Annotated in this window: 55 protein-coding genes, 1 tRNA gene and 1 pseudogene; 30 read left to right on the forward strand and 27 right to left on the reverse strand. The window is 69.6% G+C overall.

Annotated features, from left to right (window positions below; translation table 11 throughout):
- The coding region (locus tag Q0W60_RS06205; RefSeq protein ID WP_297693671.1) for a sigma-70 family RNA polymerase sigma factor at positions 1–481 on the forward strand (481 nt) is incomplete at its 5' end.
- A 61-nt stretch (positions 482–542) separates the two neighbouring features.
- A complete protein-coding gene (locus Q0W60_RS06210) occupies positions 543–1,613 on the forward strand; it encodes a 2OG-Fe(II) oxygenase (RefSeq protein ID WP_297693673.1) in 1,071 nt (356 codons plus the stop codon).
- Between the two features lie 45 nt (positions 1,614–1,658).
- On the opposite strand, the gene Q0W60_RS06215 is transcribed toward Q0W60_RS06210, so the two are convergent.
- Positions 1,659–2,279, reverse strand: a complete 621-nt coding sequence (locus Q0W60_RS06215; RefSeq protein WP_297693675.1) for a TIGR02466 family protein — start codon at positions 2,277–2,279, stop codon at positions 1,659–1,661.
- A 134-nt stretch (positions 2,280–2,413) separates the two neighbouring features.
- Here Q0W60_RS06215 and Q0W60_RS06220 point away from each other — a divergent pair, with 134 nt between their 5' ends.
- Both Q0W60_RS06220 and Q0W60_RS06225 read left to right on the forward strand, forming a co-directional pair.
- The gene (locus tag Q0W60_RS06220) at positions 2,414–3,298 is read left to right on the forward strand and encodes a hypothetical protein (protein ID WP_297693677.1); all 885 of its coding nucleotides are present in this window, start codon (positions 2,414–2,416) and stop codon (positions 3,296–3,298) included.
- Positions 3,299–3,425: 127 nt separating this feature from the next.
- Positions 3,426–3,881 (forward strand): DUF6152 family protein, encoded by a 456-nt coding sequence (locus Q0W60_RS06225; RefSeq protein ID WP_297693679.1) that lies wholly within the window; start codon positions 3,426–3,428, stop codon positions 3,879–3,881.
- A gap of 34 nt (positions 3,882–3,915) precedes the next feature.
- Here the strand turns inward: Q0W60_RS06225 and Q0W60_RS06230 are convergent, their stop codons facing one another.
- Entirely contained in the window at positions 3,916–5,124 is a 1,209-nt protein-coding gene (locus tag Q0W60_RS06230) for an MFS transporter (RefSeq protein WP_297693681.1), read from the reverse strand.
- A 74-nt stretch (positions 5,125–5,198) separates the two neighbouring features.
- Here Q0W60_RS06230 and crcB point away from each other — a divergent pair, with 74 nt between their 5' ends.
- The 4 genes from crcB (at position 5,199) to Q0W60_RS06250 (ending at position 7,524) form a co-directional block, all read left to right on the forward strand.
- Positions 5,199–5,594 carry a fluoride efflux transporter CrcB gene (crcB, locus tag Q0W60_RS06235; RefSeq protein WP_297693683.1) on the forward strand — a complete coding sequence of 132 codons (396 nt, stop codon included), beginning with the start codon at positions 5,199–5,201 and terminating at the stop codon, positions 5,592–5,594.
- A 4-nt stretch (positions 5,595–5,598) separates the two neighbouring features.
- Positions 5,599–5,940 carry a DUF190 domain-containing protein gene (locus Q0W60_RS06240; RefSeq protein ID WP_297693685.1) on the forward strand — a complete coding sequence of 114 codons (342 nt, stop codon included), beginning with the start codon at positions 5,599–5,601 and terminating at the stop codon, positions 5,938–5,940.
- Positions 5,941–6,058: 118 nt separating this feature from the next.
- Positions 6,059–6,691: a DUF6644 family protein gene (locus tag Q0W60_RS06245; RefSeq protein WP_297693687.1), complete on the forward strand. Its 633-nt coding sequence runs from the start codon at positions 6,059–6,061 to the stop codon at positions 6,689–6,691.
- Positions 6,688–7,524, forward strand: coding sequence for a DUF6644 family protein (locus tag Q0W60_RS06250; protein WP_297693689.1), 837 nt, complete (start codon positions 6,688–6,690; stop codon positions 7,522–7,524). Before Q0W60_RS06245 ends, Q0W60_RS06250 begins: the two co-directional genes overlap by 4 nt.
- Here the strand turns inward: Q0W60_RS06250 and Q0W60_RS06255 are convergent, their stop codons facing one another.
- Complete coding sequence (locus tag Q0W60_RS06255) at positions 7,525–7,749, reverse strand: flagellar basal body rod C-terminal domain-containing protein (protein WP_297693691.1); 225 nt, start codon at positions 7,747–7,749, stop codon at positions 7,525–7,527. It abuts the gene before it with no gap.
- A 153-nt stretch (positions 7,750–7,902) separates the two neighbouring features.
- Between Q0W60_RS06255 and Q0W60_RS06260 the strand changes: the two genes are divergently transcribed.
- Positions 7,903–8,271, forward strand: coding sequence for a hypothetical protein (locus Q0W60_RS06260; protein ID WP_297693693.1), 369 nt, complete (start codon positions 7,903–7,905; stop codon positions 8,269–8,271).
- Positions 8,272–8,298: 27 nt separating this feature from the next.
- Here the strand turns inward: Q0W60_RS06260 and Q0W60_RS06265 are convergent, their stop codons facing one another.
- A complete protein-coding gene (locus tag Q0W60_RS06265; protein ID WP_297693696.1) occupies positions 8,299–9,621 on the reverse strand; it encodes a serine hydrolase domain-containing protein in 1,323 nt (440 codons plus the stop codon).
- A gap of 7 nt (positions 9,622–9,628) precedes the next feature.
- Entirely contained in the window at positions 9,629–10,168 is a 540-nt protein-coding gene (locus Q0W60_RS06270) for a YbhB/YbcL family Raf kinase inhibitor-like protein (protein WP_297693697.1), read from the reverse strand.
- Positions 10,169–10,310: 142 nt separating this feature from the next.
- Between Q0W60_RS06270 and panD the strand changes: the two are divergent.
- Positions 10,311–10,666 (forward strand): annotated as a pseudogene (gene panD, locus Q0W60_RS06275) (aspartate 1-decarboxylase).
- The gene (locus Q0W60_RS06280) at positions 10,666–11,118 is read left to right on the forward strand and encodes a hypothetical protein (protein ID WP_297693699.1); all 453 of its coding nucleotides are present in this window, start codon (positions 10,666–10,668) and stop codon (positions 11,116–11,118) included. The pseudogene panD and the gene Q0W60_RS06280 overlap by 1 nt, the downstream one beginning before the upstream one ends.
- 7 nt (positions 11,119–11,125) lie before the next feature.
- On the opposite strand, the gene Q0W60_RS06285 is transcribed toward Q0W60_RS06280, so the two are convergent.
- On the reverse strand, positions 11,126–11,857 hold the full coding sequence (locus Q0W60_RS06285) for an SIMPL domain-containing protein (RefSeq protein WP_297693701.1): 732 nt from the start codon (positions 11,855–11,857) through the stop codon (positions 11,126–11,128).
- A 106-nt stretch (positions 11,858–11,963) separates the two neighbouring features.
- Between Q0W60_RS06285 and Q0W60_RS06290 the strand changes: the two genes are divergently transcribed.
- The 8 genes from Q0W60_RS06290 (at position 11,964) to Q0W60_RS06325 (ending at position 18,811) form a co-directional block, all read left to right on the forward strand.
- Positions 11,964–12,039 (forward strand) — tRNA-Ile (locus tag Q0W60_RS06290).
- Positions 12,040–12,205: 166 nt separating this feature from the next.
- Complete coding sequence (locus Q0W60_RS06295) at positions 12,206–12,643, forward strand: hypothetical protein (protein WP_297693703.1); 438 nt, start codon at positions 12,206–12,208, stop codon at positions 12,641–12,643.
- 60 nt (positions 12,644–12,703) lie between these two features.
- Positions 12,704–12,895 (forward strand): hypothetical protein, encoded by a 192-nt coding sequence (locus Q0W60_RS06300; RefSeq protein ID WP_297693705.1) that lies wholly within the window; start codon positions 12,704–12,706, stop codon positions 12,893–12,895.
- Positions 12,896–13,044: 149 nt separating this feature from the next.
- Complete coding sequence (locus Q0W60_RS06305) at positions 13,045–14,490, forward strand: MFS transporter (protein WP_297693707.1); 1,446 nt, start codon at positions 13,045–13,047, stop codon at positions 14,488–14,490.
- Complete coding sequence (locus Q0W60_RS06310; RefSeq protein ID WP_297693710.1) at positions 14,487–15,725, forward strand: Gfo/Idh/MocA family oxidoreductase; 1,239 nt, start codon at positions 14,487–14,489, stop codon at positions 15,723–15,725. Before Q0W60_RS06305 ends, Q0W60_RS06310 begins: the two co-directional genes overlap by 4 nt.
- Positions 15,726–15,728: 3 nt before the next feature.
- Complete coding sequence (locus Q0W60_RS06315) at positions 15,729–17,429, forward strand: GMC family oxidoreductase (RefSeq protein WP_297693712.1); 1,701 nt, start codon at positions 15,729–15,731, stop codon at positions 17,427–17,429.
- On the forward strand, positions 17,426–18,118 hold the full coding sequence (locus Q0W60_RS06320) for a gluconate 2-dehydrogenase subunit 3 family protein (RefSeq protein WP_297693714.1): 693 nt from the start codon (positions 17,426–17,428) through the stop codon (positions 18,116–18,118). Before Q0W60_RS06315 ends, Q0W60_RS06320 begins: the two co-directional genes overlap by 4 nt.
- Positions 18,119–18,127: 9 nt before the next feature.
- On the forward strand, positions 18,128–18,811 hold the full coding sequence (locus Q0W60_RS06325) for a DUF1080 domain-containing protein (RefSeq protein ID WP_297693716.1): 684 nt from the start codon (positions 18,128–18,130) through the stop codon (positions 18,809–18,811).
- A 24-nt stretch (positions 18,812–18,835) separates the two neighbouring features.
- Here the strand turns inward: Q0W60_RS06325 and Q0W60_RS06330 are convergent, their stop codons facing one another.
- The 4 genes from Q0W60_RS06330 to Q0W60_RS06345 all read right to left on the reverse strand — a co-directional run bounded on the left by Q0W60_RS06330 (position 18,836) and on the right by Q0W60_RS06345 (position 22,566).
- Positions 18,836–19,873, reverse strand: a complete 1,038-nt coding sequence (locus Q0W60_RS06330) for an NADP-dependent oxidoreductase (protein ID WP_297693718.1) — start codon at positions 19,871–19,873, stop codon at positions 18,836–18,838.
- A 10-nt stretch (positions 19,874–19,883) separates the two neighbouring features.
- The gene (locus tag Q0W60_RS06335; RefSeq protein WP_297693720.1) at positions 19,884–20,960 is read right to left on the reverse strand and encodes an acyl-CoA dehydrogenase family protein; all 1,077 of its coding nucleotides are present in this window, start codon (positions 20,958–20,960) and stop codon (positions 19,884–19,886) included.
- A 3-nt stretch (positions 20,961–20,963) separates the two neighbouring features.
- Complete coding sequence (locus tag Q0W60_RS06340) at positions 20,964–22,142, reverse strand: acyl-CoA dehydrogenase family protein (RefSeq protein WP_297693721.1); 1,179 nt, start codon at positions 22,140–22,142, stop codon at positions 20,964–20,966.
- Positions 22,143–22,215: 73 nt separating this feature from the next.
- Positions 22,216–22,566 (reverse strand): hypothetical protein, encoded by a 351-nt coding sequence (locus Q0W60_RS06345; RefSeq protein ID WP_297693723.1) that lies wholly within the window; start codon positions 22,564–22,566, stop codon positions 22,216–22,218.
- A 142-nt stretch (positions 22,567–22,708) separates the two neighbouring features.
- On the opposite strand from Q0W60_RS06345, the gene Q0W60_RS06350 reads away from it, so the two are divergent.
- The gene (locus Q0W60_RS06350) at positions 22,709–24,028 is read left to right on the forward strand and encodes a sorbosone dehydrogenase family protein (RefSeq protein WP_297693725.1); all 1,320 of its coding nucleotides are present in this window, start codon (positions 22,709–22,711) and stop codon (positions 24,026–24,028) included.
- Positions 24,029–24,035: 7 nt separating this feature from the next.
- Here Q0W60_RS06350 and Q0W60_RS06355 read toward each other — a convergent pair whose 3' ends face one another.
- On the reverse strand, positions 24,036–25,331 hold the full coding sequence (locus Q0W60_RS06355; RefSeq protein WP_297693728.1) for a cytochrome P450: 1,296 nt from the start codon (positions 25,329–25,331) through the stop codon (positions 24,036–24,038).
- 161 nt (positions 25,332–25,492) lie between these two features.
- Between Q0W60_RS06355 and Q0W60_RS06360 the strand changes: the two genes are divergently transcribed.
- Entirely contained in the window at positions 25,493–26,545 is a 1,053-nt protein-coding gene (locus tag Q0W60_RS06360) for a hypothetical protein (protein WP_297693730.1), read from the forward strand.
- A gap of 24 nt (positions 26,546–26,569) precedes the next feature.
- On the opposite strand, the gene Q0W60_RS06365 is transcribed toward Q0W60_RS06360, so the two are convergent.
- The 3 genes from Q0W60_RS06365 to Q0W60_RS06375 all read right to left on the reverse strand — a co-directional run bounded on the left by Q0W60_RS06365 (position 26,570) and on the right by Q0W60_RS06375 (position 29,106).
- Positions 26,570–27,526 (reverse strand): MBL fold metallo-hydrolase, encoded by a 957-nt coding sequence (locus tag Q0W60_RS06365; protein WP_297693732.1) that lies wholly within the window; start codon positions 27,524–27,526, stop codon positions 26,570–26,572.
- A gap of 94 nt (positions 27,527–27,620) precedes the next feature.
- The gene (locus Q0W60_RS06370) at positions 27,621–28,517 is read right to left on the reverse strand and encodes a 2OG-Fe(II) oxygenase (protein ID WP_297693734.1); all 897 of its coding nucleotides are present in this window, start codon (positions 28,515–28,517) and stop codon (positions 27,621–27,623) included.
- Between the two features lie 193 nt (positions 28,518–28,710).
- The gene (locus Q0W60_RS06375) at positions 28,711–29,106 is read right to left on the reverse strand and encodes a DUF559 domain-containing protein (protein ID WP_297693736.1); all 396 of its coding nucleotides are present in this window, start codon (positions 29,104–29,106) and stop codon (positions 28,711–28,713) included.
- Between the two features lie 193 nt (positions 29,107–29,299).
- Here Q0W60_RS06375 and Q0W60_RS06380 point away from each other — a divergent pair, with 193 nt between their 5' ends.
- Positions 29,300–31,702: a penicillin acylase family protein gene (locus Q0W60_RS06380; RefSeq protein ID WP_297693768.1), complete on the forward strand. Its 2,403-nt coding sequence runs from the start codon at positions 29,300–29,302 to the stop codon at positions 31,700–31,702.
- Positions 31,703–31,891: 189 nt separating this feature from the next.
- Here Q0W60_RS06380 and Q0W60_RS06385 read toward each other — a convergent pair whose 3' ends face one another.
- The 9 genes from Q0W60_RS06385 to Q0W60_RS06425 all read right to left on the reverse strand — a co-directional run bounded on the left by Q0W60_RS06385 (position 31,892) and on the right by Q0W60_RS06425 (position 40,429).
- Positions 31,892–32,578, reverse strand: coding sequence for an SDR family NAD(P)-dependent oxidoreductase (locus tag Q0W60_RS06385; protein ID WP_297693738.1), 687 nt, complete (start codon positions 32,576–32,578; stop codon positions 31,892–31,894).
- A 12-nt stretch (positions 32,579–32,590) separates the two neighbouring features.
- Positions 32,591–33,763, reverse strand: a complete 1,173-nt coding sequence (locus tag Q0W60_RS06390) for an acetyl-CoA C-acetyltransferase (RefSeq protein ID WP_297693740.1) — start codon at positions 33,761–33,763, stop codon at positions 32,591–32,593.
- 82 nt (positions 33,764–33,845) lie between these two features.
- A complete protein-coding gene (locus tag Q0W60_RS06395) occupies positions 33,846–34,340 on the reverse strand; it encodes a GAF domain-containing protein (protein ID WP_297693742.1) in 495 nt (164 codons plus the stop codon).
- A gap of 57 nt (positions 34,341–34,397) precedes the next feature.
- Positions 34,398–34,727 carry a hypothetical protein gene (locus tag Q0W60_RS06400; RefSeq protein WP_297693745.1) on the reverse strand — a complete coding sequence of 110 codons (330 nt, stop codon included), beginning with the start codon at positions 34,725–34,727 and terminating at the stop codon, positions 34,398–34,400.
- 80 nt (positions 34,728–34,807) lie between these two features.
- On the reverse strand, positions 34,808–35,341 hold the full coding sequence (locus Q0W60_RS06405; protein ID WP_297693747.1) for a DUF6886 family protein: 534 nt from the start codon (positions 35,339–35,341) through the stop codon (positions 34,808–34,810).
- A gap of 177 nt (positions 35,342–35,518) precedes the next feature.
- On the reverse strand, positions 35,519–37,309 hold the full coding sequence (locus tag Q0W60_RS06410) for an ATP-binding protein (protein WP_297693749.1): 1,791 nt from the start codon (positions 37,307–37,309) through the stop codon (positions 35,519–35,521).
- Positions 37,310–37,396: 87 nt separating this feature from the next.
- A complete protein-coding gene (locus Q0W60_RS06415) occupies positions 37,397–38,560 on the reverse strand; it encodes an acyl-CoA dehydrogenase family protein (protein WP_297693751.1) in 1,164 nt (387 codons plus the stop codon).
- 45 nt (positions 38,561–38,605) lie between these two features.
- Positions 38,606–40,129, reverse strand: a complete 1,524-nt coding sequence (locus Q0W60_RS06420) for an amidase (protein ID WP_297693754.1) — start codon at positions 40,127–40,129, stop codon at positions 38,606–38,608.
- 111 nt (positions 40,130–40,240) lie between these two features.
- Complete coding sequence (locus tag Q0W60_RS06425) at positions 40,241–40,429, reverse strand: DUF3008 family protein (protein WP_297693756.1); 189 nt, start codon at positions 40,427–40,429, stop codon at positions 40,241–40,243.
- 245 nt (positions 40,430–40,674) lie between these two features.
- On the opposite strand from Q0W60_RS06425, the gene putA reads away from it, so the two are divergent.
- The 5 genes from putA to Q0W60_RS06450 all read left to right on the forward strand — a co-directional run bounded on the left by putA (position 40,675) and on the right by Q0W60_RS06450 (position 47,747).
- On the forward strand, positions 40,675–43,770 hold the full coding sequence (putA, locus tag Q0W60_RS06430; protein ID WP_297693757.1) for a bifunctional proline dehydrogenase/L-glutamate gamma-semialdehyde dehydrogenase PutA: 3,096 nt from the start codon (positions 40,675–40,677) through the stop codon (positions 43,768–43,770).
- Between the two features lie 33 nt (positions 43,771–43,803).
- Entirely contained in the window at positions 43,804–45,222 is a 1,419-nt protein-coding gene (locus Q0W60_RS06435) for an AMP-binding protein (protein ID WP_297693758.1), read from the forward strand.
- A gap of 58 nt (positions 45,223–45,280) precedes the next feature.
- Positions 45,281–45,805 (forward strand): MaoC family dehydratase N-terminal domain-containing protein, encoded by a 525-nt coding sequence (locus tag Q0W60_RS06440; RefSeq protein WP_297693759.1) that lies wholly within the window; start codon positions 45,281–45,283, stop codon positions 45,803–45,805.
- A 1-nt stretch (position 45,806) separates the two neighbouring features.
- A complete protein-coding gene (locus tag Q0W60_RS06445) occupies positions 45,807–46,217 on the forward strand; it encodes a MaoC/PaaZ C-terminal domain-containing protein (protein ID WP_297693760.1) in 411 nt (136 codons plus the stop codon).
- 324 nt (positions 46,218–46,541) lie between these two features.
- Positions 46,542–47,747, forward strand: coding sequence for an FAD-binding domain (locus Q0W60_RS06450; protein ID WP_297693769.1), 1,206 nt, complete (start codon positions 46,542–46,544; stop codon positions 47,745–47,747).
- 361 nt (positions 47,748–48,108) lie between these two features.
- Here the strand turns inward: Q0W60_RS06450 and Q0W60_RS06455 are convergent, their stop codons facing one another.
- A complete protein-coding gene (locus Q0W60_RS06455) occupies positions 48,109–48,573 on the reverse strand; it encodes a hypothetical protein (RefSeq protein ID WP_297693761.1) in 465 nt (154 codons plus the stop codon).
- A gap of 1,524 nt (positions 48,574–50,097) precedes the next feature.
- Between Q0W60_RS06455 and dusA the strand changes: the two genes are divergently transcribed.
- Positions 50,098–51,096: a tRNA dihydrouridine(20/20a) synthase DusA gene (dusA, locus tag Q0W60_RS06460; protein ID WP_297693762.1), complete on the forward strand. Its 999-nt coding sequence runs from the start codon at positions 50,098–50,100 to the stop codon at positions 51,094–51,096.
- Here dusA and Q0W60_RS06465 read toward each other — a convergent pair.
- Both Q0W60_RS06465 and Q0W60_RS06470 read right to left on the reverse strand, forming a co-directional pair.
- Positions 51,040–51,570 (reverse strand): TIGR02281 family clan AA aspartic protease, encoded by a 531-nt coding sequence (locus tag Q0W60_RS06465; protein ID WP_297693763.1) that lies wholly within the window; start codon positions 51,568–51,570, stop codon positions 51,040–51,042. The two genes, dusA and Q0W60_RS06465, sit on opposite strands and share 57 nt — an antisense overlap.
- 90 nt (positions 51,571–51,660) lie before the next feature.
- Positions 51,661–51,879, reverse strand: coding sequence for a DUF1289 domain-containing protein (locus Q0W60_RS06470; RefSeq protein WP_297693764.1), 219 nt, complete (start codon positions 51,877–51,879; stop codon positions 51,661–51,663).
- Between the two features lie 229 nt (positions 51,880–52,108).
- Here Q0W60_RS06470 and Q0W60_RS06475 point away from each other — a divergent pair, with 229 nt between their 5' ends.
- Both Q0W60_RS06475 and Q0W60_RS06480 read left to right on the forward strand, forming a co-directional pair.
- A complete protein-coding gene (locus tag Q0W60_RS06475) occupies positions 52,109–52,447 on the forward strand; it encodes a hypothetical protein (protein WP_297693765.1) in 339 nt (112 codons plus the stop codon).
- 139 nt (positions 52,448–52,586) lie between these two features.
- Positions 52,587–54,104 (forward strand): phospholipase D-like domain-containing protein, encoded by a 1,518-nt coding sequence (locus Q0W60_RS06480; protein WP_297693766.1) that lies wholly within the window; start codon positions 52,587–52,589, stop codon positions 54,102–54,104.
- On the opposite strand, the gene Q0W60_RS06485 is transcribed toward Q0W60_RS06480, so the two are convergent.
- On the reverse strand, positions 54,068–54,592 hold a 525-nt coding region (locus tag Q0W60_RS06485), incomplete at its 5' end, for an endonuclease/exonuclease/phosphatase family protein (protein WP_297693767.1). The two genes, Q0W60_RS06480 and Q0W60_RS06485, sit on opposite strands and share 37 nt — an antisense overlap.

The raw sequence follows: 54,592 nt of genomic DNA on the forward strand, positions 1-54,592 counted from the left end.
GCACATGATCGAGACGATCAACAAGATCGTCCGCACCTCGCGCCAGATGCTGCACGAGATCGGCCGCGAGCCGACGCCCGAAGAGCTGGCCGAGAAGCTCGCCATGCCGCTCGAGAAGGTCCGCAAGGTCCTGAAGATCGCCAAGGAGCCGATCTCCCTCGAGACGCCGATAGGCGACGAGGAGGACAGCCACCTCGGCGACTTCATCGAGGACAAGAACGCCATCCTGCCGATCGACGCCGCCATCCAGTCGAACCTGCGCGAGACCACCACTCGGGTGCTGGCCTCGCTCACCCCGCGCGAGGAGCGGGTGCTGCGCATGCGCTTCGGCATCGGCATGAACACCGACCACACCCTGGAGGAGGTCGGCCAGCAGTTCTCGGTGACCCGCGAACGGATCCGCCAGATCGAGGCCAAGGCGCTGCGCAAGCTCAAGCACCCCAGCCGCAGCCGCAAGCTCCGCAGCTTCCTCGACAGCTAGGCCGGCGCCTGCGTCACCTGACGGCGTGTCCATCGGCGGCGATTTTCGCTAGAGCACGGCGATGGGCCTGCCCGCCGCCACGCCAGCGCCGCTGTTCTCGGCGCCATCGCCGGTCAACCCGAAGTTCGCCTTCGGCATCGTCGGCGGTCGCTACGTGCTGCTGGCGTTCCTGCCGCCGCCCTCGCCCGAACGCGACGCCGCCATCGCGCAGGTGGTCGCCAACCGCGACCTGATCCGCGACGACGAGGTGCTGGTGTTCGGGGTGCTGCCCGACGAGGAGAGCTTCCGGCGCGCCCGCGACGCGGTGAACGGCCTGCGCTGGTTCGGCGACTGGGACGGCGAGATCCGGCGGCTCTACGGCGCGGCCGGGGCCGATGGCCAGGTGCGGCCGCAATGGGTGCTGATCGATCCGAGCCTGCGGATCCTGAGCGGCGGCGCCCTGGCCGACATCGAAAGCGCCTTCGCCGCGTTGCGGGAGCTAGGCCCGGCGGAGGACCACGCGGGCGTCCCGCTGCACGCGCCGGTGCTGATCGTGCCGCGGGTCCTCGAGCCCGGCTTCTGCCGCGATCTGATCGCGGTCTACGAACAGGTCGGGGGCCGCCCCTCGGGCGTCATGCGCCAGGCCGACGGCAAGACCGTGGGGGTGCTCGACGACTTCAAGAGCCGCCGCGACGCGGTCATCCCCGAGGGCCCGCTCGTCGAGGGCCTGCGCGGCCGCGTCGCGACACGCCTCGCGCCGGAGATGCTCAAGGCCTTTCAGTTCCGGGTCAGCCGCATCGAGCGGTTCATCGTCGCCTGCTACGACGCCGAGGACGGCGGCTACTTCCGCCCGCACCGCGACAACACCACGCCGGGTACCGCGCATCGCAAGTTCGCCGTCTCGATCAACCTGAACGCCGAAGAGTTCGAGGGCGGCGACCTGCGGTTCCCGGAGTTCGGGCCCAGGACCTACCGGCCGCCCACCGGCGGAGCGGTGGTCTTCTCCTGCAGCCTGCTGCACGAGGCGACGCCGGTGACCCGCGGGCGGCGTTTCGCGACGCTTCCCTTCCTCTACGACGAGGAGGGCGCGCGCATCCGCGTCGCCAACCAGTCGAGCCTCGCGGCGGCCGAGCCGCAACCCACCTCCAGCTAGCCGACAGCGTCGCCGCCGGTCATGCGATTGGCGGCTGCGGTCATGTCACCGCCAGCCGTAGTTGAAGCTGACCGAGATCCGCGCCGAGCGCGCGGCGTTGGCCGGGGCCTCGTGGCGCAGCCAGCTTTCCCACATCAGGATCGTGCCCGCCTGCGGACGCAGGTAGACGAAGCTCTGCTGGGCCTCCGGCGCGTCGGCCCGCTTCGGCGGCGCGGCCATCATCAGCGGCAGCCGCGGGTCCTCGATCTTCAACGGCGAGGCCCCCGGCGGGACCCGCACATAGGCGACGCCGGAGATCACCGCGTGGGGGTGGATGTGGCCCGAGTGGCCGGCGCCGGGCTTCAGGACGTTCACCCACAGGCTGTCCATCGCAAGCTTGCCGCGGCCCAGGTCGAAGGCGAGCGCCTCGGCGAAGGTCCGCGCGTGGCGGTCCAGCTTGCGCTTCAGCTCCGCGAACACGCTCGCCCGCTGCGGCAGGTCGTTCAGCGAAGCATAGGAGGTGTAGCCGCCGTAGCCGTTGGCCTTGGACCAGGCCCTTCCAGCCGCGTCCTCGGCCGCCAGCATCCGGCAGGCGGCCTCTAATTCGCGGTTGAAATTTTCGAACTCCCGGTCCGTGCTAAGCGTCGCTTCATAGACCGGAGTCGAAAACAAGGGGCGCAACGCCATCCATCGGCGCTAGCCGCCTGGCGATGGATTGTCAAAGATGGGGCCGGCTGGCGCTAGCCGCCAAGCTCCGCTAGAGCATTGAATCGATGTACGGCTCCGCTCGGTGGCGGCGGAGGCTTGGGGGGACTGGGATCATGATGAGGATTGCGGCGGCCGTGGCGATCGCGGGCGTGATGGTGGGCGGCCAGGCGCTGGCGGCGCCGGCCAAGGCCAAGGCGCAACACGTCAGGCACACCACCCAGGCGCTCGCCTACCGGGCGCCGCGCGGCCCCGACAAGATCCACCCTGACCTCAACGGCGTCTGGCAGGTGATGAACACCGCCAACTGGAACGTGGAGCCGCACGCCGCGAGCGCCGCCTTGCAGATGCGTCCCGGCCCGTTCGGCCCGGTGCCGGCCAAGGAGGTGCTGGCGCTGGGCGCGGTGGGCGCGGTGCCGGCGGGCCTCGGCGTGGTGGAGGGCGGGTCCATCCCCTACACGGCCGAAGCCAGGAAGACGCGCGACGCGAACCATGCCGACTGGATCCACAAGGATCCGGAGATCAAGTGCTACCTGCCCGGCGTCCCGCGCGCCAACTACATGAGCCTGCCGTTCCAGATCTTCCAGTCCGAGAAGCAGATGCTCATCGCCTATGAATACGCGGGCGCGGTCAGGAACATCATGTTCAAGGATCCCGGCCCGGCGCCGGTGGATTCCTGGATGGGCCAGTCGGTGGCGCACTGGGAAGGCGACACCCTGGTGATCGTGGTCACCGGCCAGAACGATTCCACCTGGTTCGACCGCGCCGGCAATTTCCACTCCGCCGACATGAAGGTGGTGGAGCGCTGGACGCCGACCAGCCCGCTCACCATGCGCTACGAGGCCGAGATCACCGATCCCTCGACCTTCACGCGGCCGTGGAAGATGAGCATGAACCTCTACAAGCACGTCGGCGAGGACGCGCGGCTCAACCAGTTCAAGTGCGTGGAGTTCGTGGAGGAGCTGATGTACGGCCACCTACGCAAGCACCCGCTGCCGTGATCGGCCGCATGCACCTTGCGGCTCCCATGATATAGGAATACCCGCGTCATGCGGGCCATTAAGCCCCACGGCCGGCGCCGCCGGTCGAGACGATAGAAGACTTAGGCATCCGCGCTGGAGGCGCAAAATGATTTCTCGTCGCTTTATTGTTCCCACGATGATCGGCGCCGGCCTCTTGGCCGCAGCGACCCTGGGCGTCGGCCAGGCGTCCGCGCACCATGCGTTTTCCGCGGAATTCGACGGCAAGGCCCCCGTGCTGCTGCGCGGCAAGGTGACCAAGGTCGAGTGGATCAATCCGCACGCCTGGGTGCACCTGAACGCCGTCGGCCCCGACGGCCAGATGCACGAGTGGATGGTCGAGGGCGGCACGCCCAACACCCTGCTCCGCGCCGGGATTGATCGGAACACGCTCAAGGCCGGCACCGAGATCATCGTCCGCGGCTACCAGTCGAAGGACCACTCCTGCACGCCGGTCTGCAAGGCGAACGGCCGCGACGTGACCTTCCCGGACGGCCGCAAGGTGTTCATGGGCTCCTCCGGCACCGGCGCGCCCAAGGACGGCGCCGACCCCACCGAGAAGTAGCGCGAGGCCGGGGGCTCCTCGGGGCCTCCGTCCGTCAGGGCGCCTTCAGCGCCCGCGCGCTGAAAGCCACGCCGACCAGCGCCATCAGCGCAAGCGCCGCGCCGGCGGCGAACGTCGCCTGCGGCCCGATGCGATCCCAGAGCGCGCCCGCGATCAGGCTGGCGGCGAGCGTGGCCAGGCCGGTCACCAGGTTCAGCGCCCCGAATCCCGTGCCCCTCAGGTCCGCGGGTGCGGTGTCGGCGACCAGCGCGCCGAGCAGCCCCTGGGTAAAGCCCATGTGCAGGCCCCAGAGCACCAGGCCGGCCGCGACCCATATGAGCGAGCCGGCTCCGGCCAGCGCCAGGTCGGCCGCGATCAGCAAGGCGATGCCGGCAAGGAACACCCCGCGCCGCCCGAGCCGGTCGGAGAGCGCGCCGGCGGGATAGGCCGAGAGCGCATAGACCAGGTTCATCACCACCAGCACCAGCGGCGCATAGGCCTCGCCCAGCCCATCGTTCCGGGCCTTGAGGATCAGGAAGGCTTCGCTGAAGCGGGCGAGCGTGAACACGGTGGCGACCGCCGCCACGATCCAGAACCGTCTCCCCAGCCGCGCGAGCTCCGAGGGCCTGAGCGGGAAGCGCGTCTCGCCCGGCGGCCGCGTCACCCTCGGCTCGCGCACGGCGAAGGCGATCAGCGCGGTCGAGGCGATCGCCGGGGCGACGGCCCACCAGAACACCAGCCGGAAGTCGTCGTGGCTCGCCAGCATCAGCAGCACGGCGAGGGCGGGGCCCAGGAAGGCGCCCACAGTGTCCAGCGCCTGCCTGAGCCCGAAGCTCGCGCCCCTGAGGGCCTCCGGCGCGATGTCGGCGATCAGCGCATCGCGCGGCGCGCCGCGGATGCCCTTGCCGATGCGGTCCACGAAGCGCGCCGCCACCACCCAGCCCACGGAGTTCGCCAGAGGGAAAATTGGCTTCGTCGCCGCCGCCAGCCCATAGCCCAGCGCCGCCAGCAGCTTGCGCTTGCCGAGCCAGTCGGAGAGCGCGCCCGAGAAGATGCGGGTGATCAGCGCGGTGGATTCCGCCACCCCCTCGATGGCGCCCACGGTGAGCGCCGAGGCGCCCATTGCGCTGACCAGATAGACCGGCAGCAGGCCGTGGATCATCTCGGAGGAGACGTCCATCAGCAGCGAGACGAAGCCCAGCGTCCAGATCCCGGCTGGAATCTGCCGAAGCACGCGCTCGCGCCGTGCGCCGGTCCCGCTCATTCGCCGCTCTCCCATCCACCTCGACGGCGCCGCGCCGATCGTCTATCCGAGCCGGGGGAGGGGTCCAAGCGGTGTTGACCTATCTCTGGATCGCGCTCGGGGGCGCGCTGGGCAGCGTGGCCCGCTACGCGTGCTCGAGCGCGGCGGCGCACGCGTTCGGCGAGACATTCCCGTGGGGCACCCTGATCGTCAACGTGGCGGGCTCCTTCGTGATCGGCGCGTTCGCGACGCTCACCGGTCCGGACGGCCGCTGGCTGATGGCGCCGGACGCACGGCTGTTTGTCACCATCGGGATCTGCGGCGGCTACACCACCTTCTCCAGCTTCAGCCTGCAGACGCTGAACCTGATCCGGGCGGGGGAGTTCACCGCCGCTTTCGGCAATATCGCAGGCTCGCTCGTGCTGTGCCTCGCCGGCGTCTGGCTCGGCTATGTGACGGGCGCGCTGATCAACCAGGCCAAGGGAGGCTGAGGCCATGCCCGCCCGCCATGACGCGGTGCTGCTGCGCATCTTCATCGGCGAGCGCGAGCGGCACCAGCATCATCCGCTTTACGAAGCCATCGTCCGGGCGGCGCGCGAGGACGGCCTGGCCGGCGCCACCGTGCTGCGCGGCATGATGGGCTACGGCCGCTCCGGCCGCATCGAGAGCGCCAAGATCCTCGATCTGTCCGATGACCTGCCGGTGGTCGTGGAGATCGTCGACGCCGCCGAGCGGATCGAGGCGTTCCTGCCCAGGCTGGAGTCGATGATCGGCTCGGGCCTGGCCACCACCGAACGCGTGCAGGTGCTGCGCTACGGCGAACCTGGCGCGGACTGACCGAAGGTTTCAGCGCCAGAGCGTCCGATTGGCGCTTCGGGGCCCAATCGGGTATGAGACCTGCATTGCGCGAGTCCTTGCGCGTCATTGATTTCAATAAGGAAATATTGGGGGAGCCTTGATCAACCAGTTCATGACCTGGCTGCAGCACGGGCTCGGAAAAGGCTCGGGCGATACGGCCCAGTCCTGGAGCGAGGCGCTCCTGGGCTCGCTGAATTTCTGGGGCCTGCTGGAAGGCACCCACCTGCTGGCGCTGATGCTGTTCGCCGGCACCATCTTCGTGGTCGACCTGCGGCTGCTGGGCGTCACCTTCCGCAAGACGCCGGTCTCGGTGGTGAGCGACCGCGTGCTGCCGATGACCGTCGCGGGCTTCCTCATCCTGCTGGCCACCGGGCTCGCGTTGTTCTTCGCTAAGCCCATGTTTTATTACCATAATCTGTGGTTTCGAGCGAAGATGATCTTCCTCGTCCTGGCGATGATCAACATCGCGGTGTTCCACTCGCAGGTTCAGCGCGGGCAATCGGCCTGGGACAACCATCCGACCCCGCCCGGACCGGCGCGGATCTCGGCGATCGTCTCGCTGGTCTCCTGGATCCTGGTGATCGGGTTGGGCCGCTTCATCCCCTACGACTGGTTCCAGTGCGGCAAGCCGGTCCCCCACTGGGCCAACGTGCTGCAGGACTGCAAGACCTCCGAGAAGGGCGCCTACGAGAAGACCGCCGAGACCGCGATCAAGGGCGCCCAGTCATGACCAAGATCAATTTCGAGCTGTTCTTTCCGGCGCTTCGGCCCTGGGTCATGAACCTGGTCAACGTCTGGCCGGCCTATATCATCAAGCCGCAGTATGCGAACTGGGAGGTGCTGCACATCCTCTCGCTCACGCTGCTGGGCGGCACGGCGATCCTGATGAACCTGCGCCTGCTCGGGCGCGGCATCACCGAGGAGTCGCCCTCGGAGGTCTACCGCAACCTGCGGCGATGGCAGGATGTCGGCGTCATCGGCATCGTCGTCTCCGGCATCCTGATCGGCATGGCCAACGCCGAGAAGCTCTACGACTCCACGGCCTTCGTGGTGAAGATGTGCGCCCTCTTGGGCGGCGTCATCCTGACCTACGGCGCGAGCCGGCCGGTGGCGCGCGCCGACGGGGCGGTGCCGGTCTCCGCCAGGCTGTGGTTCATCCTGGGCGGGCTGATCTGGCTGGCGGGCCTGGTGATCTTCGCCACCGGCACGCTGGTCAACGTCGGCCTCTACCACGTGATCTTCGCCGCGGCCCTGATCGTGCTGATCGCGGCCCAGGGGCGGCTTCGGTGGATCTTCCTGATCGGCCTGCTGGTGATCTTCGCGGTCCACCAGTGGGTCACGCACGTGACCTACGCCGACCCGTTCGACCTGAAGCACCTGGACCCGGCCAACAAGGTCTTCACCTGGATCTACGTGGTCTGGATCGCCGCCGCGGCCGCGGCGCAGACGTTCATGGCCTCGCGGAACAAGGCGACGCCGGCGCTCGCCAAGCTGATCGCGTGGTCGACCATCCTGGTTTGGGTCACCGGCGCGGCCGCAGGCCGCTGGATCGCCTTCGAGTGATCAGCGCCGTTTCTGGATCTCGAGCAGCGAACGCCACATGTCGTCGGCGAACTTCACCACATTGAGGTTGGCGGTGAACTGCTGCTTGGCCTGGATCTGCTCGACCATCTCCTGCGCCGGGTCCACGCTCGGATCCTCGCCCATGCGGGCGGTGCGCGCGGCCGAAGCCGCGAAGCGCTGCTCGGCGGCGAACATGCCGTAGCGGGCGACCGTGATCGGATCCATGGGACCCTCGCTTTCGGCCGCCAGCTTAGGCCGACGCGGTTAAGCCCCGGCGAGCAAGCGTGGTGAACGGCCGGTTCATCCTGTGATTGCGATGCAGCGTCATTCGCCGCGGTGCGCTAATCTGGCGGCGAGAGGGACGCGAGGAGACCAACCATGCGCATCAGCACCGCGCTCCTGGGCCTGGCGGTCGGCGTCTTCGCCGGCGCCGCGGCCGCTCAGCCCGTGACCGGAAACCCGCCGTCGACCGCCGTCATCTGCGTCGACGTCGCCGGGCGGACCCTGCCCGTGCGCTGCCGCGCCGACGCCAGCCGGATCAACCAGTCGTACGACATCTGCCAGTGCCTGTCGGGCGGGCAGCGGGTGATGGCCTCGGTCTGCCCTGATGGGGTGAGCCCGCCGGCCGACAGCGCCGCCCTCGAGCGGGCCCGCCTTGCGGCCATCCGGCACGGCAGCATCGTGGGCGCCACCTTCCGGGGCCAGCCGATGTGCGTCGCCCCGCGCCAGCGCCCCGCGGGCGGCTAGCCCGTCAGCCGGCGCCTCGCCGCGGGGTTATTCGCCGAGCGCGGCGTAGGTCAGCTTCTGGAAGATCGGCAGGGCCGCGCGGCCGCCCATGCGCTGTCCGGTGGCGAGCTGCGAGGCCGCCTCGGGCCTCAGCGGCATGGAGTTCTGGATCAGGTAGATCATCACCATGTCCTGGACGGGGTCGGCCTGCCACCAGGTGCCGAAGGCGCCCGGCCAGCCGAAGCTGCCCTTCGAGCCGGCGCCCATGAACTCGAGCTTTTCCGGCTCCATGATGGTCGAGAGGCCGAGCCCGAAGCCCTGCGCCGCCCAGAACGGCAGGCCCATGAACGGGATCGCCCGCTGGGCCGGGGTGAGCCGGTTGGCGGCCATCAGCTCGACCGTCTCGGGCTTCAACAGCCGCACGCCGTCCACCTCGCCCTTGCCGAGCAGCATGCGGGCGAACGTCAGGTAGTCGTCGGCAGTGGAAATCAGCCCGCCGCCGCCGCCTTCGAAGGCGGGGCGCGTCTCGCCCATCGGCAGCGAGACATCCTCCAGGGGGCCGCCCTCCGGCGGGGCCCTGTAGAGCTTCGCCATGCGGCCGCGTTTCTCCTCCGGCTGCCAGAAGTCGGTGTCGACCATGCCCAGCGGCTCGAAGATCCGCGCCCGCAGCACCTCGCCCAGCGGCTTGCCCTCGATCCTGGCGGCCAGGAACCCCAGCACGTCGGTCGCATGGCTGTAGTGGAAGCGCTCGCCCGGCGGATAGCTGAGCGGCAGCGAGCCCAGCGCCTTCAGCCAGTCGTCGGGGGTCATGCGGCCCACCAGCGGCGAGCCCAGCCGCGCCTCGTGGGCGTGGGCGATCGGGCCGATCGAGGTGAAGCCGTAGGCCAGGCCCGCCCGATGGGTCATCAGGTCCTCGACGGTGATCTCCCGCGGGGCCGGATAGGTCTTGTTGAGCGGCCCCGTGGGCTCCTCGAGCACCTGCATGTCGGCGAGCTCCGGCAACCACCGGCTCACCGGGTCCTCCAGGCGCAGCTTGCCTTCCTCCATCAGCATCAGGGCCGCGACGGAGGTCACCGGCTTGGTCATGGAGGCGATGCGGAACAGGGTGTCGCGTGTCATCGGCGCCTCGGCCGCGATGTCGCGCTGGCCCAGGACGTTCACCTGCGCGATCTCGCCCTTGCGCCAGATCAGGGTCACGAACCCGGAAAGGTCGCCCGCGTCCACGACGCCCTGCAGCGCCGGCGGGATCTGCGCCAGTTTCTCGGCCGAAAAGCCGCCCGCCTGCTCGTCGCCGTACATCGCCGCGTTGCTCCCGGGTTGCGCCTTGCCGGCGTTCACCTGGCATTGCGCAAGCTGACGGCGGCTCGTCAAGCGCTCGCTACTGGCGGGTCGGCGCCTCGTAGGTGGCGACCATCTCGCCTTTCGCGATCGTGTGGCCCTTCAAGGCGTTCAGCAGCTCGTCCAATCGCGTGTCCTCGTCCATCGGCAGGAAATCGTCGAGGGCGAAGACCTGGAAGTAGTAGTGGTGCAGCCCATGCCCGGGCGGCGGCTTGGGACCGAACCAGCCGTAGGAGCCGTTGTCGTTCTTGCCCTGGATCGCCGCCTGCGGCGTGACCGGGCGCGCGGCGTTGACGACGCCCTGCGGCAGGGCGGTGATCCCGCCTTCGATGTTCCAGATCATCCAGTGCAGGAACGGCTGCTCGCGCGGCGCGTCAGGGTCCTCCACGACCACCGCCCAGGCCTTCACGTCCGGCACGTCGGTCCACTGCAGGGGCGGGGAGATGTTGTCGTGGTAGGCCGAGTGCTTGTCGGCCAGGCGGCCGTCCGGGCCTTGCGCCGGACAGGTCACGACCACCCCCGTCTCCAGGATCGGATCGACCTTCATGATGGTGATGGCTTCGCCGGAATGCTCGGGCATGACGCGCCTCCGATTGGGCCCCCTTGTGCGCCCCAACCGGCGGCGCGGCGGATGGTTTCGCCGCCGGCGTTGAACAGGCGCCCCGACGTGCGTATATCCGCGCGCGGCGGCCCAGGGGCGGCGTCCGGAGGGTCCACGCTCGATGTTCGTCACTCTGCTCAAGGCCAAGCTGCACCGGGCCACGGTGACCCAGGCGGACCTCGACTACGAAGGCTCCATCGCCATCGACCGCGACCTCCTGGAGGCCTCCGGCATTCTGCCGCACGAGCAGGTGGACGTGCTCAACGTCACCACCGGCGCCCGCTTCACGACTATGCGATCGAGGCGCCGCGCGGCTCCAGGGCGATCGGCGTCAACGGCGCGGCGTCCCGGCTGGTCCAGAAGGGCGACAAGGTGATCATCGTCACCTACGCGATGATGCCGGCCGAGGAGGCCCGCAACTACGCGCCGAGCGTCGTGCTGCTCGGCGACGGCAACCAGATCAAGCAGGCGGCGTGATGCGCTGGTCCCTGGCGATGGGGCTGGCGGCCGTGGCGCTGGCGGCATGCTCGCCCGGCGCGCCGAAGGGCGTCGACAAGGACAAGCTCGATGACGCGGTCTCCGGGGCGATCGGCGATCCGGCGACCTGCGTGCTGATCGCCGAGCAGGCGAGCGGCAAGGTCGTCTACCGCTACAACACCGCCACCATCTGCGCCCGCACCCTGCCGTCCTGCGACGGCCCGGGGTCGCGCACGGTCAGGGACCTGCTGGAGGCCACCCGCAAGGACGGCAAGCCGCGGCGGCTGAGCTGCTATTCGAGCGCCGACGCCTCGCGCGGCGTCGGCTGGGCGTCGGGGCCGATCCCCGGCAAGGGCCTGGTCTACGCCGCGGTGATGGAGGGCAAGCGCAGCTTCCCGGGCATGATGATGGCCGACCGCCTGGAGGGCCGCTTCAAGGACGTCGGCCTCTAACGGCGGCTCAGCGGCCGAGCTCGAACAGCCCGGTCACGGTCTCCTGGATCGTCATCTCGCCCGGCGAGACCGGCGTCACGGGGACGCCCTCGGCCAGGCTCCGCGCCATCGGCACGGGCGGCGGCGGACCGCCGTAGGCCGCGCCTTCGCCCAGGCTGACCAGCCGCACGATGCGATAGCCGGTGGCTCGCGCATAAAGCTCGGCCTTCGCCTGCAGGGCCTTCACCGCCGCCAGCCGCGCTTCATCCTCCACCGGCCGGCGGTCGGCCAGGTCGAAGCTCGCCCCGCCCGCCGCATTGGCGCCGGCCGCCACCGCCGCATCCAGGATCGCCCCCAGCTTGCCGAGGTCGCGGGCCGTGACGGTCACCTGGTTCGTGGCCTGATAGCCGGTGAGCCGCGGCGGCGAGCCCTGCTCGTAGGCATATTGCGGGTTGATCGACAGTTGCGCCGTGCGGATGTCGCGCTCGCCGACGCCGGCGCTGCGCAGCGCCGCCACGACCCGGCCCATCTGGCCTGCGTTGGCCCGCACCGCCTCGGCCGCGGTCGCCGCCTGGTTGGTCACCCCCAGGCTGATCCGCGCCAGGTCCGGCGCGACCTTCGCCTCTCCCTCGGCCGAGAGGCTGAGCGTCGTGGTGCGGAACATCGCCTCGGCCTCGGCGCCGGCGGGCTGGGCGAGCGCCGGGGGCGCGGCGGCGGCGAGCAGCAGGCCGGTTGCGCCCGCGCAGATCATGGCCCTCATGGAGGTCTCCTTGGAAAGTTTGGCCGAGAGGGTCGCAAGCCGCGCCTGAACACAAGCTTTAAGCCTGCCCCCGGCGCATGCTAACCGCGCGAGCGCCGACGCTGCGGGGCCCGTAGCTCAATGGTTAGAGCCGGCCGCTCATAACGGTCTGGTTGCAGGTTCGAGTCCTGCCGGGCCCACCAGCCTTCGCTTGCTTCGCAAATTACGGCTTGGCGCGCGTTGTTCGGTGCATCGCCCGGCCCTCTGGCTATTTCGGCGGCGCGTCTTATCTATAACCGGCGCCGTCGATCGTGTGCCGCCAAGCCAGGCGGTCGATCATCCTCGACGTGGCGCGCTCCAGAGACCGCGATGGCCACGCACTTCGCAGCGCCTTCGTCCGCCACGCCAGCCGCGCCGCTCGCGCGTCCGGCGGCGGCGGCGGCCACGCCCCTCGAAACCCCTCAGCGGAGATCAATGACAGGCATGCTGAAAAGCGAACTCAGGGCCGACGACTATCGTGCGAAGGCTCTCACGGAGACCGGGCTGGCTCGGGCGAGCCGGCTCGTTCTGGTGCGCGCAAAGCATGAACAGGCCGCCTCGGTCTGGCGGGGCCTCGCCTCGGTGGAAGATCGGATAAGCGCGACCGCTCACCAGCGACAGGCAATCGCCTCGTCGAAATCCAACGAGCCCCGCGCGGCCCAAGAGGAGACAGCCGATGGCCAAGGGTCAGAAGAGATCGAATCGCGAAACCCGAAAGCCCAAGCAGGCCAAACCGAAGGCGACGTCCAACCCGCGCTCGTTCGTTGAGATCGCGGGCAGCGGCGCAAAGGGATCGAGCCCGCCGGCGGGCCGCAAGCCAGGGTCCCGGTGAGCGTCCTGTCCTGGTTCCTGCGGAGCTCGGTCACCGAGGCTGAAGTGCGGGCGGAGATCTGGAGCCTGGGGACGCGCCATCTCGGCTGGCCCCTGGAAGGCGCGCTCGATGAGCTGAAGACGCCGGGGCTCTCGACCGAGCGTGCGCAGCTGCTTCGCGCCTGCGTTCAGAAGCTGCAAGGCCGCTGACCGGTCCCGACGTCGCCGACAAGACCGACGTCGAGCCCGCCGCCGTGCCCGCCGGGCGCGCGAAGCGCTGAGCGCGGCGAAGCTCCCTCGACAGGTTGGCCGTATGGCGCCACGGTCGCGGCGTCTGTCACATGCGAAGGGGAGGTCGCATGGCGGCGTCCGACATCCGACCGGCGCGTCTTTTCGCGGGCAGCTGCGCAGCCATCACGGCGCTGGCGTTCAGCTTCGCCGCGCTCTCGGCGGTGATGTATCAGCTGAAGAGCGAGTTCCTGCTCGACAACGCCCAGGTCGGGCTGATCGGCGGCGCAGGCCTATGGGGCATGGCGATCAGCCAGGTCTCGTTCTCGCCGCTCTGCGACCTCGTCGGCATGCGCAACCTGATGCGCCTGGCGCTGGCGGGGCACGTGGCGGGGGTCGCGCTGTTCATCTTCGCCCCGGGCTTCTCGATGCTGTTCGCTGGCGCGCTCGTGCTCGCCATCGCCAACGGCGTCATCGAGGCGGTGTGCAATCCGCTGACCGCCACCCTGTTCCCCGACCGCAAGGCCGGGATGCTGAACCGCATGCACCTGTGGTTCCCGGGCGGGGTCGCGCTGGGCGGGCTGGTCGCCTGGGGCATCGACCTCGCGCACATCGACTGGCGCGCCAAGCTCTTGATGATCCTCGTCCCCGCGGCGCTCTACGGCGTGATCTTCCTGCGCGAGAAGTTCCCGCCGACCGAGGTCGCCGCCGCCGGCCACAAGGTCTCCGACAGCTTCAAGGCGGTGGCCGCCTCGCCGCTGCTCTGGGCCTTCCTGGCGCTGATGACCGTGACCATGAGCCTGGAGCTCGGGCCCAACCGCTGGATCCCGGCGGTGCTGCAGGCGGGCGGCCTGCCCGGCATCCTGGTGCTGGTGATGATCAACGGCGTCATGGCGGTGACCCGCGCCAATGCGCACGCCATCCTCAGCCGCGTCTCGCCGCCGGTGGTGCTGATGGTCTCGACGCTCACCGTCGGCCTGGGCCTCCTCGGGCTCAGCTATGCGACCGGGCTCGCCGCCACCCTGATCACCGCGCTGGTGTTCGCGATCGGCATAGCCATCGTCTGGCCGACCATGATGGGCTTCGTGGCCGAGCGGACGCCGCGCACCGGCGCGCTGGGGCTCGGCCTGATGGCGGCGGCGGGCTCGCTGGCGGTGGGCGTCGTCACCACGCCCCTGCTCGGCCGGATCGCCGACGACCACCTGCCCGATGCGCTTTCCAAGCCGGCGGTGGTTCAGCTGGCGGGCCAGCTTCTCGCCGCGCCCTCCGGCAAGGCGCCGACGCTGATCGCCGACGCCCGCACCGTGGCCGCGGCGCCGGGACCGCTGCCCGCCGGCGCCACCGGCGACCTCCTGCGCCGCGCCGCGGCCGGCGAGGCGGGTCCCGAGGCGGCCAATGTCGCCCAGCCGATGCTGGACGCGGGCGAGAACCACTCGGGGCTGCTCTCCTTCCGCTACCTCGTGCCGTTCGCCTTCCTGGTCAGCCTGATCTTCGGCGTGGTGGTGCTGAGCGACCGGCGGGCCGGCGGCTACCGCGCCCAGGTCGCCAAGGCCCGGCTGGCGCCCGCCGCCGAATGAGCCCGCCCGCGCTTCGCATCGGTTTCGTGGGCTCGGGCTTCATCGCGAAGTTCCATCTGAGAGCCTTCCAGAGCGTCCGCCACGCCCAGATCACCGGGATCTACAGCCCGACGCCGGCCAATCGCGAGGCGCTGGCGGCCGCCGCCGACGCCGCCGAGCTCGGCCCCTGCACGACCCACGCCAGCCTGGAGGCCCTGTTGGGCGCGCCCGACGTCGACGCCATCTGGCTGCTCGCGCCCAACGATCGGCGGCTGGAGGTGATGCGGGCGCTGCACGGCGCGGTGAAGTCGGGCCGCTCGAAGGTGCGGGCCGTCGCCTGCGAGAAGCCGCTCGGGCGCACGCTCGGCGAGGCGCGCGAGGTGCTGGCGCTCGCCGAGGACGCCGGCCTCGCTCATGGCTATCTGGAGAACCAGGTGTTCTCCACCGCCGTCGAGCGCGGCAAGGAGATCGTCTGGCGCCGTGCGGCGCCCCTGGCCGGGCGCCCCTATCTCGCCCGCGCCGCCGAGGAGCACTCCGGCCCGCACGAGCCCTGGTTCTGGCAAGGCGCGCGCCAGGGCGGCGGCGTGATGAGCGACATGATGTGCCACTCGGTGGAGGTCGGCCGCTTCCTGCTCACCGAGCCCGGCGCGCCGCGCGACTCGCTGATCGTCAAGGCCGTCCAGGGCTCGGTCGCCCACCTGAAGTGGACGCAAGACCGCTACGCCAAGTCCCTGGCCCGCGACTTCAAGGGCGTGGAGATGGCCCGCTTTCCGGTCGAGGACTTCGCCCGCGCCACCGTCACCCTCGAGGACGCCGCCGGCCAGGAGCTGATCGTCGAGGCATCCACCTCCTGGTCCTACGTCGGGCCCGGCCTGCGCATCGACCTGGCGCTGCTGGGGCCCGAGTACGCGATGGAGTTCTCCTCGCTCAATCCCGGCCTCAAGGTCTTCCTCTCCCGCGCCATCGCCGGCGGCCAGGGCGAGGACCTCGTGGAGAAGCAGAACGCCGAGCAGGGCCTGATGCCGATCGTCGAGGACGAGGCGGCGATCTACGGCTACATCGGCGAGGACCGCCACATGGTCGAGGCCTTCCGCCATGGCCGCACGCCGATCGAGACCTTCGCCGACGGGGTGGAGGTCACCAGGATCATCATGGCGCTCTACAAGTCCGCCGAGACCGGCGGCCTCGTGCGGCTGCCCGATCCCTCGCTTGAAACCTACGTGCCCGCGCCGGCGCGCGCGCCGATGGAGGCCTGAGCCATGGCGGCCGAGCCCTATGACGTGATCATCGTCGGCTCCGGCGCGGGGGGCGGCATGAGCGCCTACCACCTGACGCACGCGGGCCTGAAGGTGCTGCTGCTCGAGGCCGGGCGCCACTACGACCCGGTCACCGAGACGCCGATGTTCAACACCAACGCCGAGGCGCCGCTGCGTGGGGAGGGCACGCCCGACAAGCCGTTCGGCTTCTACGACGCGACCGTCGACGGCGGCTGGCAGGTGCCGAACGAGCCCTACACCGTGGCCGAGGGCTCGGAGCCCTTCGTCTGGTGGCGGCCCAGGATGCTGGGCGGGCGCACCAACCACTGGGGCCGCATCGCGCTCAGGTTCGGCCCGCTCGACTTCAAGCCGCGCAGCCGCGACGGCCTGGGCTACGACTGGCCGATCACCTACGACGACCTCGCGCCCTGGTACGACAAGACCGAGCGGCTGATCGGGGTCTCCGGGGCCGCGCCGCCCCGCGGCCTCACCAACACGCCGGATTCGCCGGAAGGCTGCCTCATGGAAAGCGCCCCGCCGCGCGCCTTCGAGGTGTTCTACGCGCGCGCCTTCAAGGCTATGGGCATCCCGGTGATCCCGATGCACGGGGCGGTGGTCACCGGCCACATGGCCGGGCGCAACACCTGCCTCTTCGCCACGCCCTGCGGCCGCGGCTGTGCTATCGGCGCCAACTTCCAGTCCACGACCGTGCTGCTGCCTCCGGCCATGGCGACCGGCAACCTGACGATCCGGCCCAAGTCCCTGGTCTACGAGGTGGAGCTGGACAAGGCTGGCAAGGCCAGCGGCGTCGCCTTCGTCGACCGCAAGACCGGCGAGCACCACTCGGCCAGCGCCCGCGCGGTGGTGCTGGCGGCCGGCTCCGGCGAGACCGCCCGCATCCTCCTGAACTCCAAGAGCTCCCGGTTCCCCGACGGGCTCGCCAACACCCACGGCATGGTCGGCCGCTACCTGATGGACAGCGTCGGGCTCACCGTGGCCGGCCAGTTTCCGGCGATGGAGGGCCTGCCGCCCACCAACGACGACGGCCAGGGCACCCAGCACACCTACGTCCCCTGGTGGGGCTACGATCGGCAGAAGGAGCTCGGCTTCCCGCGCGGCTACCACATCGAGATCGGCGGCGGCCGGCGGATGCCGTCGATGCCGCTCGCCGGCGTGCTCGATTCCGACGACCTCAGCGTCGGCGACGAGTTGCGGGCCAACCTGCGCCGCCGGTTCGGCAGCGTGATCGGCTTCGACGGTCGCGGCGAGATGATCCCCAACGACGACTGCTACTGCGAGCTCGATCCGAAGGTGACCGACAAGTGGGGCGTGCCGGTCCTGCGCTTCCACTGGAAGTGGGGCGAGAGCGAGACCCGTCAGGCCGGGCACATGGTCGAGACCTTCCTGGCGGTGATCGACAAGCTGGGCGGCAAGCCGCTGGGCAAGGTCCAGACCGACGGCGCCAAGGCGATCTCCAAAGGCGGCGAGATGATCCACGAGGTCGGCACCGCCCGCATGGGCGCGCGCGAGACGGACTCCGTGGTCAACGCGTTCGGCCAGAGCTGGGCCGTGCCCAACCTGTTCGTCACCGACGGGGCGGTGCTGGTCTCCAGCCCTGACAAGAACCCGACCTTGTCCATCTTGGCGCTGGCCTGGCGCTCCAGCGACCACCTCGCCACGCTCGCCAAGCAGGGGGCCCTATGAGCCAGCCGCTGCCGACCGATCCGCCGCCCGAGCCCGAGGCGCCGCGGCCCTACGTCTCCAGGATCGACCGTCGCACCGCCCTGGCCTGGGTGGGCGTGGTGGGGGCCGCCGCCGCGGTCGGCGCCGGCGTGGTCGTCTACGGGCGCAAATTCGGCGGCCAGCCTGCCGTCGAGGCGAAGGGCTACGGGACCGACCCGGATCTGGTGAAGCCTGCGCCCGCGCCCTGGCCGCGGATCATGACCCGGGCGCAGCTCGACACGGCGGCGGCGGTCTGCGACCACATCCTGCCGGCCGCCGCTGCGGCGCCCTCGGCGCGGGCTCTGGGCGTGCCCGATTTCCTCAACGAATGGGTGAGCGCGCCCTATCCGGACCAGCGCAAGGACCGGCCGCTGATCCTCTCGGGTCTCGACCGGCTGGCGTCCCGGTCCCAGCGGCTGCACGGCAAGGCGATCGCCGCGCTCTCGGCCGCCGAGCGGACGGCGCTGATCGGCCCGATGGCGGCCGCCAAGGGGGCCGACCTGGCGTTCTTCCGGCGCGTTCGCCGGCTGGTGATCGGCGCCTATTACACGACGCCCGCAGGCTTCAAGGACATCGGCTACATCGGCAATGTCGCCAGGGCCCGCGATCCCGGCCCGTCCGCCGCGGTGCTGGCTCACCTCGAGCGCGAACTCGCCAAGCTCGGCCTTTAGGATGACTGCATGAAGCCCGCGATCTTCGGACTGGTCCTCGCCCTGACATTCAGCGGAGCCGCCATGGCCGCGCCCAACACCCTGACGCCCAAGGAGAAGACGGCCGGCTGGCGACTGCTGTTCGACGGCCGCACGCTCGCCGGTTGGCGGGGCTTCAAGGCGCCTGCGCCGGATCCCGGCTGGCGCGTCGTCGATGGCGCGCTCGGCCCCGATCCGAAGACCTCCAGGGACGTGATCAGCAAGGACCGGTTCGGCGACTTCGAGCTCAGCTTCCAGTGGAAGATCTCCAAGCTCGGCAATTCCGGGGTCATGTACCATGTCATCGAAGCGGGCGATGAGACCTACGAGTCCGGCCCCGAGTACCAGATCCTCGACAACGCCCATGGCGAGGAACCCAGGCAGCAGGCCGCGTCGCTGTTCGCGCTCTATGCGCCGGCCAGGGACATGACCAAGCCGCCCGGCGAGTGGAACCAGGGCCGCATCGTGGTCCGCCGCAATCACGTCGAGCATTGGCTGAACGGCGCGAAGGTGGTCGAGTACGACCTGGGCTCGCCCGACTTCAAGGCCAGGGTCGCGGCCTCCAAGTTCGCCCAGTGGCCGCAGTTCGCCTCCGCCGCCAGCGGCCACATCGCCTTGCAGAACCATGGCGACGAGGTGTGGTTCAGGGACCTGAAGATCCGCCCGCTGAAGTAGCGTCCGGCGGCCCGCGACGGCGGCTCACAGCGTCGGGTCCTCGCCCACCTGGACCAGCATCTTGCCGAAGTTGCCGCCGCTGAGCATCTCGGCGAAGGCCGCGGGAACCGTCTCGAAGCCGTGGCGGATGTCCTCCAGGTACTTGACCTTGCCGGCCGCCACCCACTCGGCCATCCGCCGCAGGCACTCGTCCTGGTGCTCGGCCACGAAGTCGCCCACGAACAGGTCGCGGACGGTGACGTTGCGGGCCCTGAAGACCGGCTCGCCGCGGGCCATCAGCTCGCCGCGGGCGTCGCGGCCCGGCGCATCGCCGTAGTGGGCGATCAGCCCGCAGATGGTCATCCGTCCGCCGGGGTTGAACAGCGGCAGCACGGCCTCGAACACCGCGCCGCCGACGTTCTCGAAATAGACGTCGACGCCGTCCGGGCAAGCCGCCCCCAGCGCCCGGGGCAGGTCCGGGTCCAAGTGCGAGACGCAGGCGTCGAAGCCGAGCTCGTCGGTCACGAAGCGGACCTTCTCCTCGCGGCCGGCGATCCCCACCGCGCGCGCGCCGCGCAGCTTGGCGAGCTGGCCCGCGATCTGGCCGACGCCGCCGGACGCCGCCGAGACCACCGCCGTCTCGCCCGCCTTGGGATCGCCCATCAGGAGCATGCCGGCGTAGGCGGTGAGCCCAAGCATGCCCAGCACGCCCACCGCATAGGAGATGCGCCCGAGCGCCGGATCGAGCTTGCGCGGGACCATGTAGCCGGGCCGCGGCACGCCTTCGCCCATCAGCCCGTACTCGGCCCAGCCATTGGTGTTGAACACGAAGTCGCCCGGCGCATAGCCCTCCATCCGGCTCTCCACCACCTGCGCGACCGTGCGCGCATGGCAGGCCAGGCCGGGCTTGTCGACGCCGCGGCGCTTGTAGCCCCACTGGTAGGGATCGAGGGAGACGTAGATCGTGCGGGTCAGCGCTTGGCCCTGCGCCGGCTTCGGCAGCTCCGCCTCGCGGACCTCGAAGGTGTCCGGCTGCGGCCACGGCGGCACGGGCTTGTCGGCGAGCGTCCAGTATCGGTACATCGCCGGCCTCCTAGGCGCTCACCAGCCCCTGGGCGCGGGCGGCGTACTCGCGGACCTTCTCCGGGCCGCCGAGCAGCTGGCGGTTCTGGCCGATCCGCTTGAACCAGTAGTGCAGGCCCAGGAGGTCGGTCATGCCGATCCCGCCGTGCACCTCGGTGGCGGTGCGGGCCACGAAACGGCCGATCTCGGAGAGGTGGGCCTTGGCGTGGGCCGCCATCACCGTGGCCTCCTCCGGCGCATGGTCGAAGGCGTAGGCCGCATACCAGACGAGGGCGCGGGCCGGCTCGATCTCGGCCGCCATCTCGGCGCACAGGTGCTTCACCGCCTGGAACGAGCCGATCACGCGGCCGAACTGGCGCCGCTCCTTCGCATAGGCCACCGCCTTGTCGAGCATGGTCTGGGCGGCCCCCAAGGTCTCGGCCGCCAGGATCACCCAGGCGGCGTCGCGCAAGCGCTCCAGCGCCTGGTTGGAGGCCAGCGGCTGAGCGAGGGTGTCCTTGAACGCCACCTCGGCGAGCCGCCGCGTCGCATCGATGGAATCCATCCTCTGGGCCGCGGGCGGCGTCTCCACCAGGTGCAGGCCGCCCTTGGCGTCGGCCACGACCAGGAGGTCGGCCGTCATTCCGTCCAGCACGAAAAGCGCCTTTCCGGAGAGCTTGCCGGCCCTGGCCTCGACGCCGGCGCCGTCCCGCCCGCCGGCGACGGCCTCGGCGATCGCTGCGCCCGCGCTGATCTCGCCCGCCGCGAGCTTCGGCAGCCACTTGGCCTTCTGTGCGTCGGAGCCCGCCAGGGTGAGCGCCAGCGGAGCCAGCACCGCCGAACCCAGGAACGGCGTCGGCGCGACCGCCGCGCCCAGCGCCTCGGCCGCCAGCGCCGCCTCCAGCAGCCCGAGCCCCAGCCCGCCGTGCTCCTCCGGGATCAGGATCCCCGGCACGCCGAGCTCGGCCAGGCCCGCCCAGAGGTCCGGCGCAGTGTCTTCGCCGGCGTCGGCGAAGCGGCGCACGCGCTCCAGCGGGGACAGGTCCGCCAGCGCGTTCGCCACGCTGTCGGCCAGCATCTTCTGGTCTTCGGAGAGCGCGAACCGCATGGCTCAGACCTTCGCCGGGCTGGGTTCGCGCGGCAGCCCGAGCCCGCGCTCGGAGATGATGTTCTTCTGGATCTGCGCCGTGCCGCCGCCGATGATCAGCCCCAGGTCGAACATGTAGCTCCGCTGCCAATTGCCCTTGGCCCGCAGGTGCGGGCCGTCATGGTAGAGGATGCCGAGCTCGCCCAGCGCATCGATCGCCAGCGCCGCGATCTGGTGGTTGAGCTCGCAGCCCTGCAGCTTGACGACGAGGCCCGCCAGCCCCGTGGACTCGCCGGTGACCGCGCTGGTCAGGAGCCTGAGGCCGTTGAACTTCATCGAATAGACCCGCGCCTGCAGCTGCATCAGCCGGTCGCGGAAGATCGGGTTGTCGATGATCCGCTCGCCGCCGACGCTCTCGGTCTTCATCAGCTCGATCAGCTGTCCCAGGCGGGCTTCCGTGGCGTTCGGATCGCCCAGCATGCCGCGCTCGTGCCTGAGCGTCGTGTTGGCCACGAACCAGCCGCGCCCCCGCCCGCCCACCACGTTGGCCTGCGGCACGCGCACGTCGGTGAAGAACACCTCGTTGAACTCGGCCTGGCCGGTCATGGTCTTCAGCGGCCGGACCTCGATGCCGGGCGTATCCATCGGGATCAGCACATAGCTGATGCCCTCGTGCTTGGCGGCCCGCGGCTCGGTGCGCACCAGGCAGAACATCATCTGCGCGAGGTGGGCCGTGCTGGTCCAGATCTTCGAACCCGAGATCACGAAGTCCGCGCCGTCCTCCACCGCCTTGGTCGAGAGCGAAGCGAGGTCCGAGCCAGCGCCCGGTTCGGAGTAGCCCTGGCACCAGATGATCTCGCCGCGCAGAGTGGGGGCGATCCAGCGCCGCTTCTGCTCCTCCGAGCCCACCTCGAGCAGGGTCGGCACCAGCATGGAGATGCCCTGGCCGGCCATGCCGCGCGGGGCGTTGGCGCGGATGAATTCCTCGGCGATGATCCGCGCCTTCAGCACGTCGGGCTCCGCGCCGAAGCCGCCGTACTGGCGCGGGATGGTGCGCGCCGCGTAGCCGGCTTCGATCAGTTTCGCCTGCCAGTCGCGGGCGTTCCTCGGCTGGCCGTTCTCGTAGGTGTTGCGACTGGCCTCCAGGAAGCCGCGCACCTCGTCGCGGAAGGCGGCCATCTGCGGCGTCAGCGTCAGGTCCATGGGCGCGATCGATCCTCCCGCCCCAGCACAGCGGGTTTCGGCGCGCTCCGCAACGGCGCCCTGGCGTCAGGGCTCAGCGATGGTGGTCGTGGTCGAAGTCGTGGTGGCGGTCGAAGCGCGTGTCGCCGAAGCGGCGGAAGCCATCGGCATGATGGTGGCGGAAATGGCGGTCCCGATCGCGGATGAACGGCGCGTCGATGCGGTTGCGGAAGTAGAAGAAGCCGTCGCCGCCCCAGTAGCCGCCATAGTACGGCCCGTAGAAGCCATCGTAGTAGACATCGCCGGCGTAGTACGGGTCGTATCCTGAGGCGTAGGACCCGTAACCCGGATAGCCGTAACCGTTGTAGCCGTTGTAGCCATAGTAATCGTCGGCGCAGGCCGAAAGCGCGAAGGCGGCGCAGACCGCCAGGAACATCATCTTCATCGGCGTCCTCCAAGACGCACGTCGTCCCTGTCTTGCAGACAACGGATCGGCGGCTCGGCAGGTTGCCCGGCACGGCCGGTTCGACTTGGCGTTTCGCATGGCGGCGCTATGGTCGCGCGGCCCAGACGTCGAGGATGCTCGCATGCGCCGCCACCTGATCGCCGCCGCCGCGGTTCTCGCCCTCGCGGGCTGCCAGAAGGCGGGCTCGTCCGACCCTCTGGCCGGCTTCGGTCCCAATCCGCCTCTGCCGAAGCCGCAGACCGGCATCCTGCCGCAGTTCGATACGCCGAAGGCGGTCGGCTGGCCGAAGGGCGCTTCGCCCAAGCCGCCGCCGGGCTTCACGGTGACCCGCTTCGCCCAGGGCCTCGATCATCCGCGCTGGGCCTACGTGCTGCCGAACGGCGACGTGCTGGTCTCGGAATCCGCCTCCACGCCGCCCAGCCCGCAGGACCACACCCTGCACGGCCCCGAGGCCTGGCTCGCCAAGCTGGTGCTGAAGCGGGTGGGCGCGGCCTCGGCTCCCAGCGGCAACCGCATCGTCCTGCTGCGCGACGCGAACGGCGACGGCGTCGCCGAAGTGAACGACGTCTTCGCCCAGGGCCTCAAGCGGCCGTTCGGCATGGCGCTGATCGGCGATGCGCTCTACGTGGCCAACGACGACAGCGTGGTGAAATTCACCTACCAGCCCGGAGCGACCTCGGTCCAAGGCTCCGGTGAGAAGGTGCTCGACCTGCCGGGCGGGCCGATCAACCACCACTGGACCAAGAACATCGTCGCCTCGCGCGACGGGACCAAGCTCTACGCCTCGGTCGGCTCCAACTCCAACGTCGGCGACAACGGCGTCGCCGCCGAGCAGGGCCGGGCCGCGATCTGGGAATACGACATCGCCTCAGGCGCCCACCGGGTGTTCGCCTCGGGGCTGCGCAATCCGGTCGGCATGGACTTCGAGCCCACCACCGGCCAGCTCTGGACTTCGGTGAACGAGCGCGACGAGATCGGCCCCGACCTGCCGCCCGACTACATGACCAGCGTCAAGGACGGCGGCTTCTACGGCTGGCCCTACAGCTACTACGGCCAGCACGTCGACAAGCGCGCCAAGCCGCCGCGGCCCGACCTGGTCGCCAAGGCGATCCCGCCGGACTACGCGCTCGGTCCGCACACCGCGTCGCTGGGGCTCACGTTCTACACGGCCGCCGCCTTCCCAACGCAGTACCGGGGCGGCGCCTTCGTGGGCCAGCACGGCTCGTGGAACCGCAAGCCGCTCAACGGCTACCGCGTGGTCTTCGTCCCGTTCCAGGGCGGCAAGCCGCAGGTCCCCGCCCAGGTGTTCCTGACCGGCTTCCTCAACGCCCAGCAGCAGATCCAGGGCCGCCCGGTCGGCGTCGCCGTCGACAAGGCCGGCGCGCTCCTGGTCGTTGACGACGTCGGCGGCATCGTCTGGCGCGTCGCGCCCGCGAAATAGCCTCAGCTCAAGCCCGCGCCGGGATCCGCACCATCAGCTTGCGGTAGGCGCGCAGGAAGCACGACTTCACCCGCACCGGCTCCTCGACGATCTCGATCACCGGGAAGCGCTTCAGGATCTCCTCCCAGACGATCTTCAGCTGCATCTCCGCCAGCCGCATGCCGACGCAGCGATGGATGCCGAAGCCGAACGAGACGTGATGGCGCGGCCGCTCGCGGTCGACGATGAACGCCTCGGGGTTCTCGATCGCGGTCTCGTCGCGGTTGCCCGAGACGTACCACATCACCACCTTGTCCCCGGCCTTGATGGTCTTGCCGCCGAGCTGGACGTCCGCCTTGGCGGTGCGGCGCATGTGCGCCACGGGCGTCTGCCAGCGGATGATCTCCGGGATGGCGCTGTCCAGCAGCGCCGGATTGGCGCGCAGCTTGGCGAGCTGGTCGGGGTTCTGGGTGAAGGCGAGCAGGCCCCCGGTGATCGAGTTGCGGGTGGTGTCGTTGCCGCCGACGATCAGCAGCAGGATGTTGCCCAGGAACTCCATCAGCGGCATCTCCTTGGTGGCTTCGCCGTGCGCCAGCATGGAGATGAGGTCGTTGGCCGGCGGGGCGTTCACCCGCTGGTCCCACAGGTTCTTGAAATAGAACGCGCAGGCCATCAGCTCGGCTCGTCCCTGGTCGACGGTCATCGCCGTGTCCGGGAACACCTCGCGGATGGCCTCGGAGTAGTTCTCCGGCTCGTTGGTGTCGGTGGTGGCGAGGTCCGACCAGTAGGTGAGCTTGCGCCGGTCCTCGAACGGGAAGTCGAACAGCGTCGCCAGCATCTGCGTGGTGAGCTCGATGGAGACGCGGTTCACCCAGTCGAACGGCTCGCCGATCGGCAGCTCGTCGAGGATCTTGGCCGCGCGCTGGCGGATCAGCGGGGCGAAGTTGGCGAGGTTCTCCGACGAGACGATCGGCTGGATCACCTTGCGCTGCTCGTCGTGCTTGGGCGGGTCCATGGCGATGAACATCGGCATCTGGAAGTCGTCGCCCGGCACGGGGTCGAAGATGCCGATCGCCTTCTCGGAGGAGAACACCTGGTGGTTGGTCTCCACCGCGATGATGTCGTCGAACTTGGTGATCGACCAATAGGGCCCGAACTCGCTCTCGGCGCAGTAGTGGATCGGGTCCTCGCGCCTCAACCGCTCGAAGAACGGCCAGATGGTGTTGCTCACGAAGCGGTCCTGGACGCTGACGTCGATCTTCTCGATGGGAGTCGAATAGGCTTCGGCGCGCGCGGCGTCGAAGGTGGCGGCGTCGTCAGCCATGGCCCGGGCCTTCTCTCTCAAAGCTTGTGGCAGGTGAGACCCGCCTCGGCCATCTGGCAAGAGGGAACCCGAACGAACCTGACGCCTGCGTCACGTTGACGAGGGCGCGGGCTGGGGTCAGGCTCCCCCGTCGCGGCTTCGACCGCGCGGAGGAAGCATCCATGGCCAAGCTGCGCTACCGGCGGGACGACCTGATCGCCAGCCACGAGTTCGCGCGGCCGCACGAGGCGGCGGGTTACCGGCTGCACGGCGGCTTCGACGCCGCCGGCGACTACGTCTCGCCGCGGGTGAAGAACCGCTGGCCGGCGGTTCAGGCCTGGAGCGCGGCGCTCGAGGCGCGCGGCTGGCCGCTGCTGGACGCCACCACCAGCCTGCTCAAGCTGCCGAACTATCCGAACGTCGACCAGGAGCGGCTGCTGCTCGGGGCGGGCTTTCGCCAGTTCCTCTGGAACTCGCTCACCGTCACCGGCGTGATCGAGGCGCGCGGCAAGCAGCTCGCCCTGTTCGACGCGCCCGACATGCAGAGCATCGTGGTCGAGGATGTCGCCGACACCGCGCTCGGTCATCTGGGCCAGGGGTTGTTCGAGGCGCACGGCTGGGACGAGGGCGGCGGCGACGCCCGCACGCCCGATCTCGGCGCCCACGACCAGATGTGGTTCGCCGTGCGCGACACCGTGTTCGGCAAGGACGCCTACCCGCTGCCTGAGGTCCCCGAGAACATCTCCCGGCCGGAGGCGGCCGCGCGCGAGCTTCCCGACCTGCCGCCCGGGTTCGAGGCGCTTATCAAGATGCTGATGAACGTGCTCTTGATCGAGGTGCGCGCCGAGAGCTTCTTCGCCTTCTGTTGCGCCGTGTTCCGCGATCCGGCGAACTTCGCCGACCGCCGCGCCGCGACCGAGCAGGCGGCGCGGATCGTCGAGCGCATCCGCCAGGACGAGCAGATCCACGTCGCCTATCTGCGCGTCGCGCTCTCCGAGCTGCGCAGCTTCACCCTGAAGACCGTGAACGGCGGCTCCAGGCCGGGCGCCGAGATCCTCGACCCGCTCTGGGACCAGATGATCGACTGGCATGGCCGTAGAGAGCGAGAGCTCGCCCGCGAACGCGTCCGCGTCGAGGTCGGCCGCCAGGTCATCGCCACCCTCGGCGAGACCAAGGGCCGGGCCTTCCTCAACGCGTTCGACGCCCTGGGCGAACCCGTGAAGGAGCCGGCCTAGAGCGAGGCGCCGACAAATCCGAGCTCACAGCGGCAGCGACAGCATCGGGCGCCCGACCACGATCTGGCCCGCGAAGTGCGCGCCGGCCGCCGCCGCCCATTGGGCCGGCGTCACCGCCGCGTCGTCGCCCGGGACGAAGTGGTTGAGCACCAGGGTCTTCACCCCGGCCGCCGCGGCGATGCGGCCCGCATCCTCGGCCGAGGTGTGGTGGCTCAGGATGCTCGCCGCCAGGCGCGAGGCGTTGGGCCGCCGCGCCGCGAGCCGTTCGACGGCGGCGGGGAACATCGCCTCGTGCACCAGGTAGTCGGCGCCGCGCGCGAAGTCCGCGAGCGCCGGCAGGTAGGAGGTGTCGCCGGAAAACACGACCGTCTTGCCGCCGAGCTGGAACTTCAGGGCGTAGCTCTCGGCGAGCGGCGGGTGGTGATTGCGCAGCGCCGAGACCGCGAGCTCGCCCTCGCGCATCACCTCGCCCTGCGTGAACTCGTGGCACCGGACCAGCTTGCGGAGGTCCGGCCGCCCTTCGTCGCCGATGCGCGCTTCCAGGTCGATCCGGTTGGACAGCCAATAGGCGGCGAGCAGCTCGGCCAGGCCCCGCGGCCCATAGACGTCGAGCGGATCGGCGAGCCCGTCCGCCCAGGCGTTGTAGAGCAGCGGCCCGAGCTCGAGGTTGTGGTCGGAGTGGTGGTGGGTGATGAACACGCGCCGCAGCGCCGGCAGCGGAATGCCGGCCTCGATCAGCTTCAGCGTCACGCCATAGCCGGCGTCCACCACCAGCGGCGCCCCGCGGAACACGATCACGCTGGCCGACGGCGTCTGGGCGTAGCCGTCGACCAGCGGCCCGCCGCGCACGCCGAGCAACACCAGCCGATCCGGCCCAGGCGCGGGCGGCTGGGCGCGCGCCCGCCGCAGCGCCAAGAGCGCGCCCACGCCCGCTCCGGTGAGCGCCACCAGGCTCCTGCGCGTCGGCTTGCGAATGTCCATCGCGCCGCCCCCGAGCGTATCCCCTGCGGTGACGGTAAGCGGACTCTCGGGAGGTCAGCAATGGGTGGGAAGGCGGACTTCCGGACGCGTCCCGTCATGCTTGGGGTGACAGACGGATCCACTTGGTGGCGATCCACTTCTCGCCCGAAATCACCGGGCGGCCCCAGTGGAGGGAGGGCCTCAGGGGCGAACGCTGACGGTCGAGGGAGGGGAAGAGGAGGGCCGCGCCCCGCGTGGGGGTAAATTCGACCTTCAGGTCCGGAAACTGCGTCCAGCCGCCGCCGTCGACGTCGGACAGGTACATGATGACGGTGAGGAGCCGCTGACTGTTGCCGGTGAGCGCCTCGGCTCCGGCCGGCGTCTCCGGGTCGAAGAAGTCGAAGTGCGGAACGTATTCGCCCCCGGCCGTGTAGTGCACGATCTGTAGGTTCTCGCCCAGAGCAACGGGCAGATCCGTCAGCTTGGCGATGCGGCTCTCGATGCGCCTTGCAAGCTCGCCGTCCCCCCGCCGGATCACGCCGCTGCGGCTCGATCGGCTGGGATCGACGACGCGCTCCCCCTTGCGCTGGTCGAAGACCTTGGAGTCCTCCATGCGCCCGTCGGCCTGGGCGATGAGCCCTGCGCATTCCTCGTCGGAGAGGAACTCGGGAAGAAAGAAAATCCCGCTCCCGAAATGCTTCACCAGGATGGGCACGACCCGGTCGACCAGGAGGACCCGGTTGAACGGGGCGAGGACATCGAGCCTTCGCCAGAAACGGTCGGCCGCCTCGGCCTGGGAGTCGACGGGTTCGGCATCGAAGAGCCCGCCCTGCTGGGACTTTGCGAACCGCGCGGATTCCTCACGCAGGAACCCTTCCACGTCCTCAGCGCGATAGCCGGCGGCGACCAGCGCCGCTTTGACATCGGCGAGATCGTGTCCGGTCCCGACGTGGAACTCGAACCACTCCCTCAGACCCGGGCGCAGAGCTTCGGTGATGGACTGCTGAGCCACAAGGAATCCCCACGGCGGAGCCGGGCAGGCGCCCACGTCCTCAATAGCCCACGCCTAGCCGGATCGATCCAAGACCCTGTCGGACTGGGGATCCTGTGGGGCTCGAAAGCTCGCTCTACCTCCCCCGCGAAGCGGCGGGAGGGGGACCGCTCGCCAGAGAGCGAGCGGTGGAGGGGGCGAGCCGGGTAGTGTCTCAGAGAGACAATACCGCGAGCCGCGCGTGCTTGCGCTCGGCCACGATCAGCTCGTTCGCCCGCAGGAAGACGCCATGTGCGACGCCGCTCAGGCCCGCATAGATGTGCGAAGCCGGGATGCGCAGGATCCGAACACCCGCGCCCCTGCGCCAGCGGTCGCGTGCGGCGTCTCTGGCTTGCGAAGCCTCGTCCCAATGGGTCGCGCCGTTCACCTCGATCGCGAGCCGCGCCGCCGGGCAGTAGAAGTCCAGGATGAATGGCCCGAGCGGGTGTTGGCGGCGAAAGGTGGGCTTGTCCGCGCTCCGGCCGCGCAGCCGGCTCCAGAGCATCACCTCCGGCTCGCTCATGTTCTTCCTGAGCGCCCGCGCTCGTGTGGTGGTCAATGTTCGTCGCAAGGCCCCTGCCTCCGGCTCGCCCCCTCCACCACGCGCTCTGCGGCGCGTGGTCCCCCTCCCGCCGCTTCGCGGAGGATGTAGAACAATAGCGGAACATCTGGAGGAAGAGTCAAGACCGACCATGACTCCAGATTGATGCTTGTCGACGTGCGCCTGAGCGCTGTCAAATGGCGGCGGCAGGGGGGTGGTGAGCATGAAGATCGGACGATTTGCGGCGCTTGCGCTCGCGCTTATCGGCTCAACCGCCCACGCCCAACTCCCCGCCTCCGCCAAGCGTGAGGCGTGGCTCGTCGCCGGGCTCCAGCAGCCCGCGCAGATCATCGTCGACCGCTGGGGGATCTCGCACATCTATGCGGGCTCAGTGCGCGACGCCTTCTTCCTGCAGGGCTACAACGCCGCCCGCGACCGGCTCTGGCAGATCGACCTGTGGCGCAAGCGGGGGCTGGGGCGGCTCTCCGCCAGCTTCGGGCCGGCCTATGTCGCGCAGGATCGCGCCGCGCGGCTCCTCCTCTACCGCGGCGACATGGCCCGGGAGTGGGCGTCCTATGCGCCGGGCGCGAAGGACGCGGTGACCGCCTGGGTGGAAGGCGTCAACGCCTACGTGGCCGAGGTTCGCGCGGGCGCAAAGCCGCTGCCGATCGAGTTCAGGCTGACCGCCAGCCAGCCGGAGACCTGGCGGCCCGACGACATCCCCCACATCCGCAGCCACACCCTGGTCGGCAACGTCACCTCCGAGGTCGCCCGCGCCCAGGTGGTCTGCGCCGGCGGCGTGGCGGCCGACCGGCTGCGGCGGAAGATCGAGCCCACGTCGCACAAGCTCGTGGTCCCCGACGGCCTGAACCCCTGCGACGTGCCGGCTGACGTGCTGAACGACTACATCCTGGGCACCGAACAGGTGAGCTTCGCCGCGCTCGCCGGCCGCAGGACCGCCGCGCTCGATCCGCGCGCCCAGCTCGCCGAGCGGATCGATTCCACTTCCGGCGAAGGCTCCAACAACTGGACGATTTCCGGCTCGCGCACCGCCACCGGCCGGCCGATCCTGGCCAACGATCCGCACCGGGCGGTGGGCGTGCCCTCGCTCCGCTACATCGTCCACATGGAGGCGCCGGGGCTGTCGATCGAAGGCGCGGGCGAGCCGGCGCTGCCGGGCGTCTCGCTCGGCCACAACGCCGACGTGGCCTTCGGCCTGACCATCTTCCCGATCGATCAGGAGGACCTCTACGTCTACGAGACCAACGGCGACGCCTACCGCTACAAGGACGGCTGGGAGCCGATGAAGGTGGTCCGCGAGACCATCGAGGTGAAGGGCGAGGCGCCGCGCGAGGTCGAGCTCCGCTACACCCGCCACGGCCCGGTGCTGAAGATCGAACCGGCGAAGCATCGCGCCTTCGCCCTGCGCACCGTCTGGAACGAGCCCGGCGCCGAGGGCTACTTCCAGAGCTCGCGCCTCTGGCGGGCGAAGTCCTGGGCCGACTTCGAGGGCGGCCGCGACGCCTGGGGCACGCCGCCGCTCAACCTGGTCTATGCCGACCGCTCGGGCGTGATCGGCTGGTCGGCCGCGGGGCTGACGCCCGTGCGGCCCAATTGGGACGGGCTGATGCCGGTCCCCGGCGACGGCCGCTACGAGTGGGCGGGCTTCCTGCCGGGCGCCGAGCTGCCCTGGATCAAGAATCCCGCCAAGGGCTGGTTCGCCACCGCCAACGCCATGAACCTGCCCAAGGGCTACCCCGACGAGCAGCGCAAGGTTTCCTTCGAGTGGAGCGACCCTTCGCGGATCACCCGCATCGAGGAGGTGCTCGCCGCCGAGCCCAAGGCCACCATCCGGCAGTCCATGGCCCTGCAGACCGACACCGTGAGCGCCGAGTCCCGGCGCCTTCGGGCGCTGCTTCGCGCCGACATGGGGCAGACGCCGCCCGCCCAGCCCGGCTCCAACCTGGCCAGGGCCATCGAGCTGCTGGAGGCCTGGAACGGCGACGAGCGGACCGACAGCGTGCCGGCGGCGATCTATGAGGTCTGGGTCTCCGGCTACCTGGGCAAGGGCGCCGCGGCGATGTATGCGCCGCAGGCGGCGCGCGATCTGATCGGCCAGGGCAGCCTGGACGCCGTGATCAGCTTCCTGGAATCCGGCGAGGCCGGCCCGCGGCGCAAGCTGTTGCTGCTCGCCACGGTCGGGGCCGCGGTCCAGGAGCTCGAGCAGCGTCTCGGCCCGGACATGTCGACCTGGACCTGGGGGCGGCTGCATCGGGTGGAGTTCCAGAACCCGGCAGGCGTGCTGGCGGATCGCGAGACCGCCGCGGGGATGGCGGTCGGGCCTGTGGCGGTCCCGGGCTCGGCGTCGACGCCGCGCGCGGCGACCTACCGCCCCGAGCTCTTCACCCAGGTCGCCGGCGCCTCGGTGCGCATGGTCCTCGACGTCGGCCAGTGGGACAACTCGACGGTGGTCAACACGCCAGGCCAGTCCGGCGATCCGGCGAACCGCCACTACCGCGATCTCTTCGCGCCCTGGGCCGCGGGCGAGTACGTGCCGCTCCGCTACACCCGCCCGGCCGTGGAGGCGGCCGCCGAGACCGTCCTCGACCTCACGCCAAGGCGCTGAAGCCGCGACGTGCGGAGCGCGGATGCGCACTATTCCTTGGCGCCCAGCTGCTCTTGCGCTATACTGAACAAAACAAGAACTATTCTGATCTTTCTCAAGTGAATCAAGACTCAAATCACCGCGCCAGCCGCGGTGTAATTCGCACATATCCCCACCCTGTTGTAGGCGATCAGGCTTGGCCGGCCGCGCCTAGAGGCGCCCGGTCACCGGCAGCAGCGCGCCCGTCACCGCGCGGGCCTCCTCGGAGGCCAGGAACAGCATCACCGCGGCGAGGTCGGCCGGCGCGACCCAGGCCGAGTGGTCGGCCTTGGGCATGTCCGCCCGGTTGGCGGGCGTGTCGATGATCGAGGGCAGCACCGCGTTCACCGTCACGCCGTCGCCCTTCAGCTCCTCGGCGAGCGATTGGGTGAGCGCATGCACGCCGGCCTTGGAGGCCGCATACGCGCCCATGCCGAGCGCGGCCTTCAGCGCCGCGTTGGCCCCGACGTTGACGATGCGTCCCGCCGCCGAGCGCTTCAGGTGCGGGATCGCCGCGCGGCTGGCGTTGGCGGCGGTGAGCACGTTCAGCCGGTAGAGGTCGTACCAGCTGGCCGCCGAGCCACCCTCGACCTTCTCCCAGGCGAAGCCGCCGGCGATGTTCAGCAGCGCGTCGATCCCGCCGAACCGCTCGGCAGCGGCCTCGATCGCCGCGCCCGCCTGGTTGGCGTCGGTCAGGTCAACGCCGCCGAGCACGAGCGCGCCGTCTGGCGTCGGGCTGGATGGCGCCTTGGCGTAGTCGACGAGGGCCACGCAGGCGCCCTGCTCGGCAGCCGCCTGGGCGACCGCCGAGCCAAGCGCGCCGAACGCGCCGGTGACGAGGAAGACGCGTCCCGCCATGCTGGCGACGGCTTACAGCGCCTCGACGATGGTGACGTTGGCCAGGCCGCCGCCTTCGCACATGGTCTGCAAGCCGTACTTCTTGCCGCGCTTCTTCAGCGCGTAGAGCAGCGTGGTCATCAGCTTGGTGCCGGAGGCGCCGAGCGGGTGGCCGAGCGCGATCGCGCCGCCGTTGACGTTCAGCCGGTCGGGATCGGCGCCCAGCGTCTGCAGCCAGGCCACCGGCACCGAGGCGAAGGCCTCATTGACCTCGAAGATGTCGATATCGTCGACGCTCATGCCGGCCTTCTTCAGCGCCCGCTCGGTGGCGGGCAGCGGGGCCTCCAGCATGATCACCGGGTCGTGGCCGATCACCGACAGGTGGTGGATGCGGGCCATGGGCTCGAGGTTGAACTCCTTCAGCGCCTTTTCGGAGACGATCATCACGCCCGAGGCGCCGTCGCAGATCTGGCTGGAGGTGGCCGCCGTGATCCGTCCGCCCTCACGCAGCAGCTTCACGCCCTTCATGCCGTCCAGGCTGACGTCGAAACGAATTCCTTCGTCCACGTCGTGGCGGACGGTGTTGCCCTCGGCATCCTTGCCGTCGACGCCGACGATCTCGTCCTTGAAGGCGCCGGCCTGGGTCGCGGCGATCGCGCGCTGGTGCGAGCGGTAGCCGAACTCATCCAGCTGATCCTTGGTGAGATCGTACTTCTCCGCCATCATCTCGGCGCCCATGAATTGGCTGAACTGGATGTTTGGATAGCGCTCCTCCATGCGCGGACTCTTCGGCTGGCCGAAGCCTTCCTTGGCGGGCAGCGCCACCGACAGCCCCATCGGCACGCGGGTCATGCTCTCGACGCCCGAGGCGATCACCACATCCATGGTGCCGCTCATCACCGCCTGGGCGGCGAACTGCAGGGCCTGCTGTGAGGAGCCGCACTGGCGATCCACCGAGGTCCCCGGCACGCTCTCCGGAAGCTTGGAGGCCAAAACGGCGTTGCGGGCGATGTTGGTCGCCTGCTGGCCCACCTGCATCACGCAGCCCATCACCACGTCTTCGACCGCGGCCGGATCGACGCCCGTGCGGTCCATCAGCTCGTTCAGCACCACCGCGCCCAGGTCGGCGGGATGCCATTCGCGCAGACGGCCGCCCTTGCGGCCGCCGGCGGTGCGGGTTGCGGCGACGATGTAGGCCTCGGCCATGGTGAGACTCCTTGATCCTTCGGGTGCGCGTCCGGCGCGTCGGAGACGCTTCTAGAAAGGCGCCGTTGCGGAAGACAACGGCTCAACCAAACGCTTGTTTTAGGATGCGCTCAAGTCCTTCCGCGTCCGCCCGGTCGAAGGCGCCGGGCCGTTCGGAGTCGATATCGAGGACGGCGATCAACCGCCCGGATCGGTCACGCACGGGGACCACGATCTCGCTCTTCGAGCGTGCGTCGCAGGCTATGTGGCCCGGGAACGCCTCGACATCCTCGACGATCTGCGTCTCTCCGGTCGCGGCCGCGGTCCCGCAGACGCCCCGGCCGAAGACGATCCGCAGGCAGCCCAGCGTGCCTTGGTAAGGCCCCACCACCAACTCGTCCGGCTTGTCGGGATCGACCAGGTAGAAGCCGGTCCAGAAGTGGTCCTCGAAGGTCGCGGCCAGCATCGAGGCCACGGTCGCCATCCGCGCCACGAGATTCGGCTCGCCCTCCAGCACCGCTGCGATCTCCTGGGCCACGATGGCGTAGCGGTCGCGCTTGTCGCCCGTGATGATCTTCTCGTTGAAAGCCTCGGCCATGGACGGGATTTAGGCGCGCCGGGCTCCGGCGTCACGCTGCCCGCTCTGTCTGATCGGTCACGGCGAGGCCGGGGCCTTGTAGGCTTCGCAGTCCTTGTCGGCCGGATGGTCCGTGCACCAGATGAATTGCGCGTTGATGTGGTCGAGGAACCGGTTGACAGCGTCGGCCCGCGCCCTCGGTTTCTGCTGCGTGGCCGGGTCGTTGATGAGCTCGTGCAGCCGCTGCAGCATCGCGGGCGTAGGTCGGTTCGCCTGCAACTCGCTCTGCGACTGTCCGAGCGTCTTCAAGTAGCGGACGTCGGTCGCATTCAGCGCAGCGTCCTCGGCGGCGGCAGCGGTCCCTGCGGCGACGAGGATGAAGACCAGGAGCGGCGTAATCCGACGCATCGCGAGCCTCCCCGCCTCCACGTTGCGTAGGGTGACGCTGCTCTGCGAACGCGAGTCCGTCAAGCCGGACTGGCCGGCCGCTATGCCCACTCCTGCGCGTTCCGCAGCCGGATGCCGCTGAAGTGCAGGCTGGAATTCCAGAGCCCCTGGAGCGGCGTCAGGCGAGGCATGACCCGCAGCTCGACGCCCATCGCCTCCAGCGCGCCGAGAAGATCCCCGATCACCTCCATGCTGAGCGGCTCGGCCGGTTCGCGCGACACCCACATGCCGGCGTCGTGCAGATCCTCGAAACCGTCAGGCGGCAGCTCGTAGCGACAGGTCCGACCCGTCCTCATCCGCTCCCACCAGGCCCACTCGATGTGGGCGATGATACGATCGGAACGCTCCCCCCACCACGGCGCGAGATCCTCGTCTTTCGTCTGCGGCGTCTGCCAGATGAGGATGCGGGGGCAATCGCGCGGAAACAGGTACATGGCCTGGTGCGGCTCATCGATCGCCCAGACCAGCGGCCCGTTCAGCCATTCGCGCCCCGCAGGCCGCTCGGACGGAATCGCTACGGGCCGCGGCTCGAAGCGGCTGATGCCGCGATCGTGGCTGAAGTGGAAGAGCCGCATGGCGCGGCAGCTTCAGCGCGCGGGCCGCGGCGCGTCAACGCGGACCCGGCCATCGCCGAGGGTTTCGTCGATCCCAATCGGGCTGGCGGTCTGGCGGCGCGGCCATCCCAGTCGGCGGCGAAAGCCCGCGCGATCATGGCCTGGTTCGCCCACGGCGGGATCGAACCGGATTAGGGCTCAGGCTGCGCCGACAGCGGCTTCGTCGCCGTCCTGCGCCCCATCCTGCTGCATCACGTCGCAGAGGGTCTGGAAGAGGTCGGCGGCGGCGATGGGCTTGGCGACATGGCCGTCCATGCCGGCGGCCAGGTACTGCTCCACCTGGTGCGACATGGCGTTGGCGGTGAGCGCGATGATCGGCGTCCGCTTGCGGCCCTTCTCGGCCTCCAGCTCGCGGATCTGGGCCGTGGCGGCCAGGCCGTCCATCACCGGCATCTGCACGTCCATCAGGATGATATCCCACTCGCTGCTGGCCCAGGCCTCCACCGCGGCCTCGCCGTTCTCGACCACGGTCGGTTCGACGCCCAGCTGGTGCAGCATGGTCTTGAGCACCAGCTGATTGACCTGGTTGTCCTCGGCGGCCAGCACCCGCAGCCGCATCGGCTGCAACTCCGGCGGCGGAGCGGGCGCGAGTTCGGGCGGCCCCTTTTCTTCGCCGACCCAGGGCAGCGGCAGGCGCACCAGGAAACGGGAACCTTCCCCGACCTTGCTCTCGACGGCGATGTCGCCGCCCATCAGCTGGGCGAGGTCGTGGCAGATGGCGAGCCCCAGGCCTGTGCCGCCGAAGCGGCGCGTGGTCGACGAGTCCAGCTGGTCGAACTTCTGGAACAGGCGGACCAGATTCTCCGGGGAGATGCCGACGCCGGTGTCCGCGACCGCGATCTCCAGCATCGTCTCGCGGCGCGCCGCGGTGACGCGGATTTCGCCATGGTCGGTGAACTTCAGGGCGTTGGAGATCAGGTTGTAGAGGATCTGCCGCACGCGCGTCGGATCGCCCATGTAGCGGCCGCGGGCCTTGGCGATATCGAGGGCGAACGACAGCCCCTTCTTGTTGGCGAGCGCGGTGAAGGCCGAATAGGCGCCTTGCGCCAGGTCGGCCAGGTCGAACTCGATGGCCTCGAGCTCCAGCTTGCCGGCCTCGATCTTCGAGAGATCGAGCACGTCGTTGAGGATGGCGAGCAGGGCCTCGCCGGAGCGATGGATCACCACCAGCCGCTCACGCTGCACGTCGGAGAGCTCGTCGGCGGCCATGGCCTGGGCCATGCCCAACACCCCGTTCAAAGGCGTGCGGATCTCGTGGCTCATCGTGGCCAGGAAGGCGCTTTTGGCGGCGTTGGCGGCCTCGGCGGCGAGCTCGCCCTCGCGGGCCTGGTGGCGGGCGGCGCGCAGGGCGCTGCGCGAACGGTCCAGCATCCGCCTGGCGAGGAAGAAGAAGTTGACCATGGAGACGACAGCCGCGACCAGGGTCACGGCGACGGCCGGGCGCAGTCCGTCGCGCAGGGCTTCGTCCAGACCCATGTAGGCCATCGCCAGGGCGTAGGGGCTCAGGAGCAGACGGAAGAGGGCGATATCGGCGTAGTACTGCAGGAGCACGTAGGCCGCGCCGATGAAGGCGGTGGCGAGCGCGAACAACCCGGCCACGGAATGTCCGGTGCGCCACAGCACGACGCACAAGCCGGCCTGCAGCACGGTGGCGACGATGCTGTTGACGACAATGATGCTCACCGGCCGCGCCGAGCCGGCCGCCGGATCGCGGGTCACCCGAAGCCCGACGACGAGGGTGATCCACACGCCCATCAGCCAGAGCGCGGTCCAGAACCCTCCGATGTAGAACAGGGCGACGGCGGCGACGGCCAGGCTGCTGATGAACCGCGGCATGAGATTGCGCGCAGAGGCGGCGAACAGATGCAGGCCCTCGCCGCGAGCCGGCCTTGCCGCGGATGCCTTCGCGCCGTCAGCGACGTGGCTCAACAGTGCCTCCCCCGGGTCGTGGGGCGACTTTGGACCGGGCGTGGTTAACCGCGCGTCAAGGCGCGCGCGGGGCGGCTGGCTGCGGTTCTAGAACGACTTCGGAAGCTCGAGCACGTGGGTCGCCACGTGGCTGAGGATCAGGTTCGTGGAGATCGGGGCCACTTGGTAGAGGCGCGTCTCGCGGAACTTGCGCTCGATGTCGAACTCCTCGGCGAAACCGAAGCCCCCGTGGGTCTGCAGGCAAACATCTGCCGCGTACCAGGACGCCTCCGAGGCCAAGAGCTTGGCCATGTTGGCTTCGGTCCCGCAGGGTGCTCCCGCCTCGAACAGGGCGGCCGCCTTGTCGACCATCAACGCGGCGGCGCTCGCCTGCACATAGGCGCGCGCGATCGGGAACTGGATCCCCTGGTTCTCTCCGATGGGCCGGCCGAAGACTTCGCGCGCCTTGGCGTAGGCGCTGGCGCGGTCGACGAAGAAACCCGCGTCGCCGATGCACTCCGCCGCGATCAGGATCCGCTCGGCGTTCATCCCGTCGAGGATGTAACGGAATCCCTTCCCCTCCTCGCCGATCAGATTCCCCGCGGGGACCTCCAGGTCCTCGAAGAACAGTTCGGTGGTGGCGTGGTTCAGCATGGTGCGAACCGGCCGGATGGTCAGTCCCTTGCCGATCGCCTGGCGCAGGTCCACCAACAGCACGCTCATGCCGTCCGACGGCTTGGCCGCCTCGTCCCGCGGCGTGGTGCGGCAGAGCAGCACCATCAGGTCCGAATGCTCGGCGCGCGAGATCCATAGCTTGCGGCCGGAGACCACGTAGCTGCCGCCTTTGCGGCGGGCGAAGGTGGTGATGCGGGTCGTATCGGTGCCGGCGTCGGGTTCGGTGACGCCGAATGCCTGCAGGCGAAGCTCGCCCGAGGCGATCTTCGGCAGGTACGCCTGCTTTTGGGCGGCCGAGCCGTGCCTGAGGATCACCCCCATGGTGTACATCTGCGCGTGGCAGGCGCCGCCGTTGCAGCCGGAGCGGTGGATCTCCTCGAGGATCGCCACAGCCGCGGCGAGCCCGAGGCCCGAGCCGCCGTATTCCTCCGGGATCAGCACCGACAGGAAGCCCGCCTCGGTCAGCGCCTGGACGAACTCGGTCGGATAGGCCCGCTCGCGGTCGAGTGCGCGCCAGTAGGGACCTGAGAAGCGGGCGCAGAGCTTGCGGATCGCCTCGCGGATCTCGGGATAGCTCGGCTCGGCGTCATGGGCCATGGGGCGCTCCTCCGCGCTCCTGATAGTCCGCCGCGCCGCCGCTGCCTACGCGGGCCGAAGCGATTGCCGGATGCTGAGCGCATGCACGCCCGGCGCGCGTTGCGCCCAGGGCCGCGCCTGCTCCAGCTGATAGGCGAGCTCGAACAAGAGCCGCTCCTGCCCCGCCCGCGCCGCGAACATCGTCCCAACCGGCAGGCCCGCTTCGGTCCAGTACAGCGGAACGCTCATCGCCGGCGCGCCAGCGATGTTGTGCAGCGGCGTATAGCCCACGTACTCGATCAGCCGGGGGACCAGCGTCTCGAACGGCACGCTCGGGCCGATCTCGCCCAGCAGCGGCGGTGGGGTCGACAGCACGGGCGAGATCACCACGTCCAAGAGATGGGCGGGAAACCAGGTGTCGTAGGCGAGCGCCGCGGCTTCCAGGCCCTGGAGGGCAGGGGCGAGGTCGCTCTGCGGGGTCTTGCGGAACATCTCGACCAGACCGAGCGTGAAGGGCTCGAACATGGTCTCATCCGGCGGACGCCCGGCGGCCTTGGCGATCTCCTCGACGGTCCGCGCCGCGTCCGAGGCCCAGAGCAGCAGGAAGTCCTGCATGAAGCGGGCGCCGTCGTGAGGCCAGCGCGTCGGCTCCACATGATGCCCCAGGCTCGCCATCAGCTTGCCGGCGCTTTCCGTGGCGGCGACCACCTCGGGCGAGGGGCTGTGGCCGAGGCCGTCCTCGATGAGCAGGCCGACGCGCAGTTTGCGGCGGATCGGCGCGCGGACCAGGCCCAGGGGCGCGTAGCGCGCCCCCGGCGCGGTGTCCTCGGTGAGCGCGAAGACCGCGGCGCTGTCGCGCACGCTGCGGGAAAGCACGTGCTGCACGGCGTAGTCGGTGACCTTGGTGTCGCCGCGCGTGCCGATCATGCGACCCCGCGAGGGCTTCAGGCCGAACAGGCCGCAGTGCGATGCCGGAATGCGGATCGAGCCGCCGCCGTCGGTGCCGTGCGCCACGGGCACGAGTCCAGAGGCCACGGCCGCGGCCGTGCCGCCCGAGGAGCCGCCGGTGGAACGCGTCACATCCCACGGGTTGCGCGTCACGCCCGTAGCGAGCGGCTCGGTGCTCGGCAGGAGCCCGAATTCGGGCGTCGCGGACTTGCCGATCGTGATCAGGCCCGCCCGGTCAAAGGCGTCGATGTAGGGCTTCTGCGCCGTGGCGGGCGCACTGGCGGCGCGGGATCGGGAGCCCGCCCGCGTCGGCAGGCCGCGATAGTCCTCCAGGTCCTTCACCAGGAAGGGCACGCCCCCGAACGGGCCGGGCGGCGTTCCAGCCTGGGCTTTGTCGAGCGCGCGATCGAAGTCGGAGTTGACGATGGGGTTCAGGACCGGCTGCAGGGCCTCCGCCCGGACGATGGCCGCCTCCACCGCCTCGGACGCCGAGATCTCCTTGCGCCGGACGAGGTCGGCCACCCCGGTGGCGTCCGGCCAGGCGGCGGTGGGCGCGCTCGCCCTGGGGGCGGCTGCGGCCCGGCGCGCCACCGCCAACGCCACGGGCGCAACCGCGAACTCGCGGCGGGTGATGCTGGTCATCGGCGGCCCCCTTACCCGGCGTCGCGCGGGCGCGCTGCCGGCGGTCAGCTTGGCCCGCGATTCCGCCTGGGCGCAATCCTCGGATCAGGGGCGCCGGCGTGCGGCGAGCGCTCAGCTCCGGGATGCGTGCTCGGGTTTCCCCTTGCGCTTGGTGTGGGCCATCTTCTCCAGCTCCTTCTCGCTCATGGATTGCGCCATGTGCTTGGAGGGGCCTTTGAGTTTCGACTTCGGCGTGTCGCCGCGCTTGGCCGACAGCGCCGCCCCGGCGGCCTTCTGCTGCGCCTTTGACTTGGCGGGCATGGTCTTCTCCTTCCGTGTCACTGAGAGAATGCAACTCGAAAGCGCCTCTCCGGTTCACGGCCGCGCGTCGCCGGGGCGCGCGGGGTGATCGCCGATCCCGATCGCGCCGAGCGAGCGATGCTCTCGGCCCAGCGCCGCGGATTTGCCGGCTGGCCCTCGCGCCGACGCGCCGCTTTCCGCGGTTCTTGGGCATGAACGTGCGCGCGGCCTTTGTCATGATCGCGCCTGCGGATTCGGAGCAGGGCATGGATCTCGACCAGCTGGACGCGGGCAAGTTCACAGACGAGCGGACGGCGATCGCCGCCGCACTGGCCGCCCAGCCGCTGAGCGCGGAGGACCGCAGGGCGGTGCGCGGCGAGGCCGAGGCCCTGGTCCGCGCCGCCCGGCGAAGCGCCCGCAAGCAGGGCGTCGTGGAAAGCTTCCTGCAGGAGTTCAGCCTCTCCACTCGCGAGGGCCTGGCGCTGATGTGCCTGGCCGAGGCGCTGCTTCGCACGCCCGACGAGGAGACCCGCGACCGGCTGATCGCCGAAAAGATCGCCTCCGCCGACTGGGCGAGCCACGTCGGCCGCTCGGACTCGTTGCTGGTCAACGCCTCCACCTGGAGCCTGATGCTGACCGGTCGGCTGATGGAGCCCGACGAGGAGGCGCGCGACGATCTGCCGGGCTTCATACGCAGGCTGGCCGGGCGGCTTGGCGAGCCGATGATCCGGCAGGCGGTGGGCGCCGCCGTGCGGATCATGGGCGAGCAGTTCGTGCTCGGCCGCACGATCGCGGCGGCGATCAGGCGCGCTCGCGACGAGGGCTTCGTCTGCTCGTTCGACATGCTGGGCGAGGGCGCGCGCACCGCCGCCGACGCCGAGCGCTACGAGGCGGCCTACGCGGCAGCCATCGCCACGGTCGGCAAGCCGGCGAACGGGCGCGGCCCGGAGGCTGGGCACGGCGTCTCTGTCAAGCTCTCCGCGCTCTCGCCGCGCTATGAGGCGCGCGAGGAGGCCCGCGTCTGGGTCGAGCTCTACCCGCGCCTCAAGCGCCTGGCGGTGCTGGCCGCCGCGGCTGACCTCAATCTGACCCTGGACGCCGAGGAGGCCGACCGGCTGGTGATCTCGCTGAAGCTGCTGGAGCGGCTGGCGCGCGAGGCGGAGCTCGGGACCTGGCGGGGGCTGGGCCTCGCCGTTCAGGCGTATCAGAAGCGGGCGCCCGAGGCGATCGAGGCGGTCGCGGCGATCGCACGGACCAGCGGCCGGCGTCTGATGGTCCGCCTGGTCAAGGGCGCCTATTGGGACTCGGAGATCAAGCGCGCCCAGGTGGCGGGCCTTCCTGGCTATCCCGTCTACACGACGAAGGCTGCGACCGACCTCTCCTACCTGGTCTGCGCGCGCGCCCTGTTCGCCGCCGCGCCTCACCTCTATGGCCAGTTCGCGACCCACAACGCTCACACGCTGGCTGCGGTGCGCGAGATGGCGCGGCAGGCGCACCTCATTTGCGAGTTCCAGCGTCTGCACGGCATGGGCGAGGCGCTCTACGCCTCAGCTCACGAGCGCTACGGTGACTTCCCCCTGCGGGTCTACGCGCCGGTGGGCAATCACGAGGACCTGCTGCCCTATCTCGTCCGCCGGCTGCTGGAGAACGGCGCCAACACCTCATTCGTGCACGCGCTGCTGGACGAGAAGACACCGGTAGAGAAGGTGGTCGCCGATCCGGTCGACGGCGTGCAGGCGGCAGGAGCCGGCCCCCATCCGCGCATACCGCTGCCCGTGAACCTCTATGGACCGGGACGCCGCAATTCGCTCGGCATGGACCTATCGATCACGGCCGAGCGCCAGCGTCTCGCGACCGCCATCGCCGCGCTGGACGGCGAGGTGCTGGAGGCCGGCCCGATCCTCAGCGGCCAACTCGCGCCCGCGGGCGAGGTCGAGACACGCGTCTCGCCCGCCGAGGTCTCCCGCTCGGTCGGGCGAGCCTGGCCGGCTACGCCCGAGCAGATAGATTGGGCCTACGCGGCCGCCAAGCGGGCCCAGGCAGGCTGGGACGATGTGGGCGGCGAGCGCCGCGCCAAGGTGCTGCGCGCCATGGCCGAGGCGCTGGAGGGCGAGCGCGAGCGGCTGATCGCGATCTGCGTCCGGGAGGCCGGCAAGACGCTGGCCGACGCGATCGCCGAGGTGCGCGAGGCCGCCGACTTCTGCCGCTACTACGCCCGGATCGCCGAGACCGACTTCGCCGGGGCCGAGACGCTGAAGGGTCCAGTCGGCGAGACCAACCGCTTCTCACTGCACGGCCGCGGGGTCTTCGCCTGCATCAGCCCTTGGAACTTTCCGCTCGCCATCTTCACCGGCCAGATCGCAGCGGCGCTCGCCGCCGGCGACGCCGTGCTGGCCAAGCCCGCCGAGCAGACGCCGATCATCGCAGCGGAGGCCGTGAGGCTCTACCATGCCGCGGGCCTCGATCCCGACCTGCTGCACCTGCTGCCCGGGGACGGCGAGACGATCGGCCAGGCGCTGGTGGCGCATCCCGACTGCGCGGGCGTGGCCTTCACCGGCGGGACGGACACCGCCTGGGCGATCAACCGCGCGCTGGCGGCGCGCCAAGGCCCGATCATTCCCTTCATCGCCGAAACGGGCGGGCTGAACGCCATGTTCCTCGACACCACGGCGCTGCGCGAACAGGTGATCGACGACGTGCTGATCTCGGCATTCGGCTCGGCCGGCCAGCGCTGCTCGGCCTTGCGCATCCTGTTCCTGCCGCACGAGACAGCCGACGCTCTGATCTTCGGGCTCGCGGGCGCGATGGACGCCCTTGTGCTGGGAGATCCGGCCGATCCCGCCGTCGATGTCGGGCCGGTGATCGATGAGGCGGCGCGGACCGCCCTCGTCAGACACCTGCGGCGGCTCGAGCGCGAGGCGAAGGTGCTCCACCGCTTGCGCGCTCCGAAGGGCGGGCGGTTCTTCGGCCCCGTGCTGTCGGAGATCCCGTCGGCCGCATTCCTGCAGCGCGAGGTGTTCGGGCCGATTCTGCACGTGGTCCGCTACGACCCGTCGAAGCTGGACCAGGCGGCCGCCCCGCTCGTCGCGGCCGGCTATGGGCTCACGCTCGGGGTCCACTCCCGGTTGGAGGCGTTCGCCGAGGCGGTGCAGCGCGCAGTCCCGGCGGGCAACTTCTACGTGAACCGCTCGATCATCGGGGCGGTGGTGGGCGTCCAGCCGTTCGGCGGCGAGGGGCTGTCGGGCACAGGGCCGAAGGCCGGCGGCCCGCACGCGCTGTTGCGCTATGCGCTCGAGCGGGCGGTCAGCGTCAACATCGCCGCCCAGGGCGGCGATCCGGCGCTGCTCAACCTCGGGACCTGACGCGCGCGGACATCGGCGCTAAGAGCGCCGGCGATGAGCGAGAACCTCTACGAGCTGTTGGCGGGCGGATTTCCCGACGATCGCAGCCAATCCTGCTTCGTGTTCGCCGACGGTTCGGAGATCAGCTATGGCGCGCTGGAGGCGGGAACCTCGCGGGCCGCGGGCCTGCTGGTCGCCAAGGGCGTGCGGCCGGGGGATCGGGTGGCGCTGCAGGCTGAGAAGAGCCCGCAAGCCGTGATGATCTACCTGGCGGCGCTGAAAGTGGGCGCGGTCTTTCTGCCGCTCAATCCGGCCTACACCGAAGCTGAGATCGCCTATTTCCGCGCCGACGCCGAACCCCGCGTGCTCATCACCGATGCGCCGGGCTTCCTCGCCGAAGCCGAGGCCGCCGAGCCGCTCGCCAAGGCGACGCCGCGCGGCGCCGGCGATCTGGCGGCGATCATCTACACCTCGGGCACCACCGGCCGCTCGAAGGGGGCGATGCTGAGCCATGGCAATCTGGCGGCCAACGCCGTCGCGCTGCATGAGATCTGGGGGTTCTCGCGCGCCGACGTCCTGCTGCACGCTCTTCCGATCTTCCACGTCCATGGTCTGTTCGTGGCGATGCACTGCGCCTTCCTCTCGGGCGCGCCGATGATCTGGCTCGCCAAGTTCGGCGAGGCCGAGGTGCTGGCCGCCCTGCCCAAGGCGACCGTGATGATGGGGGTGCCCACGTTCTACACGCGCCTGATGGCCAACTCCGCCTTCACGCGCGAGGCGGCCGGCCACATGCGCCTGTTCATCTCCGGCTCGGCGCCGCTGTTGCCGTCGACCTTCGCCGAGCTCGAGGCGCGGACCGGCATGCGCATCCTGGAGCGTTACGGCATGAGCGAGGCGGTGATCATCACCTCCAACCCGCTGCAGGGCGAGCGGATCGCGGGCTCCGTCGGCTATCCCTTGCCTGGTGTCGAGCTGCGGATCGCCGGGGGCGATCAGACGGGTGTCATTGAGATCCGCGGCCCCTCGGTGTTCGCGGGCTATTGGCGCAATCCGGAGAAGACGGCCGAGGAGTTCACAGCCGACGGCTGGTTCGTCACCGGCGACGTCGGCCGCCGGGATGCGGACGGGCGGGTCTGGATCTCCGGACGCGCGAAGGACCTGATCATCTCCGGCGGCTACAACGTCTATCCGAAGGAGATCGAGCTTGTGATCGACGAGCTGACGGGCGTGGCCGAAAGCGCAGTCATAGGCGTGCCGCATCCCGATTTCGGCGAAGGCGTGGTGGCGGTGGTCCTTGGACGCGGAGAAGAAGGCGCAATCATCGCGGAGGCGCGGCGGCGGCTCGCCGCCTACAAGACGCCGAAACGCATGGTGTTCGTCGACGACCTGCCTCGCAACGCCATGGGCAAGGTGCAAAAGAACCTGCTGCGAGACCGCTTCAAGGACCTCTTCGCTCAGGCAGCTTCCGATTGACGGCGGCCCCGTCCCTCGGCTGAGGTGGCGCGGACCCAAGAAAGCGTGAGGGAGCGCCATGGCCGCGAAGAGATTCCCCATCGAGGCGGGGCACATCATGATGTTCGCCCGCAGCGTGGGCGACGACAACAAGGTCTATTACGACGAGGACTATGCCAAGACGACGGAAGCCAGGGGGATCATCGCCCCGCCCACCTTCCCGCAGTCGTCGGCCCAGTTCGACCCGGACTATTTCCTGCGGCCCAAGGTCGGCCAGCCCTGGTTCGGCTCGGGGAAGAACCCAACGGGAATCCAGCGCGCCTCGGGCGGCGGCGGCGGTGGCGGTGGCGGCCTGCACGCCGAGCAGCACTTCGAGTACCACCGGCACATCCGGCCGGGCGACGTGCTGACTGCGACGGTCAAGCCGGGCAAGACCTGGGAGAAGGAGGGCCGCCGCTCCGGCAAGCTGATCTTCTCCGAAAGCATCACCGAATACCGGGACCAGAACGGCGAACTCGTCATTACCGCCCGCGGCGTGGGCGTGCGCACCGAGCGGCCGGTCGACCAGCCGGCGGCGTCGAAGTCCGAGAAGGCGGAGGCTTGAGATGGCGCTGAAGGCAAGCCAACTGACGGTGGGCGAAACCCACACTGCCCGGATCGTCGAGGATCTGAAGCGGACCCAGATCGTCCAGTACGCGGGCGCCTCGGGAGACTACAACCCGCTGCACACCGACGAGGTCTTCACCACCAAGGTGGCGGGATACCCGAGCGTCTTCGCCCACGGCATGCTGACCATGGGCATGACGGGCAAGATGCTGACCGACTACGTCGGCGACGCGAGGCTGACCAAGTACGGCGTGCGCTTCACGAGCCAGGTCTGGCCGGGCGACACGCTCGAGGCGACCGCGACGGTCAAGGCGGTCAACGGCGACCTCGTCGAGCTCGACGTCTCGACCCGGAACCAGGACGGGGTGGAGGTGCTCTCCGGCTACGCTGAGGCGCGCGTCGACCCCTAGCTGACTCCGGCTAGAGGGCGGCGCGCATGACAGCACGCCGCCCCATAGGCTCTCCGTCGCCCCGATGATGGACTGCGTTCGAGCCTGGCGGCAAGGTGAAGATCGGCTGAGGCGCCACCATCGGGGCCCATGACGCTTCGCTCGGCGGCGCGCGGTTCCATCAACTCACGAGATGATGTAATCGGTCGGTCCGTTTCAGGGGGCGGATCAAGACATGATGCCCGTCAGCCATCAGCAGCTGGTCGAGCGCATCGAGTTTGATCGCCGGGAGGGCGGCTCTCCTGGGCCGAGCGCGTACCCCTGGCCCGCGGCCTGAGAATCGCCATCAGCGGCGCTGGTGTCGCAGGCCCCGCCTTGGCCTACTGGCTGCGGCGAGGCGGGCATCAGCCGACGCTGATCGAAGCGGCCGCGGCGCTGCGCACCGGCGGCTACATGATCGATTTCTGGGGCGTGGGGTACGACGTCGCCGAGCGGATGGGCCTCGTTCCGGCTGTCCGCGCCGTGGGCTACGACCTGCAGGAAGTTCGGTACGTCGATGGGAGCGGTCGCAGCGTGGGCCGCGTTTCGGCGCAGACGATGAGCCGTGAACTCGGCGACCGCTTCACGAGCTTGCCGCGAGGCGACCTCGCCGCGCTGCTCTACGAGGCGTTGGGCGGCGACGTCGCCACCTGGTTCGGGGTCAGCATCGATCGGATAGCAGAGGGCGCCCATGGCGTGCGTGTTGGCTTCTCCGATGGCCGCTCGGAGACCTACGACCTCGTGATCGGGGCTGACGGCCTGCATTCCAATGTTCGGCGGCTGGTCTTCGGTCCCGACAAGCAGTTCGAGCGTCATATCGGCTACTACGTCGCGGCCTTCGACGCTAAAGGCTACCTGCCCCGCGACGAGCTGGCCTACGTGAGCTACGGCTACCCGGGCCGGCAGATCTTCCGTTTCGCCCAACGGGCCGACCGGACGATGTTCCTCCTCGTGTTCGCCGCTGAACATCTCAATGGCCGAGAGCCCGAGAGCCCTGAAGAGCGAAAGGCGGCCTTGCTCGACGTTTTCGCCGACGCTCAATGGGAATGGCCGGCGGTCAGACAGGCGCTGGTCGACGTCAATGACCTCTACTTCGACCGCGTTAGCCAGATATCGATGCCGGCGTGGTCGAAGGGACGAGTCGCGCTGGTGGGCGATGCGGCCGCGTGTGTCTCGCTGGTGGCGGGGGAGGGCACGGGGCTTGGCATGACCGAAGCCTATGTCCTCGCCGGCGAACTGTGCGAATCGACCGACTACGCCAGCGCCTTCGCCGCATACGAGGGGCGATTGCGGCGTTTCATCGACGGCAAGCAGAAATCGGCGCGGGAGTTCGCCAGCTCCTTCACGCCGCGCACCGCGCTCGGTGTGTGGCTCCGCAACCAGGCTACGAAGCTCATGGCGATCCCCGGCGTGCCGGGCCTGCTGGTCGGCGCGCAGATGAGGGACGATTTCGTCTTGCCGGACTTCGGCCGGTCGATGAACCGGAACTCGTCAGTGAGGACGCCAGGCTGATGGCGCGTCGACCATGTGGGGATCTGCTGGCGGACCTGCCGACGGACTCCCCGCTGGCGCCGACCGATTGCTCTCAATTGCCCACAACTGCGGCGCAAGTGATTGCAAATACTCATACAATCAATCCAGTCTCCCAGAGGGCGGATTTCGGACGACTTTCGTCAATAAAACCAATATGTTATCTGCTGCACCTATGATGGACTGGGCGTACGGGACAGTCTTTTCAACGACTTAGCGAGGCGCGTGTGCAATCCTGTGCACGCAGTTCTCGTAAAATCTCGCATTTGCTCGCAGATTTGGGCGGTCTGATCCGGCGTCTGGAGGAGATAAAGATACTGAGATCGATCAGGTCTGACGCTGGCTAGCGAGGTAGATCGCGCGCGTTGCCATTAACCGCTTGGGAGCTGGCGGCGGTCGCAGGTACGCTCACAAGTCCGCCAATGTCGTCGGGCGTGAAATGGTAGAGCTTGAGGCCCGGCCCCAATACGACCTGGGCTCGAGCCTGATTTGGGGAGAGCTCAGCGCCGTACCCGAATTTGTCCTCAAACCTTGTCGAGCCGCCCCGAGCGTCCGGATACCAGTAGTCGTCCTCGGCGATGTAGTCGCGGGACTTCGGCGCCCACACCCTTCGCTGGCCATTTATGGTGCTTCTCACGTCGCCCATCGCTTCGCCCAGGCGGCCCTTCGCAGACGATGACAGGTCATTTGCGGTGCCTGTCCCGATCCTGCCCGCCAGCCCTCCGAAAAGATTGCCGGCGAGGGCGCCTTCGCCTGCGTGATCCAATGAGATCGGTCGGCCATTGAACGCATCCTGGGCTGCGGACATAACCCAACCCCCGACCGCCCCCGCTCGTCCGGGTCCCAATGGGAGGGCCGCGGCGCCCGCAGCGCCGCCGAGCGCCGCGCCCGCCTTGTCGCCAAACGAAGAGCGTCGTCCTCCAGCGGCGACATCCGATGCTGTCTGCATTCCGAGACCAGTCATGGCTCCCGCGCCCAATACAGCTGCGGCCTCCCGACCCGTCAGGCCCGCCGCACCTGGGAGGCGCGGAGCTACAGCGAGCGCGCCATCGGCTGGACCGACCAGTCCCAGGCCCAGGAGTGTTCCCCCGACCTGTCCCGCCGCCTGCGCGTTTGAGCGATTCAGGGCGTCATATCGGTCGCGAGCCCGTTCCTGAGCGAGGTTGGCGTCATAGCGTTGCCGCCAGTGATCGAGACCTCCGCCGACCAAGGCGTCCATACCTGCCGCGAAGTGATCGGCTCCACCGAAGGTCAGGACATTCGCGGCTCCCCGAACGGCCGCGTCCGCCTGCATTACGGCGCTCCACACTCCGTCGTTGACCCCCGAAGGCTTGGTGAGATGGGAGGGTTGTGAGGCGAGTGTCGCAGGCTCGCGGCTGCTCGGTTGGCGATTGCGACTTACGGGCGGGCTAGGCGTGCCCGGCATTGAAGGCGCTTGGTGCTGGCCATCAAGAACACGCGCGCCCAACGCCCGAAGTTCTTGGGGCGTGCGCGCAACAAGATCGACGCCCGCTCGGGTTGCTGCGTTCCAAGCCTCTCGACCAGCATTCTCGAGATCTTGCTGTAGTCGTGACGCTTGCGCGCTGCGGTCTCGAAACCAGCGATCCTTCTCGTCTTCAAGCTGGCGCAAGCGATCACCAAAGGCTCCTGCCATCCCAAATCCCCCCACCAATAGATTCGATTGATTAGGCACACTGCCGTGCCCGTGACCGGGCGTTCGCCAGCCCTGCATCCTATCGGATCGAGGTCATCCAGTCAAGAACAAAACATGAACAACATGCTCCGAAGCAGTTCGAACCAGGGAGGAAACCCATAGGCCACAGGCGCGCGCCGGAGCCTAAGTTCCCTATATGTTCTTGACACCGCATTCCCATGCGGTAGTTTGGTTCGCCTGCCGTCGCCCGGTGGCCACGCAGGCGCTCGGAATGGATTTCCGACAATCGGAGGAAATGTGGGCACTCTATCAATCTGGCATTGGATCGTCCTCCTGGCTGCGCTTGCAACCGTGATCCCGGCCGCCAAGGCCCTGTCCCGTGCCGGCCTCAGTCCTTGGTGGGCGATTCTGAGCGTTGTCCCGATCGTCGGCTGGTTCGGCCTTTGGGCGTTTGCCTATGTGCGGTGGCCAAAGGTCGACTCCGAGAGGCGCGTTGGCGACGCCTAGCTGCGGGCGACAAAGCTCTGGTCCGATATTGCCTCACTCGGGAAGTCTGTTCTTGCCCCGCGTCTCACGCGTGGGACGTCCAACCCGCGCGGAGCGCTTGCAATTTGCATGAAATTTAAATGAGAAATCTTGCAAACTGGATCGCTTCAGTAGTTCATAAATAAAATCAATATGTTATCCGTGGCCCCCATGATGGACTGGACGGATCGGCACTGCCGCGTCCTGCATCGTATGCTGTCATCGCGCGCGCTGCTCTACACCGAAATGCTGACCACCGGCGCGGTGCTGCACGGGGACCGGGCGCGGCTGCTGGCCTTCGACCCCGTCGAGCATCCGGTCGCCCTGCAGCTGGGCGGCTCAGATCCGGGCGAGCTCGCACGCGCCGCCCGCATCGCCGAGGCGGAGGGCTACGACGAGATCAACCTCAATGTCGGGTGTCCCTCTGACCGGGTGCAGTCCGGCCGTTTCGGCGCCTGCCTGATGAAGGAGCCCGAGCTGGTCGCCGAGGGCATGGCCGCAATCCGCGCGGCGGTGAAGGTCGAGGCGACGGTGAAGTGCCGCATCGGCGTCGACGAGCAGGAGCCGGAGGAGAGCCTGTTTCGCCTCGTCGACCTCTGCGCCCAGGCGGGCGTTCGCCGCTTCACCGTGCACGCCCGCAAGGCCTGGCTGGAAGGCCTTTCGCCGAAGGCCAACCGCGAGGTCCCGCCGCTCGACTACCCGCTGGTTTACAGGCTGAAGCGCGAGCGACCGGCGCTCATCATCGTGATCAACGGCGGCGTCGGCTCGCTGGATGAGGCCGAAGCGCATCTCGCGCATGTGGACGGGGTGATGCTCGGCCGCGCCGCCTACCGCACGCCGGGCCTGCTGGGCGAAGCCGACCGGCGGATCTTCGGAGACGATCGGCAGGTCGACTGCTTCGAGGCGGTGGACCGCTACCGCAGCTACGTGGCCCGCGAGCTGGCGCATGGGACGCATCTGGCGGCCATGACGCGGCACATGCTGGGGCTGTTCCACGGCGCCCCGGGAGCCCGGACCTGGCGGCGCATCCTCACCGTCGAGGGCGTGAGGCCGGGGGCGGGGCTCGAGGTGATCGACCGCGCGCTCGCCGCCGTCTCAGGGTTGCAGCACCAGGCCGCCGCGGCCGGCCTCGAAGCGGGAGAGGCGGCCTAGGTAGGTCATGCCCAGCAGCGAGGTGTCGAGGCCCTTCTCGATCACCAGGGCGTCGACGTTGTCGACCCGCGCGCCAGCCACGGTGATGCTGGCCAGCTTCACCGACGCCGCCCGGATCTGTCCGCCTGCGGTGACCACGCGATAGCCGTAGCGCAAGGCGGCCGGGTCGACGCCCAGACGCTGCGCGTCCTGCGGCGTCAGCGCGACGGCCGTCGCGCCGGTGTCCACCAGGAAGCGCACCGTGCGGCCGTTGACCTCGCCGTCGGCCCAGTAGTGGCCGTCGCCTGACTTCGGAATGGCTTGCGGAACGTGCGCGGACGCGCCGGCGGCGTGCGTCGTTCTCAGCGCCGACGCCGCCCGGGCGGCGCGCAGCTCGAAGGGTTGCGGCGAGAGGGCAAGCACCGCTGCGGCCCCGGCCGCGGAGGCCGCGGCGACGGTCGCCGCCAGGACGCCCAGCTTCAACACGTCGGACACCCGAACATCCACCTCCGCGGCCCGTCGGCGGGCGCGATGCGAGGGCTGAGGTTAACGCCGGGACGTTTGCAAGGAATGAACGCGCGGTGGTCAGCCGAAGAGGCCCAGCTTCTCCGGACGGATGCGGCCGCGGCGTGACGGCAGTTCCGCCATGATCCGCTCTCGCTCCGCCTCCGAAAAGCGCGCCCAGGCCGCCACCTCGGCCAGGGTGCGATGGCATCCGAGGCACAGGCCGCTCTCGCCGTCCACCACGCAGACCTGGATGCAGGGCGTCTTGATCGGGGCAGGGGGCTTGCGCGGCTGGCTCATCTCGGACGCAAAGCCTAGGCGAGCTTTTGCCCCGCCGCCAGTCGCTCAGCCAGCCCGCCGCGCATTGGACCTCGCCGTCCAAGATTACAAGAGTTTCAGGAATTCAAGTAAAACGATGCGAGTCTTTCAGAAGTTTAACCCGAAAACATTGAACATTGCCTGTTGTTCATTTGAAGCTCTGCTGGGTCGCGGCCAGATTCCCATGGGCTGTTCGCAGGGAGAAACCCACATGAAGGTCGCCGCCATTGCGCTCACCGTCGTGAGCGTCGCCATCGCCGGGACCGCGGTTGCATCGAACCGCGTGAGCGATCTGGATTACCTGAAGGCCAACCGCTGCAAGGGCCTGGCGGTCGCCCTGGGCACGGCCGACGCCACCGGCCTGGACGCCTTCATCAAGGTGGAGGGCCGCTCGCGCGATCCCATCATCCTGGCGCGCGCCACCGAGGAGCGGGACCGCGCCCAGCACCAAGCGAGAGACGGCAACATGAAGGATAAGCTGAGCGCCGAGCTCGCCGGCCCTTGCACCGCCTACATGAACGGGGGCGGCGCGCCCGCGACCGCCCGCTAAGACCCCAAGCCTGGGTCGCCTGGCCCGCCCGCCGGTCCCTCGCCGGCGGGCTCTTTTTTTCGCGCACAGCCGCCTTGCTCCGGCTTGCGCGCCGGGTCGCCGGAACCCACCCTGTCCGCCGGCTTTCAGTTGGGACCTGATGCGGCGCGGCGACGAACCCAGCGAGACGGTTTTCCGGCCTGGCGAGACCTGCTGGCGAACGGCGCGCGCCGAACGCGCCGCCTTTCTGATCGACAACGAGGCCTTCTTCACCGCCGCGTTCGAGGCGATCATCAAAGCGCGCCGTTCGATCCTGCTCCTCGGCTGGGGCTTCGATCCGCGCACACGCATGTTCCCCGACGGCTATGACGGGCCCGACGATCCCGACGAGGTGGGCCGCATCCTGGTCGAGCTCGCGCGCGCCCGGCCCGAGCTCGACATCCGCCTGCTGATCTGGAAGTCGGCCCTGCCGATCAGCGCCAGCCAGGAGTTCTTCCCGCACAAGGCGCGTCGCTATTTCAAGAACACGCCGGTGACGTTCCTGCTGGACGATGCCGTGCCGTTCGGCGCCTGCCATCACCAGAAGGTGCTGCTGATCGACGACCGCCTCGCCTTCTGCGGGGGCGGCGACATCTCCGTGGACCGCTGGGACAGCCCCGGCCACCTCGACGAGGACCACCGGCGCATCATGCCGAAGCAGGAGGAGCACGCGCCCCGGCACGAGGTGATGATGATGGTCGACGGCGCCGCGGCCCGCGCGCTTGGCGAGCTTGCCCGCGAGCGCTGGTGGCGCGCCACCGGCGAGATCCTGTCCGTCCCGGAGGACGCCGGCGGCGATCCCTGGCCCGACCACGTGCCCGCGCACATGCTGGGCGCCGAGGTCGCGATCGCTCGCACCGAGCCGGCTTGGAAGGGTCGGCCGATGATCGATGAGGTCCGCAAGCTCAACCTCGCCTGCATCGCCGAGGCGAAGCGCATCATCTACCTGGAGAACCAGTACTTCACCTCGCCGCTCATCACCGAGGCCCTGGCCGCGCGGCTGGCTGAGCCCGACGGACCGGAGGTCGTGCTCGTCTCGACCCAGAAGGCGCCCAGCTGGTTCGACCACCTCACCATGGACCGGGCCCGCGGGACGATGATCTGGCGGCTGCGCGCGGCCGACGTGTTCGGCCGCTTCCGCGCCTACTGCCCGGTGACCTCGGGACGCGAGACCATCATCGTCCACTCGAAGGTGAGCGTCTTCGATGACCGCATCGCCCGGGTGGGCTCGGCCAACCTCAATAACCGCTCAGGCGGTTTCGACACCGAGTGCGAGCTCGGAATCCAGCGCGAAGGCGAGGACGAGCGGCTCACCATCAGCGCCTTCCGCGACCGGCTGGTCGGCCACTTCATGGGCGTGACGGGCGACGCGGTGGCCAAGGCGTGCGTCGAGTTCGGCGGCCTGGGCGCGGCGATCGACGCCCTGAACCGCGACGGCCGCCTGGCGCCGATCGAGCCGCCGAAGATGAGCGCGGTCGGCGAGTTCATCGCCGCATATCACCTGGGTGACCCCTCCGACGTCTCCGACTCGTGGCGCCTCGGCCGCAGGCGTGAGCGCCTGATCCGGGAGGCGCGGGAGATCGCCGACGCCCGGCGCCCGGCTCACTCCAGCTCGAAATCCATCACCAGCGGCAGGTGATCCGAGGCGACGCGCGTCATCGGGTCGAACGGGGCGAAGACGTCGGTGACGGTGACCTCGCGGCTGACGAACAGGTGGTCGATGCGCAGCACCGGCAGCGGCGAAGGAAAGGTCGAGGTCGGGCCGGACTTCGGGCTCAGCCGGCGCGCCGGCTGCAGCTTGGCGCTGAGCGTCCGGTAGACCAGCGACGCGCCGGTCGCGTTGAAGTCGCCGAGCAGGATCTTGGCCCCCTGGCATTGCGGATGCTCCAGCCAGACGGGGCTGGCGAGCCAGCGGGCCTGGATCTGCTGCTCGCGCGGCACGAGGCCGAGGTGGGTGTTGATCACCTGCAGCGGCTTGCCCTCGACCTCCACTTCCACCCAGAGCGCACCGCGGGGCTCGAGCTGCGGTATGCGCTCGTAGCCCGGCAGCGGACCCACCTGCACCAGCCGCTCCGGGAAGCAGGTGAGGATCGCGTCGCCATAGCGCTCCTCCTCGACGGTGAGCGC

Source organism: Phenylobacterium sp. (assembly GCF_025934275.1).
Taxonomy (GTDB): domain Bacteria; phylum Pseudomonadota; class Alphaproteobacteria; order Caulobacterales; family Caulobacteraceae; genus Phenylobacterium.

Bases quoted from the DNA above. Each gene is read 5' to 3' on its own strand.
- Q0W60_RS06325 (WP_297693716.1), top strand. From the start codon at position 18,128: ATGAAGCCCGCGATCTTCGGACTGGTCCTCGCCCTGACATTCAGCGGA.
- Q0W60_RS06225 (WP_297693679.1), top strand. From the start codon at position 3,426: ATGATTTCTCGTCGCTTTATTGTTCCCACGATGATCGGCGCCGGCCTC.
- Q0W60_RS06260 (WP_297693693.1), top strand. From the start codon at position 7,903: ATGCGCATCAGCACCGCGCTCCTGGGCCTGGCGGTCGGCGTCTTCGCC.
- Q0W60_RS06380 (WP_297693768.1), top strand. From the start codon at position 29,300: ATGAAGATCGGACGATTTGCGGCGCTTGCGCTCGCGCTTATCGGCTCA.
- Q0W60_RS06230 (WP_297693681.1), bottom strand. From the start codon at position 5,124: ATGAGCGGGACCGGCGCACGGCGCGAGCGCGTGCTTCGGCAGATTCCA.
- Q0W60_RS06390 (WP_297693740.1), bottom strand. From the start codon at position 33,763: ATGGCCGAGGCCTACATCGTCGCCGCAACCCGCACCGCCGGCGGCCGC.
- Q0W60_RS06455 (WP_297693761.1), bottom strand. From the start codon at position 48,573: ATGTCCGCAGCCCAGGATGCGTTCAATGGCCGACCGATCTCATTGGAT.
- Q0W60_RS06220 (WP_297693677.1), top strand. From the start codon at position 2,414: ATGATGAGGATTGCGGCGGCCGTGGCGATCGCGGGCGTGATGGTGGGC.
- Q0W60_RS06330 (WP_297693718.1), bottom strand. From the start codon at position 19,873: ATGTACCGATACTGGACGCTCGCCGACAAGCCCGTGCCGCCGTGGCCG.
- Q0W60_RS06395 (WP_297693742.1), bottom strand. From the start codon at position 34,340: ATGGCCGAGGCTTTCAACGAGAAGATCATCACGGGCGACAAGCGCGAC.
- Q0W60_RS06240 (WP_297693685.1), top strand. From the start codon at position 5,599: ATGCCCGCCCGCCATGACGCGGTGCTGCTGCGCATCTTCATCGGCGAG.
- Q0W60_RS06425 (WP_297693756.1), bottom strand. From the start codon at position 40,429: ATGCCCGCCAAGTCAAAGGCGCAGCAGAAGGCCGCCGGGGCGGCGCTG.
- Q0W60_RS06420 (WP_297693754.1), bottom strand. From the start codon at position 40,129: ATGACCAGCATCACCCGCCGCGAGTTCGCGGTTGCGCCCGTGGCGTTG.
- Q0W60_RS06415 (WP_297693751.1), bottom strand. From the start codon at position 38,560: ATGGCCCATGACGCCGAGCCGAGCTATCCCGAGATCCGCGAGGCGATC.
- Q0W60_RS06285 (WP_297693701.1), bottom strand. From the start codon at position 11,857: ATGAGGGCCATGATCTGCGCGGGCGCAACCGGCCTGCTGCTCGCCGCC.
- Q0W60_RS06385 (WP_297693738.1), bottom strand. From the start codon at position 32,578: ATGGCGGGACGCGTCTTCCTCGTCACCGGCGCGTTCGGCGCGCTTGGC.
- Q0W60_RS06215 (WP_297693675.1), bottom strand. From the start codon at position 2,279: ATGGCGTTGCGCCCCTTGTTTTCGACTCCGGTCTATGAAGCGACGCTT.
- Q0W60_RS06295 (WP_297693703.1), top strand. From the start codon at position 12,206: ATGGCCACGCACTTCGCAGCGCCTTCGTCCGCCACGCCAGCCGCGCCG.
- Q0W60_RS06405 (WP_297693747.1), bottom strand. From the start codon at position 35,341: ATGCGGCTCTTCCACTTCAGCCACGATCGCGGCATCAGCCGCTTCGAG.
- Q0W60_RS06350 (WP_297693725.1), top strand. From the start codon at position 22,709: ATGCGCCGCCACCTGATCGCCGCCGCCGCGGTTCTCGCCCTCGCGGGC.
- Q0W60_RS06340 (WP_297693721.1), bottom strand. From the start codon at position 22,142: ATGGACCTGACGCTGACGCCGCAGATGGCCGCCTTCCGCGACGAGGTG.
- Q0W60_RS06440 (WP_297693759.1), top strand. From the start codon at position 45,281: ATGGCCGCGAAGAGATTCCCCATCGAGGCGGGGCACATCATGATGTTC.
- putA (WP_297693757.1), top strand. From the start codon at position 40,675: ATGGATCTCGACCAGCTGGACGCGGGCAAGTTCACAGACGAGCGGACG.
- Q0W60_RS06250 (WP_297693689.1), top strand. From the start codon at position 6,688: ATGACCAAGATCAATTTCGAGCTGTTCTTTCCGGCGCTTCGGCCCTGG.
- Q0W60_RS06335 (WP_297693720.1), bottom strand. From the start codon at position 20,960: ATGCGGTTCGCGCTCTCCGAAGACCAGAAGATGCTGGCCGACAGCGTG.
- Q0W60_RS06305 (WP_297693707.1), top strand. From the start codon at position 13,045: ATGGCGGCGTCCGACATCCGACCGGCGCGTCTTTTCGCGGGCAGCTGC.
- dusA (WP_297693762.1), top strand. From the start codon at position 50,098: ATGTTATCCGTGGCCCCCATGATGGACTGGACGGATCGGCACTGCCGC.
- Q0W60_RS06255 (WP_297693691.1), bottom strand. From the start codon at position 7,749: ATGGATCCGATCACGGTCGCCCGCTACGGCATGTTCGCCGCCGAGCAG.
- Q0W60_RS06320 (WP_297693714.1), top strand. From the start codon at position 17,426: ATGAGCCAGCCGCTGCCGACCGATCCGCCGCCCGAGCCCGAGGCGCCG.
- Q0W60_RS06280 (WP_297693699.1), top strand. From the start codon at position 10,666: ATGCGCTGGTCCCTGGCGATGGGGCTGGCGGCCGTGGCGCTGGCGGCA.
- Q0W60_RS06480 (WP_297693766.1), top strand. From the start codon at position 52,587: ATGCGGCGCGGCGACGAACCCAGCGAGACGGTTTTCCGGCCTGGCGAG.
- Q0W60_RS06400 (WP_297693745.1), bottom strand. From the start codon at position 34,727: ATGCGTCGGATTACGCCGCTCCTGGTCTTCATCCTCGTCGCCGCAGGG.
- Q0W60_RS06310 (WP_297693710.1), top strand. From the start codon at position 14,487: ATGAGCCCGCCCGCGCTTCGCATCGGTTTCGTGGGCTCGGGCTTCATC.
- Q0W60_RS06315 (WP_297693712.1), top strand. From the start codon at position 15,729: ATGGCGGCCGAGCCCTATGACGTGATCATCGTCGGCTCCGGCGCGGGG.
- Q0W60_RS06345 (WP_297693723.1), bottom strand. From the start codon at position 22,566: ATGAAGATGATGTTCCTGGCGGTCTGCGCCGCCTTCGCGCTTTCGGCC.
- Q0W60_RS06270 (WP_297693697.1), bottom strand. From the start codon at position 10,168: ATGCCCGAGCATTCCGGCGAAGCCATCACCATCATGAAGGTCGATCCG.
- Q0W60_RS06360 (WP_297693730.1), top strand. From the start codon at position 25,493: ATGGCCAAGCTGCGCTACCGGCGGGACGACCTGATCGCCAGCCACGAG.
- Q0W60_RS06365 (WP_297693732.1), bottom strand. From the start codon at position 27,526: ATGGACATTCGCAAGCCGACGCGCAGGAGCCTGGTGGCGCTCACCGGA.
- Q0W60_RS06355 (WP_297693728.1), bottom strand. From the start codon at position 25,331: ATGGCTGACGACGCCGCCACCTTCGACGCCGCGCGCGCCGAAGCCTAT.
- Q0W60_RS06470 (WP_297693764.1), bottom strand. From the start codon at position 51,879: ATGAGCCAGCCGCGCAAGCCCCCTGCCCCGATCAAGACGCCCTGCATC.
- Q0W60_RS06435 (WP_297693758.1), top strand. From the start codon at position 43,804: ATGAGCGAGAACCTCTACGAGCTGTTGGCGGGCGGATTTCCCGACGAT.
- Q0W60_RS06475 (WP_297693765.1), top strand. From the start codon at position 52,109: ATGAAGGTCGCCGCCATTGCGCTCACCGTCGTGAGCGTCGCCATCGCC.
- Q0W60_RS06445 (WP_297693760.1), top strand. From the start codon at position 45,807: ATGGCGCTGAAGGCAAGCCAACTGACGGTGGGCGAAACCCACACTGCC.
- Q0W60_RS06210 (WP_297693673.1), top strand. From the start codon at position 543: ATGGGCCTGCCCGCCGCCACGCCAGCGCCGCTGTTCTCGGCGCCATCG.